55 protein-coding genes and 1 pseudogene (1 of these 56 running past the window's edge) are annotated in these 57,671 nt (G+C 41.3%); 30 read left to right on the top strand and 26 right to left on the bottom strand.

All coding sequences use genetic code 11. The annotated features are described in order from the left end of the window. The 5 genes from A3775_RS09505 to A3775_RS09485 all read left to right on the top strand — a co-directional run. Nucleotides 1-1,922: the 3' portion of an efflux RND transporter permease subunit gene (locus A3775_RS09505; protein ID WP_066424711.1), read on the top strand. It extends 1,270 nt beyond the left edge of the window; only the last 1,922 of its 3,192 coding nucleotides appear in the window; the start codon falls outside the window, past its left edge; its stop codon occupies nucleotides 1,920-1,922. A gap of 149 nt (nucleotides 1,923-2,071) precedes the next feature. Beyond that, nucleotides 2,072-2,890 carry a SirB1 family protein gene (locus A3775_RS09500; protein WP_066376814.1) on the top strand — a complete coding sequence of 273 codons (819 nt, stop codon included), beginning with the start codon at nucleotides 2,072-2,074 and terminating at the stop codon, nucleotides 2,888-2,890. A 953-nt stretch (nucleotides 2,891-3,843) separates the two neighbouring features. Further along, nucleotides 3,844-5,271, top strand: a complete 1,428-nt coding sequence (locus A3775_RS09495; protein ID WP_066424709.1) for an HlyD family efflux transporter periplasmic adaptor subunit — start codon at nucleotides 3,844-3,846, stop codon at nucleotides 5,269-5,271. A gap of 115 nt (nucleotides 5,272-5,386) precedes the next feature. Continuing rightward, entirely contained in the window at nucleotides 5,387-6,544 is a 1,158-nt protein-coding gene (gene devC / locus A3775_RS09490; RefSeq protein WP_197480122.1) for an ABC transporter permease DevC, read from the top strand. A 151-nt stretch (nucleotides 6,545-6,695) separates the two neighbouring features. Then, nucleotides 6,696-7,430, top strand: coding sequence for a DevA family ABC transporter ATP-binding protein (locus tag A3775_RS09485; RefSeq protein ID WP_066424707.1), 735 nt, complete (start codon nucleotides 6,696-6,698; stop codon nucleotides 7,428-7,430). A gap of 32 nt (nucleotides 7,431-7,462) precedes the next feature. Here A3775_RS09485 and A3775_RS09480 read toward each other — a convergent pair whose 3' ends face one another. Continuing rightward, nucleotides 7,463-8,275 (bottom strand): hypothetical protein, encoded by an 813-nt coding sequence (locus A3775_RS09480; protein WP_066376809.1) that lies wholly within the window; start codon nucleotides 8,273-8,275, stop codon nucleotides 7,463-7,465. Nucleotides 8,276-8,380: 105 nt separating this feature from the next. Here A3775_RS09480 and A3775_RS09475 point away from each other — a divergent pair, with 105 nt between their 5' ends. The 7 genes and pseudogenes from A3775_RS09475 (at nucleotide 8,381) to A3775_RS09445 (ending at nucleotide 18,495) form a co-directional block, all read left to right on the top strand. Continuing rightward, the gene (locus tag A3775_RS09475; protein ID WP_066376807.1) at nucleotides 8,381-9,208 is read left to right on the top strand and encodes an HAD family hydrolase; all 828 of its coding nucleotides are present in this window, start codon (nucleotides 8,381-8,383) and stop codon (nucleotides 9,206-9,208) included. A gap of 34 nt (nucleotides 9,209-9,242) precedes the next feature. Beyond that, nucleotides 9,243-10,304: pseudogene (locus A3775_RS09470) on the top strand (glycerophosphodiester phosphodiesterase); the annotation flags it as partial. Nucleotides 10,305-11,072: 768 nt separating this feature from the next. Continuing rightward, nucleotides 11,073-14,087 carry a peptidase domain-containing ABC transporter gene (locus A3775_RS09465; protein ID WP_066424706.1) on the top strand — a complete coding sequence of 1,005 codons (3,015 nt, stop codon included), beginning with the start codon at nucleotides 11,073-11,075 and terminating at the stop codon, nucleotides 14,085-14,087. A 62-nt stretch (nucleotides 14,088-14,149) separates the two neighbouring features. Continuing rightward, nucleotides 14,150-15,724: an HlyD family efflux transporter periplasmic adaptor subunit gene (locus A3775_RS09460; protein ID WP_066376804.1), complete on the top strand. Its 1,575-nt coding sequence runs from the start codon at nucleotides 14,150-14,152 to the stop codon at nucleotides 15,722-15,724. A 124-nt stretch (nucleotides 15,725-15,848) separates the two neighbouring features. Then, nucleotides 15,849-16,343: a DUF427 domain-containing protein gene (locus A3775_RS09455; RefSeq protein WP_066376802.1), complete on the top strand. Its 495-nt coding sequence runs from the start codon at nucleotides 15,849-15,851 to the stop codon at nucleotides 16,341-16,343. A 113-nt stretch (nucleotides 16,344-16,456) separates the two neighbouring features. Continuing rightward, nucleotides 16,457-17,686, top strand: coding sequence for an FAD/NAD(P)-binding protein (locus tag A3775_RS09450; RefSeq protein ID WP_066424704.1), 1,230 nt, complete (start codon nucleotides 16,457-16,459; stop codon nucleotides 17,684-17,686). A 281-nt stretch (nucleotides 17,687-17,967) separates the two neighbouring features. After that, entirely contained in the window at nucleotides 17,968-18,495 is a 528-nt protein-coding gene (locus tag A3775_RS09445) for a GrpB family protein (protein WP_197480121.1), read from the top strand. Nucleotides 18,496-18,502: 7 nt separating this feature from the next. Here the strand turns inward: A3775_RS09445 and A3775_RS09440 are convergent, their stop codons facing one another. The 4 genes from A3775_RS09440 to A3775_RS09425 form a co-directional block, all read right to left on the bottom strand. Next, the gene (locus A3775_RS09440) at nucleotides 18,503-19,492 is read right to left on the bottom strand and encodes a metal ABC transporter solute-binding protein, Zn/Mn family (RefSeq protein WP_066376794.1); all 990 of its coding nucleotides are present in this window, start codon (nucleotides 19,490-19,492) and stop codon (nucleotides 18,503-18,505) included. 221 nt (nucleotides 19,493-19,713) lie between these two features. Beyond that, on the bottom strand, nucleotides 19,714-19,983 hold the full coding sequence (locus tag A3775_RS09435; RefSeq protein ID WP_066424700.1) for a hypothetical protein: 270 nt from the start codon (nucleotides 19,981-19,983) through the stop codon (nucleotides 19,714-19,716). Nucleotides 19,984-20,057: 74 nt separating this feature from the next. Continuing rightward, nucleotides 20,058-21,119, bottom strand: a complete 1,062-nt coding sequence (locus tag A3775_RS09430) for a WD40 repeat domain-containing protein (RefSeq protein WP_066424698.1) — start codon at nucleotides 21,117-21,119, stop codon at nucleotides 20,058-20,060. Between the two features lie 167 nt (nucleotides 21,120-21,286). Then, on the bottom strand, nucleotides 21,287-22,258 hold the full coding sequence (locus tag A3775_RS09425) for a GTP-binding protein (protein WP_066424696.1): 972 nt from the start codon (nucleotides 22,256-22,258) through the stop codon (nucleotides 21,287-21,289). A 163-nt stretch (nucleotides 22,259-22,421) separates the two neighbouring features. On the opposite strand from A3775_RS09425, the gene A3775_RS09420 reads away from it, so the two are divergent. Then, nucleotides 22,422-23,060, top strand: coding sequence for a transaldolase family protein (locus tag A3775_RS09420; RefSeq protein ID WP_066424695.1), 639 nt, complete (start codon nucleotides 22,422-22,424; stop codon nucleotides 23,058-23,060). Nucleotides 23,061-23,140: 80 nt separating this feature from the next. Here A3775_RS09420 and A3775_RS09415 read toward each other — a convergent pair whose 3' ends face one another. Continuing rightward, a complete protein-coding gene (locus tag A3775_RS09415; RefSeq protein WP_066424693.1) occupies nucleotides 23,141-24,055 on the bottom strand; it encodes an alpha/beta fold hydrolase in 915 nt (304 codons plus the stop codon). Nucleotides 24,056-24,087: 32 nt separating this feature from the next. Then, nucleotides 24,088-24,528, bottom strand: a complete 441-nt coding sequence (locus tag A3775_RS09410; protein WP_066424691.1) for a SufE family protein — start codon at nucleotides 24,526-24,528, stop codon at nucleotides 24,088-24,090. 538 nt (nucleotides 24,529-25,066) lie between these two features. Here A3775_RS09410 and psaK point away from each other — a divergent pair. The 3 genes from psaK to A3775_RS09395 all read left to right on the top strand — a co-directional run bounded on the left by psaK (nucleotide 25,067) and on the right by A3775_RS09395 (nucleotide 27,321). After that, nucleotides 25,067-25,327: a photosystem I reaction center subunit PsaK gene (gene psaK / locus A3775_RS09405; protein WP_066376777.1), complete on the top strand. Its 261-nt coding sequence runs from the start codon at nucleotides 25,067-25,069 to the stop codon at nucleotides 25,325-25,327. A 450-nt stretch (nucleotides 25,328-25,777) separates the two neighbouring features. Beyond that, nucleotides 25,778-26,614, top strand: coding sequence for a 4-hydroxy-tetrahydrodipicolinate reductase (gene dapB, locus A3775_RS09400; RefSeq protein ID WP_066376775.1), 837 nt, complete (start codon nucleotides 25,778-25,780; stop codon nucleotides 26,612-26,614). A 17-nt stretch (nucleotides 26,615-26,631) separates the two neighbouring features. After that, on the top strand, nucleotides 26,632-27,321 hold the full coding sequence (locus A3775_RS09395) for a phosphate ABC transporter permease (protein WP_066376772.1): 690 nt from the start codon (nucleotides 26,632-26,634) through the stop codon (nucleotides 27,319-27,321). A 71-nt stretch (nucleotides 27,322-27,392) separates the two neighbouring features. Here the strand turns inward: A3775_RS09395 and A3775_RS09390 are convergent, their stop codons facing one another. The 6 genes from A3775_RS09390 to A3775_RS09365 form a co-directional block, all read right to left on the bottom strand. Continuing rightward, nucleotides 27,393-28,016 (bottom strand): precorrin-8X methylmutase, encoded by a 624-nt coding sequence (locus tag A3775_RS09390; protein ID WP_066376769.1) that lies wholly within the window; start codon nucleotides 28,014-28,016, stop codon nucleotides 27,393-27,395. A gap of 134 nt (nucleotides 28,017-28,150) precedes the next feature. Next, the gene (locus A3775_RS09385) at nucleotides 28,151-28,960 is read right to left on the bottom strand and encodes a TPM domain-containing protein (protein WP_066376767.1); all 810 of its coding nucleotides are present in this window, start codon (nucleotides 28,958-28,960) and stop codon (nucleotides 28,151-28,153) included. A gap of 195 nt (nucleotides 28,961-29,155) precedes the next feature. Then, entirely contained in the window at nucleotides 29,156-29,644 is a 489-nt protein-coding gene (locus A3775_RS09380; RefSeq protein ID WP_066376766.1) for a hypothetical protein, read from the bottom strand. 90 nt (nucleotides 29,645-29,734) lie between these two features. After that, complete coding sequence (locus A3775_RS09375; protein ID WP_066376764.1) at nucleotides 29,735-30,085, bottom strand: YtxH domain-containing protein; 351 nt, start codon at nucleotides 30,083-30,085, stop codon at nucleotides 29,735-29,737. 139 nt (nucleotides 30,086-30,224) lie between these two features. After that, on the bottom strand, nucleotides 30,225-30,530 hold the full coding sequence (locus A3775_RS09370) for a hypothetical protein (RefSeq protein WP_066424689.1): 306 nt from the start codon (nucleotides 30,528-30,530) through the stop codon (nucleotides 30,225-30,227). A 139-nt stretch (nucleotides 30,531-30,669) separates the two neighbouring features. Further along, entirely contained in the window at nucleotides 30,670-31,269 is a 600-nt protein-coding gene (locus A3775_RS09365) for a hypothetical protein (RefSeq protein WP_156481588.1), read from the bottom strand. Between the two features lie 314 nt (nucleotides 31,270-31,583). Between A3775_RS09365 and A3775_RS09360 the strand changes: the two genes are divergently transcribed. The 5 genes from A3775_RS09360 (at nucleotide 31,584) to A3775_RS09340 (ending at nucleotide 37,315) form a co-directional block, all read left to right on the top strand. Continuing rightward, nucleotides 31,584-32,177, top strand: coding sequence for a Uma2 family endonuclease (locus tag A3775_RS09360; RefSeq protein WP_066424686.1), 594 nt, complete (start codon nucleotides 31,584-31,586; stop codon nucleotides 32,175-32,177). Nucleotides 32,178-32,378: 201 nt separating this feature from the next. After that, entirely contained in the window at nucleotides 32,379-33,560 is a 1,182-nt protein-coding gene (locus tag A3775_RS09355; protein WP_066424684.1) for a M20 family metallopeptidase, read from the top strand. A 28-nt stretch (nucleotides 33,561-33,588) separates the two neighbouring features. After that, the gene (locus A3775_RS09350; RefSeq protein ID WP_066424682.1) at nucleotides 33,589-34,368 is read left to right on the top strand and encodes a hypothetical protein; all 780 of its coding nucleotides are present in this window, start codon (nucleotides 33,589-33,591) and stop codon (nucleotides 34,366-34,368) included. A 147-nt stretch (nucleotides 34,369-34,515) separates the two neighbouring features. Next, complete coding sequence (gene uvrC / locus A3775_RS09345) at nucleotides 34,516-36,399, top strand: excinuclease ABC subunit UvrC (protein WP_066424786.1); 1,884 nt, start codon at nucleotides 34,516-34,518, stop codon at nucleotides 36,397-36,399. A gap of 727 nt (nucleotides 36,400-37,126) precedes the next feature. Continuing rightward, complete coding sequence (locus A3775_RS09340) at nucleotides 37,127-37,315, top strand: replication restart DNA helicase PriA (RefSeq protein ID WP_066376746.1); 189 nt, start codon at nucleotides 37,127-37,129, stop codon at nucleotides 37,313-37,315. 60 nt (nucleotides 37,316-37,375) lie between these two features. Here A3775_RS09340 and rlmN read toward each other — a convergent pair whose 3' ends face one another. From rlmN to lgt, 5 genes are all read right to left on the bottom strand, one after another. Next, the gene (gene rlmN, locus A3775_RS09335) at nucleotides 37,376-38,452 is read right to left on the bottom strand and encodes a 23S rRNA (adenine(2503)-C(2))-methyltransferase RlmN (protein ID WP_066376744.1); all 1,077 of its coding nucleotides are present in this window, start codon (nucleotides 38,450-38,452) and stop codon (nucleotides 37,376-37,378) included. A 100-nt stretch (nucleotides 38,453-38,552) separates the two neighbouring features. Beyond that, on the bottom strand, nucleotides 38,553-40,226 hold the full coding sequence (locus tag A3775_RS09330) for a GMC oxidoreductase (protein ID WP_066424679.1): 1,674 nt from the start codon (nucleotides 40,224-40,226) through the stop codon (nucleotides 38,553-38,555). Between the two features lie 655 nt (nucleotides 40,227-40,881). Further along, complete coding sequence (locus A3775_RS09325; RefSeq protein WP_066376741.1) at nucleotides 40,882-41,235, bottom strand: phenylpyruvate tautomerase MIF-related protein; 354 nt, start codon at nucleotides 41,233-41,235, stop codon at nucleotides 40,882-40,884. Nucleotides 41,236-41,392: 157 nt separating this feature from the next. After that, entirely contained in the window at nucleotides 41,393-42,178 is a 786-nt protein-coding gene (gene cobM / locus A3775_RS09320) for a precorrin-4 C(11)-methyltransferase (RefSeq protein WP_066424675.1), read from the bottom strand. Nucleotides 42,179-42,480: 302 nt separating this feature from the next. After that, nucleotides 42,481-43,338, bottom strand: a complete 858-nt coding sequence (lgt, locus tag A3775_RS09315) for a prolipoprotein diacylglyceryl transferase (RefSeq protein ID WP_066376736.1) — start codon at nucleotides 43,336-43,338, stop codon at nucleotides 42,481-42,483. 206 nt (nucleotides 43,339-43,544) lie between these two features. Here lgt and coaD point away from each other — a divergent pair, with 206 nt between their 5' ends. From coaD to A3775_RS09295, 4 genes are read left to right on the top strand one after another with little or no spacing between them, the layout of a single operon-like run. Continuing rightward, nucleotides 43,545-44,114 carry a pantetheine-phosphate adenylyltransferase gene (gene coaD / locus A3775_RS09310; RefSeq protein WP_066376734.1) on the top strand — a complete coding sequence of 190 codons (570 nt, stop codon included), beginning with the start codon at nucleotides 43,545-43,547 and terminating at the stop codon, nucleotides 44,112-44,114. Next, a complete protein-coding gene (locus A3775_RS23505; RefSeq protein ID WP_082803707.1) occupies nucleotides 44,006-44,692 on the top strand; it encodes a DivIVA domain-containing protein in 687 nt (228 codons plus the stop codon). Before coaD ends, A3775_RS23505 begins: the two co-directional genes overlap by 109 nt. Nucleotides 44,693-44,736: 44 nt before the next feature. Further along, on the top strand, nucleotides 44,737-45,021 hold the full coding sequence (locus A3775_RS09300) for a hypothetical protein (protein ID WP_066376733.1): 285 nt from the start codon (nucleotides 44,737-44,739) through the stop codon (nucleotides 45,019-45,021). Beyond that, the gene (locus A3775_RS09295) at nucleotides 45,018-45,437 is read left to right on the top strand and encodes a PIN domain-containing protein (protein WP_066376732.1); all 420 of its coding nucleotides are present in this window, start codon (nucleotides 45,018-45,020) and stop codon (nucleotides 45,435-45,437) included. Before A3775_RS09300 ends, A3775_RS09295 begins: the two co-directional genes overlap by 4 nt. A gap of 208 nt (nucleotides 45,438-45,645) precedes the next feature. Here A3775_RS09295 and A3775_RS09290 read toward each other — a convergent pair whose 3' ends face one another. The 4 genes from A3775_RS09290 to cysS all read right to left on the bottom strand — a co-directional run bounded on the left by A3775_RS09290 (nucleotide 45,646) and on the right by cysS (nucleotide 50,427). Beyond that, nucleotides 45,646-46,989, bottom strand: coding sequence for a TldD/PmbA family protein (locus tag A3775_RS09290; protein WP_066376731.1), 1,344 nt, complete (start codon nucleotides 46,987-46,989; stop codon nucleotides 45,646-45,648). Nucleotides 46,990-47,087: 98 nt separating this feature from the next. After that, entirely contained in the window at nucleotides 47,088-48,527 is a 1,440-nt protein-coding gene (locus A3775_RS09285) for a TldD/PmbA family protein (protein ID WP_066376730.1), read from the bottom strand. Nucleotides 48,528-48,643: 116 nt separating this feature from the next. Then, a complete protein-coding gene (locus tag A3775_RS09280) occupies nucleotides 48,644-48,931 on the bottom strand; it encodes a four helix bundle protein (protein ID WP_339373684.1) in 288 nt (95 codons plus the stop codon). A gap of 35 nt (nucleotides 48,932-48,966) precedes the next feature. Further along, nucleotides 48,967-50,427: a cysteine--tRNA ligase gene (cysS, locus tag A3775_RS09275; RefSeq protein ID WP_066376728.1), complete on the bottom strand. Its 1,461-nt coding sequence runs from the start codon at nucleotides 50,425-50,427 to the stop codon at nucleotides 48,967-48,969. Nucleotides 50,428-50,635: 208 nt separating this feature from the next. On the opposite strand from cysS, the gene A3775_RS09270 reads away from it, so the two are divergent. From A3775_RS09270 to A3775_RS09255, 4 genes are all read left to right on the top strand, one after another. Next, nucleotides 50,636-51,784, top strand: coding sequence for a GTP-binding protein (locus A3775_RS09270; RefSeq protein ID WP_066376726.1), 1,149 nt, complete (start codon nucleotides 50,636-50,638; stop codon nucleotides 51,782-51,784). Nucleotides 51,785-51,878: 94 nt separating this feature from the next. Then, a complete protein-coding gene (dtd, locus tag A3775_RS09265) occupies nucleotides 51,879-52,322 on the top strand; it encodes a D-aminoacyl-tRNA deacylase (protein ID WP_066376910.1) in 444 nt (147 codons plus the stop codon). A gap of 165 nt (nucleotides 52,323-52,487) precedes the next feature. Further along, entirely contained in the window at nucleotides 52,488-52,823 is a 336-nt protein-coding gene (psb28, locus tag A3775_RS09260) for a photosystem II reaction center protein Psb28 (protein WP_066376725.1), read from the top strand. A 180-nt stretch (nucleotides 52,824-53,003) separates the two neighbouring features. Further along, a complete protein-coding gene (locus A3775_RS09255) occupies nucleotides 53,004-53,519 on the top strand; it encodes a molybdenum cofactor biosynthesis protein B (protein ID WP_066376723.1) in 516 nt (171 codons plus the stop codon). Between the two features lie 121 nt (nucleotides 53,520-53,640). On the opposite strand, the gene A3775_RS09250 is transcribed toward A3775_RS09255, so the two are convergent. The 4 genes from A3775_RS09250 to A3775_RS09235 all read right to left on the bottom strand — a co-directional run bounded on the left by A3775_RS09250 (nucleotide 53,641) and on the right by A3775_RS09235 (nucleotide 56,647). Continuing rightward, on the bottom strand, nucleotides 53,641-54,072 hold the full coding sequence (locus A3775_RS09250; protein ID WP_066376721.1) for a COG3650 family protein: 432 nt from the start codon (nucleotides 54,070-54,072) through the stop codon (nucleotides 53,641-53,643). Between the two features lie 148 nt (nucleotides 54,073-54,220). After that, the gene (locus A3775_RS09245) at nucleotides 54,221-54,973 is read right to left on the bottom strand and encodes a D-Ala-D-Ala carboxypeptidase family metallohydrolase (protein ID WP_066424673.1); all 753 of its coding nucleotides are present in this window, start codon (nucleotides 54,971-54,973) and stop codon (nucleotides 54,221-54,223) included. 252 nt (nucleotides 54,974-55,225) lie between these two features. Beyond that, complete coding sequence (mraY, locus tag A3775_RS09240; RefSeq protein ID WP_066376718.1) at nucleotides 55,226-56,335, bottom strand: phospho-N-acetylmuramoyl-pentapeptide-transferase; 1,110 nt, start codon at nucleotides 56,333-56,335, stop codon at nucleotides 55,226-55,228. A 75-nt stretch (nucleotides 56,336-56,410) separates the two neighbouring features. After that, entirely contained in the window at nucleotides 56,411-56,647 is a 237-nt protein-coding gene (locus A3775_RS09235; protein ID WP_066376714.1) for a DUF3134 domain-containing protein, read from the bottom strand. 242 nt (nucleotides 56,648-56,889) lie between these two features. Between A3775_RS09235 and A3775_RS09230 the strand changes: the two genes are divergently transcribed. Then, entirely contained in the window at nucleotides 56,890-57,474 is a 585-nt protein-coding gene (locus A3775_RS09230; RefSeq protein ID WP_066376712.1) for a PAP/fibrillin family protein, read from the top strand. Nucleotides 57,475-57,671 lie beyond the last annotated feature (197 nt).

Here is a 57,671-nt window from a genome sequence, read left to right as displayed (position 1 = left end):
ATAGAGGGATTAATCCCCGTCGGGCTGCTAGTGAGTCAATGGCGGAATTGTTTGGCGCAGTCATCGCTACTTCTTTAGTCTTGATGGCGGTGTTTGTACCTGTGGCTTTCTTCCCCGGAACTACTGGCGCACTATATCGGCAATTTGCGTTAACCATCGCCTTTTCGATTGTGATTTCTACCTTTTTGGCTTTGACTTTAACACCATCTTTATGTGCGTTGTTACTGCGTCAAGGACAAAAACCATCAGGTTGGTTGGGGCGAATTTTTGAGCAGTTTAATGGCTTTCTGGATGGAGTCAGACAAAAATATAGGCGATCGCTCGTTTTTCTCACCCGCATCAAAAGCATTATCATTGGTTTATTCATCGTCTGTTTAGGAATGACAGCTTGGCTATACATCACAGTTCCCGCAGCCTTTTTACCCGATGAAGACCAAGGTTATTTCATCACAATTATTCAAGGGCCGCAAGGCGTATCTTTGCAATATACGAGTGATGTCATAGCACAAGTAGAAAAAGAAATCTTGCAAATACCGGAAGTAGTAGGAACTTTCGCCGTCGGAGGTTTTAGTTTTAGTGGTAGTACAGCCAATAGCGGTATTCTTTTCACTACCTTAAAACCTTGGGCTGAACGTCCTAGACCAGACCAATCAGTACAAGCTATCATTGGTAAACTGCGGGGTAAGTTGTTCGCAATTCCCGAAGCCAGAATTTTTCCTGTCAACCCCCCAGGGATTCAAGGTTTAGGTAACTTTGGCGGCTTTACTTTTCAACTGCAAGACCGTAGAGGCAATAGCGGTTTAGAAAATTTGGTGCAGACTATGGGACAATTGTTAGGACGCGCCAACCAAACACCAGGATTACAAGCGGTGTTTAGTACCTTTGCTGCGAATACACCACAACTATTAGTAGAAGTAGACCGCAACAAAGCCAAAGCCTTACAAGTTTCTATCGATGATATATTTAGCACCTTACAAACTGCTTTGGGTTCTCGATATGTGAATGATTTCAATTTGCAACAGCGTAATTATCGCGTGTATGTGCAAGCTGATCAACAGTTTCGCTCTAATCCCAAAGATATCGAACAGTTGTATGTGCGATCGCAAAATAATCAAATGATTCCCCTCGGTAATTTAATTAAAGTTACTTCAGTAGTGGGAGCGCAAACCATTAACCATTACAACCTATTCCGTTCCATAGAAATTAATGGCTCTGCTGCCCCTGGTTTTAGTTCCGGCGATGCAATTGATAAAATGGAACAAGTAGCCCAAGCAGTTTTACCCCCTGGCTATGGTTATGAATGGTCTGGAACTGCCTTAGAAGAACTGGAATCAGGGAGTTTAGCACCATTAATTTTTGGTTTAGGACTGGTATTTGTCTTTTTGGTACTCGCCGCCCAATACGAAAACTACATCGACCCTATTATCATTCTTTTGTCAGTACCTTTAGCGATACTTGGCGCACTCGTAGCCCAATCATTGCGGGGTTTTCCTAACGATGTCTACTGTCAAATTGGTTTGGTGATGTTGATTGGTTTGGCTAGTAAAAATGCAATTTTAATTGTGGAGTTTGCTAACCAACTGCGAGAACAAGGACTTCCCATCGCCAAAGCCGCAATTGAAGCCGCCCAAGAACGTTTACGCCCCATTCTCATGACTGCATTTTCTACCCTCATCGGTATTTTTCCTTTAACCATTGCTACAGGTGCGGGTGCTGGCAGTCGTCAATCTTTAGGAACAGCAGTGTTTGGTGGAATGCTGATTGCTACTTTATTAAGTTTGTTTGTCGTCCCAGTCTTGTATATTGTAATTAAGACCTTAACTGAAAGCTTGTTCAAACCCCATCAGAAGCCAGCATTAGAAACAGGTGCAAGCTCATTGGATAAAAAAACTGTGGCTTCCGTGAATAAAACCAATGATTAATTGCAGCCGAATTCAGGAGTTAGCAGCAACCCTACACCTACACAAGTAAAACTTTTTGTTTGTAGTGAGGACTTTAGTCCTCATTACTCATCCTGAAATCTGCCACCTGCCTTCTCAAAATATGTACACAAACCTATCAGGTGTTGCTTATGAATTCCTATCTGCCGCGACAATATTTTTACCAAGAAATCCAACAATCAGATGAGCATATTGACTTAGCTAAGGCGGCTTTATATATTGCTCAAGAAGAATATCCTCAACTGGATATAGAAGAATATATCAACGCCTTGGATACAATGGCGGATGAAGTGCAAGCACGTTTACCAACGTCACGTTATCCCTTGCGAGTCATTCAAACTATCAATCAATATCTTTACGACGATTTAGGATTTGCTGGCAATCAAAGTAATTATTATGACCCCCGCAATAGCTTTTTAAATGATGTGATTGACAGACGGACAGGTATTCCTATTACTTTAGCGTTGGTTTATTTAGAGATAGCCCGACGGATAGATTTTCCGATGCAAGGAATAGGAATGCCAGGACACTTCTTAATTCGTCCAGCGATTCCAGATATGGAGATTTTTGTCGATGCTTTTAATCGTGGCGAGGTGATATTTCCTCAAGATTGTCAAGATAGGCTAAATCAAATGTTCCAGCAGAATGTGCCTTTACGCCCGGAATTTTTAGCCACAGTGAGTAATCGGCAATTTTTGGCGCGCATCTTGACTAATTTGAAGTATATTTATCTCAGACAGCAACTCTTAGAAAAAAGCTTGACTGTAGTGGAAAGGATTTTGTTGCTATTTCCTGATGCTACTTCCGAAGTGCGCGATCGCGGTCTATTAAACTATCAACTAGGTAACTATAACCAAGCATCTGACGACTTGCATACTTATCTAGCCACAACTCCCGACAGTGAAGACACAGCACTCATTCGCCGCTTACTAGGTGATTTAGGGCGGTAACGCTGCCCTGTTTATGGCGGTGCGTTACACGCTGCTTTAACGCACCCTACATTTTTATGTTTACTAAAGTAGTTAGCACCAGCATTTTTGTGTAATTCACCACATATCATCATAATTTAAGTATCAATATCAGCAAAATATCATGTGATAAATAGTCCATTTTAAATACGTTTTTTTATCATTGACCAAATACAAAAATAATTGCTATTGTTTGCTGGTGTTATTAGCTATAAGTTTTGTTAGTCAAGTGGTGGTAATGTTTATGCTAAAATGTTCTCTTGTATTACAAAATTCTGAATTAAATTTGTAATCATGAATCAAGTCCTCTGTTGCAGACGCTACGCGCACAGGCATCAGGACTAAAGTCCTGACTACAAACCAAAAATCAAATGTTTGTGACACTGACATCAATCCACATAATTTAGGTGTTATAATCGATTTTTGCGGATATTTTTGGTAAAAAGTCAGCGAAAACCACAAATAAAGTCATATAAGTTGCAGAAAGTTTTGGCGAAGTTTGGCAAAGTGAAATCTATCTGCAATATCAGATTTTCTGAGGCAGAACTTACGCTCTAAAACCCTCAACCCTTGATTTCCCTAGCCCTCTGTATTTCACTGGGAAATCTGAAAAGCTACCTTGGATCAGGGTTGAGGAATTTTTTGCATGAAAGGGTTATTAATATCAGGTTGCTACCAACAATAGTGTCTGAGTGAGATAAATATTTAACATCAGAAAATTTGCATCTTACCCTCCTAAGCTGCTATTGGTAAACGCTATGCAAACAACCTGTAGAGTTCCAGATTTATCAGGTATTAGCTTGAGGTGTAATTCAGCCTAAAACTAATGATTGTTTGTTATCAGAGGTTAGGTGTTTACTAACAATTAATTTGGATTTATGTAACTTGCTTTTTTATTTTCATCAGCAAAATTTCAGATAAACGGACAAAAAACCATGTCAAGGGTGAGTGAGCAGCCAAGGTCAAGAGAGCAGCCACTGGAGCTAGAACAACCTAAGATTTGGTGGGGTCTTGCTGTCGCCTTACCAGTAGCAGTTGCAGCCGGGCTACTAGCTACAGCAAAATTTGAGCAAATCAGAAAGCTAAACCCATCTGTACCCATCAATCCAGTTGCTAGCAGTATTAGTGCTTTAGGGCGTGTGGAACCACGAGGAGAGGTGATTAGACTGTCAGCTCCTATGGGGGGATTACAATCAGCCTCACGAGTCAAGCAACTATTTGTCAAAGAGGGGGAACGAGTGCGGAAGGGTCAAGTGATTGCAATTTTAGATAATTACGATACCAGATTGGCGGCTGTAGAGGAAGCAAAAGCCAAAGTTCAAGAAGCCCGTGCTAGTTTGGCGCAAGTCCGAATTGGCTCACCAAAAGATATTCAAGCTCAAACAGCCGTTATTGCGCGTTTACAGGCGCAATTGCGCGGAGAAAGTGAAGGGCAACAAGCGATGATTACCCGCATTGCTGCCCAACTAAGTGCGGAAAAAATTGCTCAACAAGCCACAGTCAACCGTTTAGAAGCGGAACTGCGGGGACAACAAGACGGTTTAAGAGCCACGCTTGACCGCATCAAAGCCGAGCAACGTAATGCTCAGGTGGATGCTGGGCGGTACGAGTTCTTATACAAACAAGGGGCAATTTCACAGCAAGAACGAGATAGAAGGCGATTGAGTGCGATTACTGCTAATCAACAAGTGATAGAAGCCCAAGCTAGTCTCCGTCAAGCAATAGCGACTATCCGCCAGCAATTAGCTGAAGCTAGAGCTAACCAAGTGAAAACTTTAAGCAGTTTACAACAGCAGTTAGTAGAAGCGAAAGTTAACCGCGACAAAACCATTGCCACTCTGCAAAGACAAATTGAAGAAGAAAGAGCCAGACTTAAAAGACTGGTGGAAGTTAGCCCGACTGATGTGCAGATGGCGCAAGCGGGAGTAAGTAATGCGATCGCTAACGTCAGAAAAGCCGAAGCCGAACTAAAATTAAGCTACGTACAAGCACCATCATCTGGCGAAATTCTGAAAGTTCATACCAAATCAGGGGAATCTATCAGCACCGAAGGCATAGCTGAAATGGGAGACACTGAGCAAATGATGGTAATTGCAGAAGTCCCCGAAGACAGCATTGGTAGAGTTCGTGTCGGTCAAAATGTCACTATCACCAGCGACAACGGTGCTTTTAGCGGCGAATTAACGGGAACTGTCACCGAAATTGGCAGAAAAATCGGTAGAAAAGACGTATTGAATACAGATCCCGCAGCTGATGTAGATGCCAGAGTGGTAGAAGTAAAAATTGCCCTGTCATCAGCAGATAGTCAAAAAGTTTCTGGTTTAACCTACGCCAAAGTATTGGTTGAAATTAATAACCAATAAAACAGTAGCTCAGTAATTGAGGTAAAAAATCTCAGTCTCAAAGTCAGATATAAAACCTGTTTTCCTTCTGACTAATGACTAATGACTAATGACTAATGACTAATGACTAACTCTAATGATTCGTAAAAAAATACCTCTGGCGTGGTTACAACTCACACGAGAAAAAACTCGCCTCGCCGTAGCGTTAGCCGGAATTGCCTTTGCTGATATTTTGATGTTTATGCAGCTAGGTTTCCGCGATGCTCTTTACTATAGTAATGTCCGGTTACATAGCAGCTTACAAGGTGATATTGTTTTACTTAATCGTCAATCTAACGCTGTACTGGCGATGAAAGGCTTTTCACAACGGCGTTTGTACAAAGCTTTAGAATTGCCTTCGGTAAAATCTGTACATCCTATATATTTGGATTATTCTGTTTGGAAAAATCCTGATACTGGTAAAACTCGAAGTATTCTTGTGTTTGGGATTAATCCCGAAACTAATGTTTTTAATTTACCGGGAGTTGCAGAAAATTTAGATAAACTTAAACTTGCTGATACTGTTTTATTTGACCGTTCTTCTCGACAGGAATATGGCCCGATTGCTACTTATGTCGAGCAAGGGAAAAACGTCACAGCCGAAGTCCGCAGACGACGCGTCAAAGTGGTCGGTTTATTTACTTTGGGCGCATCCTTTGGGGCAGATGGGAATTTGATTACCAGTGATGTCAATTTTTTCCGGTTATTTCTGACTCGTCAACCGGGATTAATTGATATTGGTTTGATTAGATTAAAACCCGGATATGATGCTAACACTGTTGCTCAAGAATTGCGGAGTTACTTACCTCCAGATATCAATGTTTTAACTAAGCAAGAGTTTATTGCTTTTGAGCGTAATTATTGGGCTAGTAGTACAGCAATTGGTTTTATCTTCACGTTAGGGACAATCATGGGTTTTATTGTGGGGACTGTGATTGTTTATCAAATTTTGTACACAGAAGTAGCAGACCATTTGTCTGAATATGCAACTTTGAAAGCAATAGGATATACCCAGAGATATTTATTAACCGTGATTCTGCAAGAAGCTCTAATATTGGCTTTTTTAGGCTATCTGCCAGGATTTGCTTTTTCCATGTTCATGTATAAAACTGCTAGAGATGCCACACTGTTACCGATTTTTATGAGTCTTGAACGTGCGATTACGGTGCTAATTCTCACATTTATTATGTGTGTGGTTTCTGGGACAATTGCTGTGAGAAAACTGCGTTCTGCTGACCCGGCCGATATTTTCTAAGATGGTAAATAGAGAAAAAATATAAATTGAATGCGAAACAACAAAATCAATTGCAAATCAAAATTTATAATTCAATGATAAAAGTTTATGATTGCTGCAATTCCCCACAGTCACCTATTGTAAATAATCACTCCTAACAACTTAATTAATCATGAGAAAAGAAGCTGTAATTGCCATTAGGAATATTAATCATTACTATGGCAAAGGCGCACTCAAAAGACAAATTTTATTTGACATTAACCTAGATATTTATCCTGGGGAAATTGTGATTATGACCGGGCCATCAGGTTCAGGTAAAACTACATTATTGAGTTTGATTGGTGGTTTACGGTCTGTACAAGAGGGTAGTCTGAAATTTTTAGGTGTAGAATTATCTGGTGCAAGTCAAAGTCAGTTGGTACAAATTCGGCGCAGCATCGGCTATATTTTTCAGGCGCACAACTTGCTGGGGTTTTTAACTGCTAGACAAAATGTGCAGATGGCGGTGGAGTTAAATAATCATGTTGCACCAGAAGAAGCGATCGCCCATGCACAAGCCATGCTCCAAGCTGTAGGCTTAGAAAATCGTGTAAATTACTACCCTGATAACTTGTCGGGTGGACAAAAACAAAGAATTGCGATCGCTCGCGCCCTGGTAAACAATCCGCCACTGGTGTTAGCCGACGAACCAACCGCAGCTTTAGATAAACAATCAGGACGCGATGTAGTAGAAATCATGCAGCGTCTAGCCAAAGAACAGGGAACAGCCATCTTGTTAGTCACACACGACAATCGCATTTTAGACATAGCTGATCGCATCGTGGAAATGGAAGACGGACTCCTCGCCCGTGATTCCCAAAGTGTAGTTATCAGTTATGAATCTGGTACATCGGGCGAAAAACCATAACAGAGGGAGTAGAAAGTAAGTGTTAATTGGTATTACCTGCTGTATGGTTTGACTCTAGACTCCTTCGGTGATACAGGTGAATTGTGTTGGCGTTGAGTGCGGAAAGTCACATTTACGCCATCATTGGATTGTTCCAACACCAATAATGGTGTTGGTTTAGCTTTTTGATCCCAGTGCATGTGAGCAATTCGCCCTTGAATTGTCGGTTGCCAATTACTATCTTCATCTATGGGGCTAAGATAGGTTTCAATACAGTCAATAATTTGGCTAATAGTGGTAGAAGTTGCTTGTGTGGGTAACTTCATTAACCGAATTTGAATGCGAAACAGCACGCGTTTAGCGATATCCGGTGGAGTACCGGTTTCATATTCCACATCAAAAGTTTCATCTACCTGTCTAGCGGCAGTATTAGCAATTCCCACTGTTCCCTGCTGTGATTGATTGGGGCGTAGAGCTTGGGAAATTTTATCTTTAATTCTGATTTTAATTTGATTCACAATCCCAAAATGAAACACTTCCTCAGACATCCGCATCCGCAGATAGTCTAGGTTAAAGTCCCGCGAGTGTACCAAGTCGGGATTCGTTTCCATCTTGCGAATTGTTTCCAGTGCAAGTTTAAATTTTTTCTCTAATTCCCTGGCGCGGAATTGTTCAAACTTGACTTTTTTCTCCAGTTTGGTGATTTGCTGCTTACCAAAAACCATCACAGCAATCAATGCTATTAATAATCCACCAGATGTCACCATTAACACGGCTGGTATGGGAATGTCATTGGCTGCGGCTTGCTGTGTCACCTTTTTGGTTTTTGGCGTTTGGGTTTGGGCGAGGAATATGGGAGTTAGCATAGGTAGTTAACAAAAACACTGGACTGTTTATTTTTAGGATGCCCAAATTTTGCCTGTTACATTACTGTATGATTGGTATTTTTTACAGCTAGACTGAACCCGCGTATGTACAGACACCCAAATCTTCCCACTGGGCATCCTCAAAGTCTCAAACAACTTTCACCAGATACCTCTGCTGTCTTGAGTAATATTCGGCTGATCGCCACAGACATGGATGGTACACTGACGAGTCAGGGCAAATTTTCTACTGCCTTAATACAAGCTTTAGAAGATTTACAGACTGCGGGTATTCAAGTCCTGATTGTCACAGGGCGTTCTGCTGGTTGGATGAACGGCTTGAATAGTCTCTTGCCAATTGCCGGGGCGATCGCAGAAAATGGCGGTTTATTTTATCCATCTCAGAGTGAGCAAACCATAACATTAACACCAATTCCCGATTTCACAGTACATCGTCAGCACTTATCTTTAGCTTTTGAGCAATTAAAACGCCAATTTCCCCAAATACAGGAATCCGCCGACAATCGCTTTCGCCTCACCGATTGGACATTTGATGTTGCTGCCTTAAGTCTGGATGAACTGCAAATGCTCAGTCATCTTTGTCAACAAATGGGTTGGGGATTTACTTACAGTAATGTCCAGTGTCACATTAAACCAGCAGGACAAACAAAAGCCATTGGTTTATTACAAGTCTTACGAGAATACTTTCCTGAATATTCCCCAGCACAAATTGTGACTGTGGGTGATAGTCCGAATGATGAAAGTTTATTTAATCAGCGTGATTTTCCGCTTTCTGTAGGCGTGGCCAATGTCGTAAAATATGCTAACCAGTTACAACATCACCCTACTTACATTACCTCTGCGGCTGAGGGAGAAGGATTTTGTGAGTTGTCCAGATATATTTTGCAAAATCGCGAATTATCTAGGTTAAGTTAAGAGAAAAATTTTTGCTCAAAATCAGGAGTAGGGATTGAAAACTCTAGACGGTAAACCTCCAATTGTGATTGCCCATCGGGGTGCGAGTGGGGAATTGCCAGAACATACCCTTGCTGCTTATCAGTTAGCAATTGAACAGGGTGCGGACTTCATCGAACCTGACTTAGTAGTGACAAAAGAGGGTGTATTGATAGCCCGTCACGAATCCAACTTAATTAACACTACCAATGTTGCAGAACTTCCAGAGTTTGCTCATCGCCGCCAAACTAAAATTGTGAATGGGTTAGTTCAACAAGGTTTCTTTGCGGAAGATTTCACCCTCGCAGAAATCAAAACCTTGCGGGCGAGAATGGCTCAAGACTTCCGTCCTCAAGAGTTTAATGATTTGTATGAAATCCCTACCCTAGAGGAAATTATCGCCCTGGTGAAGCAGGTAGAAACTGATACAGCTAAAAAAATCGGCATTTATCCCGAAACTAAGCATCCTACTTACTTTTTACAGCAAGGTTACGACATTAGCCAGAAACTAATTGATACTCTGGTTCACGAGGGATTTACTGAACCTAAAAGGGTATTTATTCAATCTTTCGAGGTGGGCAATCTCAAGGCATTGAAAAATAGGATCATGCCGGCATTTGGTGTGAACCTGCCTTTAATCCAATTACTCAATGCGTTAGGTGTGAATCTGGATGGTTCATTACAAGAGGTGAAACCTGATGATTTTGTAGTCAGTGGCGATCGCCGCACCTATGCAGACTTACGGACTCCTGATGGTTTAAAGGAAATTGCCACTTATGCCGATGGTATTGGCCCTTGGAAGCGGATGATTAGATCAGTTCATGTTGTAGATGTGAATGCAGATGGTATAGTTAACGATGCCGATAAAACCTTGACTGCACCCACAAGTTTGGTAGAAGATGCCCACGCAGTCGGCTTGTTAGTCCATCCCTACACCTTCCGTAACGAAGCACGTTATTTAGCTAAAGACTACAACAACAACCCAGAAGCAGAATACAGAGATTTTATTGAGTTGGGTGTTGATGGCTATTTTACTGACTTTCCAGGGACAGGCGATCGCGTGCGTCACTTGATGACAAATGTCTTGTAGGGTGCGTCAGACTTTTGAAATGCTTTAAGAGGGAACTCTTAACAGTTCCCTGTTCCCTCTACACACATCTTGCACCTGTTTCTTGATGATAATTTTTGTAGGGTGGGCATTGCTTGCAACTTGCTGAAAGCCTTAGTTTTACGTCATTGGCTGTGCAGGGAGCGAGGCTTATTGAGAAAGGTGCAAGATATGACTCTACCGAAGGTGAGTAATGACTGTACAAATATTTACTCAAATAAATTAAAAGATTTTACAGATTCACTCGGTTTAATCATACCCTTGATGTGGAAATGCTCATCAATTTACACCCTTAATTATGGTCATCATTATAGCTTCGTTTTAGCTGGCTATACTGATGTGTGATTGTCTAAATTTTCTTAACTTTTTCTTCATCGTTTCTTAAGCATTTATCAGGTGAAGAAAGTGTGATATTTTAAGTCTGAAGAAATTTTTTAGTAGTCACACTTGTATAGTTAGCTATGCGCCTCTGTGTCAAAAATAATTTAGGTTTTCTAGATTAATACTTACACTTTATATAGATGATTGTGCCAAAATTACTGCAAATGCTGTACTAATTCCACAAAAAAATGAATAATTTTAGGTAAAATTACTAAAAAACATCCAACAAAAGGTTATCAAAGCAAATTAATGCAATTACAGTCAGGGTATGCTGTGGTAATATCTTCAACAGGTTTGCTGCCGCTTGTATAAAAACCGACAGATAATAGACTAATCCAGTAATGTAGTTTTTTAGTTATGACCTATATTAAAAATACCTTTCAAGATTTTCTCGTCACCCTAGAAGGATTTGACCAATTACCAACTACAGAAATTAGTAAGTTAGTAGACCGAGTACAAGCATTTCGCTATCGGATTGGTCAAAAAATTGTTGGTAAGGAAAGGATTCCTGAGCGAGTCACGATTATTTATGAGGGAAAAGTGCGTTTATTGGGATACGACCCGCAAACGCAGATGCCAATTACATTAAAATTGTTACATCCAGGTGACATAATTGGCGAAATTGGGTTATGGCGTGAAGTGGCGTGTGAGACGGCGATCGCCTCCACCGATGAAGTCATAGGTTTAACCCTAGAAGCCGCAGACTACTTACACCTATTATCGAATTATCCAGCCTTCGCCAACGCGCGACAAAACCAGACTAACTTGGTAGAAGTTTTCGATATTTTGGGTTCACAGTTAGCAAAGCAAGCTAATGTCGTGACTAACCTGGATGAAATCGCCACAAAAGCACTAGAAAACGCCAGAATATATTACCTAAAACCAGGAAAAACAAACTTTCAGCAACTAGATAATGACAGCATTTGGTTTGTCAGTGGTGGTAATATCAACAATTTTCCTGTAGGTTCTCGCCTAGAACCGAGGGATGGACAAGCAGCAATTACAGTCACAGGAGAACAGCCGGCGCGGTTGCTGGGTTTAGCACCATCGGATTTATTACTCCTAGAGAAAAATCACCATCAGGGACAACTGACTACCACCAGCGAACAACCTACTATTGCGGAGATTGTAGAAGAAATTCCCTACGCCACTGAGGAAGATTATTCTCAATCAAATTACTCCTCATCCAACACCCAAAAAACCAATTACAAATTCCCGTTTTTTGGCGGTAAAGGCGAATTAAACGCCACCTCTGCCTGTTTTCAAATGCTCACCAAGCATTTACAAATCCCCTTTCGGCGCGAAGTCGTGCGTCGCCTGTTAAATGAACAAATTAAACGCCAAGGTAATATCTCATTTCCTGTTTGTGCTTACCTAGCAGAGTTAATCGGACTCAAAGCCAACTTAGTAGATATTCCCATCGCCGCTATTCACCGTATCCCAACCCCGGCACTCGTGCGTTATGGCAATAGTTATGCAGTGTTATATGCAGCAGATGCCAATAATGTAGTGTTAGGTGTACCCAGCCAAGGTATAGTTCGCTGTAAACCCGCCCAAGCAGTCGAGCATTTAGAGACGCTAGAAGAAAGTTACCCCCCACAATTTCGAGTCTTACTACTCACACCTACCAAAGAAACACCACAAGAACGCTTTGGTTTGCGGTGGTTTCTGCCGTTCTTGTCACGCTATAAACGAGTTCTGATTGAAGTCTTTATCGCTTCATTTTTTGTGCAGTTAGCACAGCTAGCTAACCCCCTAGTTATCCAGTTAATTATCGATAAAGTCATCGTTCAAAACAGCATCAACACCTTGAATGTGTTGGGAGTATTATTGTTAGTGGTGGGTATATTTGAAGCCGTACTCACTACCTTACGGACTTATTTATTTGTGGATACCACCAACCGCATCGACATGGGTTTGGGTTCACAAATTATTGATCACTTACTGCGCCTACCACTACGTTACTTTGAAAAGCGACCCGTAGGTGAACTGTCTACACGCATCAACGAATTAGAAAACATCCGCCAGTTTCTCACCGGCACAGCGTTAACAGTCGGGTTAGATGCTGTGTTCTCGGTGGTTTACATTATCGTCATGCTGTTTTACAGTTGGCAACTGACCTTAGTGGGTTTAAGCACTATTCCGGTGTTCGTGATTATTACCTTAATTGCTTCACCGACAGTCAGTAGACAGTTACGCACCAAAGCTGAACGCAACTCTGCCACTCAATCCTATTTAGTCGAGGTGATGTCGGGAATTCAAACAGTCAAAGCTCAAAATATTGAATTGCGATCGCGCTTTTCCTGGCAAGAGCGATATGCTCGGTATGTAGCCGCAGGTTTTAAAACCGTCATCACCTCTACCCTAGCTAACTCCACCAGTAACTTTCTCAACAAACTCAGTAGTTTATTAGTCTTGTGGGCGGGTGCTTATTTGGTACTGCAAGGCGAATTAACCCTAGGAGAATTAATCGCCTTTAGAATTATCTCTGGTTACGTTACCAGTCCCGTCTTACGCCTAGCACAACTCTGGCAAAACTTCCAAGAAACCGCCTTATCACTAGAACGGTTAAGCGATATTGTCGATACACCCCAAGAAGCAGAAATCGACCGTTACAACATCCCCTTACCAGAAATCGAAGGTTCTGTCAAGTACGAAAACGTCTCCTTCCGCTTTGCACCCAGTGGCCCCCTACAACTTTCTAACGTCAATATTGAATTTGCACCCGGAACATTTGTTGGTATCGTCGGACAAAGTGGTTCCGGTAAAAGTACGATGATGAAATTACTGCTACGACTGTATGATGTAGAGTCGGGCAGAATTTTGATTGATGGTTACGACATTTCCAAGGTAGAACTTTATTCCCTGCGCCGTCAAGTTGGGGTTGTCCCCCAAGAAACCCTATTATTTGACGGTACTGTGCAGGAAAATATCGCCCTGACAAATCCCGATGCTTCCACAGAGGAGATTATCGAAGCCGCGAGAATTGCTGTTGCACACGACTTTATTATGGGCTTACCCAATGGTTACAATACCAGAGTCGGAGAACGAGGTGCAGCACTTTCTGGTGGACAAAGACAAAGAATTGCCCTGGCTCGTTCCATTCTCCAAAGACCTAAACTCTTAGTCTTAGACGAAGCCACCAGTGCCTTAGACTATACCACTGAACGCCAAGTCTGTCTCAACTTAGCTAACGCCTTCCAAGGTAGCACAGTCTTCTTTATCACCCACCGCCTCAACACCGTCAGTCACGCCGATGTCATCGTGGTGATGGACAAAGGAAAAGTCATTGAACAAGGAACACATAAAGAATTAATGGCGGCGAAAGGTCATTATTTCTACCTATATCAACAGCAAGAAGTCAATTTGTAGTCATTAGTCATTAGTCATTAGTCAACAGTCAACAGTCAACAGTCAACAATCAACAAATTACTATGACTCAACTCAATAGCGGCCTAAATGGTAATAATGGTAACGGCAAGCACGATAAAGCTGTCAAAGCTGATGCTCAACTTGTCACATCTCTAGTGAAGAACCCTAATCAGGGTTTGATAGTTAGTGAAGAATTTGAGCAATCCGTTGTCCTACGCCAATCTCCGGTGTGGTCACGCACCATCATGGTAACATTGATGATTTTAGCTTGTTTTGGCATTACTTGGGCATATTTCGCCAAAATTGAGCAGGTAGTACCTGCCACTGGCCAATTAAAGCCAGAGGGAACTGTCAAAGAAGTACAAGCACCTGTAAATGGTGTTATCAAAGAAGTCTTTATTAAAGATGGAGATAAAGTTCAAAAAGGAGACTTACTATTAACTTTTGAAACTGTCGCCACCGTTGCACAATTAAATGCTTTAAATAAAATTCGCAGTTCCTTAATGCAGCAAAATCAAATTTATCGGCGGTTAATGAATTCTACATCTGACATGACTTCAGAGCTAGAATTTCTCCGCAGTCAATTACCTAGGGATGCAGTATTTTTATTAAGAAGTCGGGCGGCTTTAGTCGCAGACAATGAGTTACTGCGTACTCAATTAAGAAACTACACCCCAGGAATAGGATTAGATAGAGATGAACTGCAACAACTAGCAGTTGCTAGACAAGAATTAGAAACTCGTGCTGCTGCGGCGCGGTTAGAAGTTGCCAAAATTCGGAAACAACTAACTCAAACTGAAGTCAAACTTCAAGATACACAAGCAAGTTTAGTTATCCAAAAAAATATCTTCGATAATCTCAAAATCCTGGCTGAAGAAGGTGGTATTTCTAAATTACAGTATCTCAATCAACAACAAAGAGTCCAAAATCTGGCCGCAGAGGTAGCCCAATTAGTTGAAGAAAAGAAGCGTCTTCAGTTAGATATTGAAAAAAATCAGCAACAAGTTTACAATACTGTCGCCGCTTCTGATAAAACCATCTTAGAAAGAATAGCCGATAACAAAAAACGTATTGCTGATATTGACAGCCAATTTATGAAAATTGTGCTAGATAATGAGCAAAATTTGGCAGATGTCAACAGCAAAATTTCTCAAGCCCAATTAAACTTTAAATATCAAGAACTCCGCGCCCCCGTCTCCGGAACTATTTTTGATTTACAAGCAAAAGCCCCTGGTTTTGTAGCTAACCCCACCCAAAAATTACTACAAATTGTCCCTAACGATAAATTTGTGGCGGAAGTTTTCATCACCAATAAAGACATTGGTTTTGTGCGTAAGGGAATGAAAGCCGATGTCAGAATTGACTCATTTCCTTTTAGCGAGTTCGGCGATATTAAAGGAGAATTACTTGATATCGCTTCTGATGCACTACCGCCGGATGAAACCTATAAATTTTATAGATTCCCTGCCAGAATTCAGTTAGATAAACAATATCTAGACATTAAAGACCGAAAGATTTCCTTGCAATCAGGTATGTCTTTGAGTGCTAACATCAAAGTTAGAGAAGAAAGAACAGTGATGAGTCTGTTTACTGAGTTGTTCACCAATCAAGTTGAGAGTTTGAAACAAGTAAGATAGTTGATAGGAACACAGGAAGTAGGGAGTGGGGAATAGGGAGTAGAGGAGGGAGAAAAACTAATGACTAATGACTAATGACTAATAACTAATAACTAATGACTTTCTTTTGAATTTTGAATTGTATATGTATCCTCAACGCATTGAACCCCAACCCGGACAAGAGTCAGTTTGGGACTATCCCCGTCCCCCTCGCTTGGAAGACACTAACAAACACATTCAGGTAATTTTTAATGGCGTAGTTATCGTAGATACCCGCAACGCCAAACGAATTTTAGAAACCAGCCATCCACCCTCTTACTACATCCCCCCGGCGGATATCAAAATGGAACATCTGCTGTTAACACCACAGTCTAGTTTTTGCGAGTGGAAGGGGCGCGCTAATTATTATACAATCCGCGTAGGCGAGAAGATGGCGCAAAATGCAGCTTGGTTTTATCCTAGTCCTACACCAGCTTTTGCATCTCTCAAGGATCATGTAGCTTTTTATGCTCATGTAATGGATGCTTGTTATGTAGATGGGGAACAGGTAGAACCCCAACCAGGAAACTTTTACGGTGGTTGGATAACTAGCGATATTGTCGGCCCGTTTAAGGGTATACCCGGTAGTTGGGGATGGTAACGGTTGCCTAGATTTTTTAGTCTATGTGATGGGGTTAGTTGTTCGGAAATGCCAGTTAACTAGATGTGAGATTACAATGATAACGATTATCGTTATATCCCAATGACTCGGCTATGGCAACTACTCCACCACAGTTACCCAGCAAAATTGACTTAGCAATTATTGGTGCTGGCCCTCATGCGTTAACATTTGCAACTCATTTGTTGCAAAAACGCCAAAAGATGCTAGGGAGATTTTTGGTGTTTGATCCTAGTGGTAGATGGTTAAGTCGATGGCAACAGCAGTTTGCAGCTTTAGAAATACCACATTTGCGATCGCCTGCGGTACACCATCCTGATCCTAACCCCTTCGCCTTACGGAAATTTGCTGAGTCCCGTCCCCAAGAATTATTTCCCCCCTACGACTTACCAGGAACTCGGCTATTTGAAGACTTGTGTCATGATGTGATTCGCCGTTGGGATGTACAGGATTTAGTTGTACCAGCTACAGTTACACGAGTTGAACCTTTACATCAGCGTTTTCGTCTGTGGTTGCAAGATGGAAAGTCAATCATCACACGGCGGGTGGTACTAGCTGCAAATAACAGCCAACTACAAATTCCTGACTGGGTAAATCAAATTAAATCAGAGTATCCCCCAGACAAATTGTGTCACTCACAGCATATAGATTTACGACAATTACATTTAACTGGTGAGAGAGTATTAATAGTTGGTGGTGGTTTAACCAGTGGACATTTAGCAGTAGGTGCGATAAACCGTGGTGCGAAAGTCCAGTTAATCATGCGGCGACAGTTGCAAGCTAAATTATTTGATGCTGAACCCGGTTGGTTAGGGCCAAAATACTTAAAGGGATTTTTTGCCGAATCAGATTATCAAAAGCGTTGGGAAATTATTCAACAAGCGCGTAATGGTGGTTCTGTCACCCCTGCAATGGCTCTGCAACTACGTCGGGCGGTGCGTGCTGGTTATGGGAGAATAGATGAATATTGCCAAATTGTTGCGGCTGAATGGTTAGGCAATCATTGGCAGGTAAAATGCAGTGATGGTAGTCAATATGAGTGCGATCGCATTTGGCTTTCTACTGGTAGTAAATTTGATGTCACCGCAGAACCATTATTAACAGAAATTGTGAATACTTACCCCATTCCTATAGTCAACGGCTTACCTGTATTAGATAATTGTCTACGTTGGCCTGGTTGTGAATTATTTCTGATGGGAGGGTTAGCGGCTTTACAAATAGGCCCGACAGCCAGAAATTTATCAGGTGCAAGAATGGCCTGTGAAAAAATTGTACCAGCGATTATTAAACCGAGAGTTTCTGTTGCTTATCCTCAAATCGCTTAATTGTCCGCTAAATTACTTCAGGAATTATACCGTTTCTTGATGTAGCTTGCGTGGCGTAGCCATAGATGCACTTTATTTCGCACTGTAGAGACGTTGCATGCAACGTCTCTACATCATTGATTTGGTGAGACTTCATAGAGAATTGGTATTACGCAACTAACACATTAGTAGGGTGCGTCAGAGGTGGAAAATCTATCAATTTTGACTAAATTATCTCTTATGAAGTACCCTACAAGAGAGTTTGATTATGACTAGATAAATTTATTTTTTGGTAAATTTCCATGAAAGTAGAAGTTTTACCCCACAATCCTATTTGGCGTAGCAAATTTGAGGATGAAGCAAAGCTGATTGCACCAGTTTTCGGTGACAATTTAGTTGCTATTCACCATATTGGCAGCACAGCAATTCCTCATATCTATGCCAAGCCTATTATTGATATTTTGGTTGAGGTGAAGGACATTATCAAGGTGGATGAACAAAGTTCAGCTATGACAGCATTAGGTTATGCCGTCATGGGTGAATTTGGAATACCAGGCCGTCGTTATTTTCGCAAAGATGATGCAACTGGTAAAAGAACCCATCATGTTCATACTTTTGAGGTTTGTACACCAGAGGTAAAACGACACTTGGCATTTAGAGATTATATGATTGCTCACCCTGAAATTGCACAGAAATATAGTGAATTAAAACGTCAGTTAGTCCAGCAGTATCTCAACGATATTAACGGATATATGGATGGGAAAGATGGATTCATTAAAGAGATGGAGAAAACAGCATTAATCTGGAAATCACTATCAGAATCGAAGTAATACAAACCTAACGTTGAGATTGTTGAATTCTGGGGGGAAAAATTAAGTAAGTTCCACCTAAACCCTCAACAATGGTGCGTGTGTTGGCAAACAGCATATTTTGATAGGTACTAGCATCACTGTCTGCTTCTCCTAGTCCTTTAGTATATAGTTGTCTTTCTGATAATTTGACTTCTGCTTCTGTAGCGATAGACTCTATTAACTCTGGGTTAACTTTTGCCTCTGCAAAAATTATTGGAACTCTATTATTTTGAATATACCTGACTAAATTTGTGATGCGTTGATTTGTTGCTGGTTGTTCTGTACCTAAACTAGCCGAGGGAATACCATAGGCTTTTGTAAAATAATCTATGGCGTTGGTAGTGGTAATTAATCTGCGCTTATCTTGAGGAATAGTAGCAACTCTTGATTTAATCCAATTATCTATTTGTGTGAGTTCCGTTTGCATCCGTTTGCTATTTTCTTGATAAATCTCTGCATTACTGGGTTCTAATTTTTTTAAGTTACTACTAATAACTTCTACCATTTTGATGGCGTTTTTCGGATTATGCCAAATATAAGGATTGGTGATTGTTCTGGTATTTCCTTGAGATTGTCGTCGCGGAGAAAGTACAACTTGACTCACAGCTATTTTAGGTGATTTATTTTCTGTGGCTGTAATCAATTTGATTAATTCTGGTTCTAGATTGTAGCCATTGTAGAAAATTAATTTAGCTTGCTCAATAGCTGTGCTATCTTCTGGTTTTGGTTGATAATCTTGAGCATCAGTATTAGGAGGAATTAAACAGGTAAGATTAATTGTATTTTCTGCAACCTGTTTAACTAAATCACATAGTACGCTTGTCGTAGCTACAACCTGGGGAAGATTTTCATTAGCAATAGCAGATGTTTTGGTGAAGGATGTATTTACAGCTTGATTTCCACAGCCAAACAATCCCATTGATAACAACAATAATATCAATTTTAATGAAGGAAGTTTTAGTATTTTTTTTGACATATTTAGTTAAAGTTTAATGTAAAATAGTTATCATTGATGAATGAAAAATTGTGACTCTGCTCTGGTTTTAGTATGGTTTTATTTTGCCATGACTAAAATGTTTGTAGTGTTATTTATGTTATTTTTACTATCATTTTTTGATTTGATTTGAGTAAAACCAAAAAAATATAAACAGTAAAGGCACAGAAAACTGTGCCTAATAGAATATTTTTTCACCGTGATTAAAAATGAACAGATGGAAGTTTTCCTTGTAAAAGTTCAAATTTAGGTTTAACACATTGAGCGCAACTACAACCGAGTTGATCGATGATAGGATTAGATGCTGGGGCTACATGGGGGGTTGCGATCGCAGACAATGGTTGCACATATTCCACCGTAATTTCTGGGGTAGCAAATGTAGGTTTTATACTAGCATGGGCTGGGTTGGCTGCTAGCAGGATAGATGAGATAATGACAGGACAGGTGAGCAAAAACAGTTTGACGAGGTTCATACTTCAGATATTAACAAGTGCTGTTGATAAAGCATAGCCAATTTTCTAGAATAGCTTCAACTTTAGTCACTAACTTAACCACGCCCAAAGCCTTGTCCACGTAGTACCTTTGACCAAATCAAGATTTCACCTTTGTCACCACCTGCGGCTAATAGTTTACCTTGGGGATGCCAAGCTAAGGTAGAAAAACCATCAGCGACACCTGTGAGAATTTGTGATACTTTTTTGGCTTTGTTCCACAAGCATAACCAGCCATCTGTCGCCGCCGAAGCTAAGGTAAAACTTTGAGGTGCAAAGGCGATCGCATTAATCACACCCACATGATTAGTCAAAACTCGCGCTTCCCAACCTAAGTTTTCATCCTCTAGCTTTTCCCAGACTACAATCCCTTCTACACTGGAACTAGCTAATAATGGCGCACCGATGTTGGTATAAATTTCTGACCAAGCCAATTGACGAATTTTACCAGGGAAGCCACGCATCACCCAAGGGTCGGGATTATCCCATTCTAAAACGCTGACGCTGCGATCCATATTCCCAGAGGCGAGGAATTTACCATCGGTTGACCAAGCCATAGCCACGCTAACTGTCGGCATACTCAAAATATAAGGTTCTTCATCCCAATCTTGAGAGTGCCAAATTTTGACACCTTTATTGCCACCAATAGCTAAATATTGCCCATCAATTCGCCAATCAATACTCAATGCCGAGGAGTCAGCAAAATTTAGGGTGACAACCACCTCACCACTATCAGCATCCCAAACTTGAACATAACGCCCTAAACTAAAAGCCAACTGGTTATTAACATGATTCCAAGCTAGCTTATCTACCCAAGCGGGTGCATTTTCTAAAGTTGCAATTAATTCCTGTCCGCGCCAAATTTTCACCCGGCCATCTTGTCCGCCAACTGCTAAAAATTGACCATCGTGAGAGAAAGCCACGCAGTCTACAGATTGACCGTGAGCAGTTTGTAGAGTTGTGATTGCGCCATCTTGCCATAGTACCACTTCCCCAGCCGCAGAAGTAGCGGCTAAGGTGTCACCTGTGGGCGACCAGGCGATCGCAGTCACATAATCTGCTAATGTTCCTGAATAGTGTTGTTCAAATTCTTTATTTTTGCTAGTTGTAGGGTTCATATATTGACAGGGAATAGGGAATGGAGAATAGGGAATAGGGAACAGGGGAGCATTTTGACCCAAAATTCTTTAATGCAAGAATTTTGCGAAAAGTTCTGTAGGCGGGTTTCCCGCCGTAGGAAACTTTTCAAGACGAATTTTGAATTGATTTGTCCCCAGTCCCTAAATTAAGCTATACAAGCACGAAAATCTTGTTTCAATTGGGCTTCATCAAGATTACGACCGATGAAAACCAGTTCATTTTTCCGCTTTTCGGTAGCTTTCCAAGGTCTATCAGGTCTACCATCAAAAATCATGTGTACACCTTGAAAGACAAATCTATTATCTTCGCCAGCAATATTTAATATTCCTTTCATGCGGAAGATATCAGTTCCTTGAGTCCGCAATAATTCCCCTAGCCAAGCGTTTAATTTTTCCCCATCAACTGCGCCTTCTTCTACTAACGCCACAGAAAAAACACTATCATCATGTTCGTGGGCATCTTCACCCAAGAAATCTGGATCAATTTCTAAAGCGCGGTCTAAATCAAAGGCTTTCACACCTAATAAAGCATCCATTGATAATTCTGAGTTACGAGTGCGGTAGATTTTCGCCATCGCATTCATTGACCGAATTCGTTTTTCTAATTCTTCTAATTCTTCAGGTGTAACTAAATCTGTTTTATTTAGTAAAATGACATCGGCAAACGCAATCTGTTCTTGGGCTTCGTCTGCTTCCCAATGCTGCCAGATATGCTTGGCATCAACTACTGTCACCACAGCATCTAAAGACAGTTGACTTTGCATATCTTCATCAACAAAGAATGTCTGAATTACTGGCGCAGGGTCAGCTAATCCGGTTGTTTCTATCACTAAATGGTCAAACTTATCACGCCGCTTCATCAAATTACCGATGATGCGAATTAAGTCACCCCGAACTGTACAACAAATACAGCCATTATTCATTTCAAATATTTCTTCATCGGCATCAATAACTAATTGATTATCAATGCCTACTTCCCCAAATTCATTGACGATCACAGCCACTTTTTTACCGTGTTCGTAGGTGAGGATGTGATTGAGTAGAGTTGTTTTCCCTGCTCCTAAATAGCCAGTCAAAACAGTAACGGGAACTGAATCTGAGATTACGTCAGCCACCATATTAAAGCCTCTTATCTCACCTTATGGATAATCATTATCACCTATGATAAGTCTTTTTATCTTTTTCTGTGTACTGGGTGACGGGTGACAAATTAACCCCTCGCCATTACAGGAAACTGCCCAATCGCCATAAAATTTGAGGGTGAGTTGATCAAGGTTGATTATGGCACTTTATTTAGATTCAGCGATCGCATCCGAAGCGGAAATTGTTCAACATTGGGGTTGGGTGAAAGGTATTACCACTAATCCTACCTTATTAGCACAAGCAGAAACCCCACCGGAAACCACCCTAAAAACATTGGTGGCTTTGACTTCGGGGCCATTATACTACCAACTATTGAGCGCAGATAAACAAGGCATGGTAGCAGAAGGCAGAAAAGCATTTGAAATTATTGGTTCACAAACAATCTTGAAAATTCCCGCCACACCTCTAGGTTTTGAAGTTGTGGCGACTCTCTCACCAGAAATTACCTGTTCTGTCACAGGTATTTATAGCCCCGCACAGGCTGCGGTGGCAAAGGAAGCGGGGGCGAAAATTGCTATAGCCTATGTTAATCGTGCCACACGTTTGTTAGGTGATGGTATTGCTTTAGTGCGAGACATGGCCAGTATCCTTAAAGGTAGTGATGTAGAAATATTGGCAGCTAGTATCAAATCACCAGAAGAAGCAGCAGCATCGTTACAAGCTGGGGCGCATCATCTGACTTTACCATTGGCAATGTTACAGGCGATCGCTACTCATGAATTTTCTCAGAAAACCGTTGCTGATTTTGCTGCTAGCGGAATTGGTTTGACAATATAACCCCCAATGAACAAAGATGCACAGTGACAATTGAATGTGCATCTGTGCATTAATTTCTCCCAAGTTGGCGATACCAGGATCTAATTTTGTGGCGCGTGCAGAAAATCGTCAATTGCTGCAAACACTTCTTGTGGGTATTCCTCGTGCATTCCCAAAGAACCGGGAAGTACAACGCTACTCACTTTTGGAAGTGCGGCGACAGTCTGCATTTCGGCGCGGGATTTGGGGGGGCTAGATTCTCCTATGATTACCATCAGGGGAACAGTTAAAGACTCTACCAAGGCGAGAAAATCTGATTGATTGTGTACTGCGTCAATATTTCCTGTGACAAAAGCCGCAGAAGCAAATCTAGCCCCTGGTTTTTGGGTTGTTTGCCATTTTTGGGCGATGAAATTGGGTGTAAGTTTGGCTGTATCGACAAAAACATGGCGACGATACATAAATCTTAAGAATGAGGGTGTAGTATTGAGTTTGTAGAGGATTTGACCCAAAATAGGCGATCGCACCAATCCCCTAACTATACCACCTACTTGTGGATTTGCCCCCATTGTCGGTAAAGGGCCGCGCCAAGTCGGTGCAACTAAAACCATCTTGGAAAAAGTATCTGGCTGTTGATGCGCTAATTGCAACACATAACTACTAGCATGACCAGCCGCTATGACAATTATCGGGGTAGTAAACACAGCTTGCACGAAATCCGCCAAAAATTGCTGATAAATTTCTGGTCGGTAATCTAAACTAGGGCGTGAAGATTGCCCAAATCCTGGCCAGTCTACAGCCACTACTTGAAAATGGGGAGATAGTAGTTTGGCTAATTGTGCCATTTCTGCACGGGTGGAAACGCTGCTAAAAGCTGGCAACAGTAATATGGGTGAACCATTGCCCAGAGTTTCATAAACAACGCGCAATGGTTGGTTTTGCCATTGCCAAGCATATTCTTTAACTATTCCACCAAATCCAGTAGTGTCAGAGGGTGATAATAAACTGGTAGACATCGCACTAAATATGTGGTGTGTACACAATACTTTTAGTTTGGCAGGTCTAACTTACATTCCAACGCTTTTTTTTGCATTGTTTTAAAAATGTTATAAAAACCATTAGCGCGGGAAGGGGTGAGACTCACATTTAAACCAGTAGCTTGAATGAAATCTGGTGTCAGTTCTAAAATTTCTGTGGGAGTTAGTCCATTTAAGCCTTCAATCAACAGACCAACCATACCTTTACTGATGAAAGCATCCGAGTCAGCCTGGTAAACCACCTTACCATCATCAAGCGACGCAGTGATGTAAACCTGAGAAACACAGCCAGGAACTTTATTTTCCGGTAGTTTGTCAGCTTCAGGAAAATCCTTGAGTTTGTTACCGTAGGCAATTAACTGTTCAGTACGTCTTCTTTGGTCTGTCGCCCGTTGAAAACGCTGAACAATTTTAGCTAGTGCAGGTGGTAAAGAGTCTAAAGTTGAAGACATAGCAGCAGTTGAGAATAAATCGGTCTTCCTTTGAGTTTAGATTATCTGGAGAGCGATCGCCTATCTTTCAATCAATGCCGGGTGTAGGGAGTGGGGTTTAGGCGTAATGTTTTATTCATGTAGAGACGTTGCATGCAACGTCTCTACATTATTGATTTGGTGCATCTATGGCTACGCCACGCCAGCCACATCAAGCATATTAGTAGGGTGCGTCAGATATCAAAAATACGTTTATTGACAGCATTTAAACATTCTGACGCACCCTACAAGACATTCACTTGCGTAAGTCTTATCTATTTTACTTATTAAGATTTATAACTATGTAATTACAAAAACACAATTCATCTCAAATATGTGATATCAAATCGTGTTTTTACGCCCCAAACAAACCTCACGACTGAGTTAATTTCCCCCATTGTATTAAGGATTGAAAAAGAATGTTAAATAATGCTGCAAAATGGGAAATTCTCTTGAATTTATTGCGGGATATTGCAGATGATATTGCAATGAATGAATAAATTTCAGGAGCTTAATTCAGGTGTTAACTTCAACCTTACTCGCTGCGGCAACCACACCCCTGGAATGGAGTCCCACAATTGGGATTATCATGATTATTGCCAATATCTTTGCTATTGCTTTTGGCAAATTCACTATTAAGTATCCCAGTTCCGAGCCAGCTTTACCATCTGCCAATTTCTTCGGTGGCTTTGGTGTACCCGGCTTATTAGCAACTACAGCTTTTGGTCATGTACTAGGAGCAGGTATTATTTTAGGACTGCATAACCTGGGTAGATTTTAGTATCAACAGGTAGAAAATAAACAGCGAAAAAAACCGCAGATTTTGCCCGATTCCAGATGGTATCTCTACTTACACCATGCTAAAGTAAATAATCTCATTATTGATTGTTGTGTCTGTATCTATCAACCAGAGAATCTACTCTCTGGTTTTTTTTATTGAATTTTAAAACCTGTAAAAAGATTTTCAATCCAAAAATAACCAGAAAATTTTTCTGATGAATATCACAGGAATATATTCGGGTAAAAAATAAATAGTTAATACTCACTTTCACTGTGTATTAAACAACATTAACTGTATAGGACATCTAGGAGCAAGTAAGCTGTAATAGTAGGCTAAACCCGCAGAGGAACTAACCCTGGGTTGGGAAAATTCCGGTAAGATGTAGCAGTAAGAGAACCACGGCTTGGTAAGATAAATTGTCTAATATTTGGCGAATTGGGCTGTTTAATTATGACGAATCAAGCTCCTATACCTGTGATTGTGAATGGTGCGGCTGGTAAAATGGGTCGCGAAGTGGTGAAAGCGGTAGCACAAGCACCAGACTTAAATTTAATGGGTGCAATTGACCGCAGCCCAGAACATCAAGGTAAAGATGCTGGGGAACTGGCGGGTTTAGGAGAACCGTTAGAAGTTCCGATTACAGACCAATTAGAACCGATGTTAGGGTATGTGGCTGGAGAAAGACAAGGGCCGCCAGGGGTGATTGTAGACTTTACGCATCCTGATTCAGTTTATGATAATGTTCGCAGTGCGATCGCCTATGGAATTCGTCCTGTAGTGGGTACTACCGGGTTAAGTCCAGAACAAATTCAAGAATTGGCAGACTTTGCCGAAAAAGCCAGCACTGGTTGTTTAATTATTCCTAACTTCTCTATTGGGGTGGTGCTACTACAACAAGCCGCTATTACAGCGTCTCAATATTTTGATCATGTAGAAATTATCGAACTGCACCATAACCAAAAAGCTGACGCGCCTAGCGGTACTGCCATTCAAACCGCGCAATTACTCGCAGAGATGGGTAAAACTTTTAACCCTGCCGTTGTGGAAGAAACGGAGAAAATACCGGGAGCTAGAGGCAGTTTAGCCCAAGAAGGTATTAGAATACATAGTGTACGCTTGCCGGGACTGATAGCCCATCAAGAAGTGATTTTTGGCGCACCGGGACAAATTTATACTTTACGCCATGATACGAGCGATCGCGCCTGTTATATGCCAGGAGTATTACTAGCAATTCGCAAAGTATTGCAGTTAAAGTCATTAGTATATGGTTTAGAAAAAATTCTCTAAATTACCAATTCTCACTCATGTTAGTGCCACTGACTCGTCAGAAATTTGAACAAATCATTCCCCTAATTGCCACTGGCCCACAGTACAAGTATTATTGGGGGAAGTTTTCTAATTTTTTGCAACGTCTATTAATTTCTGTAGTCATCGTAGCTGTAATTCTGCTGGTAAAAGTAGTATTTCGGTTAGCGTCTAACCCCATATTATTTTTCCTGGGAATCATCGCCGCACTATTTTGGTGGTGGTATCCAATTTTCCAGGCGAGTATACGCAACGCCAAATGTCGCCGTTACAAATACAGTGGCTTTTTCCGTGGTCGAATTTTGGATTGGTGGATTACAGACAAGTTAATTGGCAAACAAGAAACCGTCAACAGTAAAGGCGAATTAGTCATTGTCGAGAACCGGGAGAAACGCATTAACATCGAAGTTGGCGACAATACAGGATTTACAGTGGAACTAGAAGCACCACTGCGTCCTTTTCATAAAGCAATTGCCCGTGGTCAAATAGCTGAAATGATTGTCATGTCAAATCGCCCAGATTTGAGCAGCATTGATGACTTTAGTGATGTCTATATTCCCAGTCGTGATATCTGGGTGAGTGATTACCCTTATATTAGACGAGATTTTTTTGATGAAGTGAGTAACCGTCTACGCGAAGCCCGACAAACAAGACAAGAAAGACCTCGCCGCCGCAGAATTGAAGAATAGCTGTTGATAGTTGATGGTTGATAGTTGACTGGGTAACAGTCTTCTCCCCCTGTTCCCTGCCCCCTACACCCCTACACCCGCTTATTCAGCCCGTAAGCTTGCCATGCTAAGTCTATCAAACCGTCAGCGATCGCAGCTGCTACAACTGCATTACCTTTACGGGTATCAATTGTAATATTAGGCACGAGGGAATCTTGCAAGCGGATTTTAGCATCATCCTCATCGAAGAATAGCACAGGTGTAGCAATGATTAAAGCCGGATGAATTTCTTCTGCTTCGATTAAATTTACCAGAGTTGTTAATGCGGTTTGTGCTTGACCTACTATAAAAATCCCCTCTGGGTAACGCTTGGCGAGAGTTTCGATTCCCCAAGCTGCACGAGTCTTTTCGGTTTGGGGACGGGTGATCGTTTCCGTGCTGCAATACACTGCATTAGCAAAAGTATTTTGAACAGCGTAGGCAATACCTGATTGCACCATCGGCACATCTACCACAATAGTAGTACGTGCCGCCAATGCTGCTGCACCAGATTGTAATGCACGCTCAGAAAACCGAATTAAATACTTATACTCAAAGTCAGCCGTAGCATAAATTACCCGCCGCACAATCTCATACTCTGCGGGCGAGAGGACATGATCGCCAATCTCCCTATCAATAATTGCTAAACTTTGAGCATCAGTTACGTGCCATTCCATTGCTATTCAGTGCTGAAAAACTAGCTTTCAGCTTAACAGCTGGTGCGAACTATGAGGAAGAAGTGGAGGAAGCAGAGGAAGCGGAGGAAGAAGAATTTTCACCCAGTCCCCAATCCCCAATCCCCAGTCCCCAATCAAGAATTCGCACTAGAAGAAGGACGACTAAACACAGGTGACAGGTAAGCAACCAAAGCACCGATGAGAAAACCGGAAATGTTACGCACTAAAGGCAACCAATCACTGGTACGTGTCACTACTGGCCCAATTCCGAAGGCGATGAACAAAATTCCCCACAAAGGCGAGAAAATTAACGCCCATTGCCAAGCTACAACTTGTTCTTCAGTGCGGGGTTGCGCTGCAAATCCACAAATAATCCCCCCAATGATAGAGGTAATTAATGTTAAAATCCATTGTTCTCTAGGTAAACCCGGAACGACGGTGCAACCACCCTTGAGTAAACAGCCCTTCACAGAACCTAAAGCTTGTAAAATCGCTTGGTCTTCCCCTTGTTCACGTACAAAATATAAATTACCAAAGCGAGTTTGTAATTCTATCCAGAAAGTCCGGGGTAAAAGTTCGTAAACCGCATCACCAACGCTAAAGCTGAGGATGTTGCCACCACGGGAATCAGCAACCAAGAGTATACTTTTGTCATCCAAACCCCAATAATTGATGACTGCTCTACCTGGGGTACGGTCATACTGAGTCAATACCCGCAGTTTCCAACCAGTATCCGCTTCAAATTGGTTAATTTCCTCAATTAGCTTTTCTTCCTGGGGGTCTGGGAGAGCCTTAGCTAAGTCCACAATCGGGGTGAAATAATCAGGTAACAATTCGGGATTGTCATAAGCCAGTGCTGAGGAAGGATTCATCAGCCACAGTGACCCAGCCAAGAAAAATACTGTAATAGATACTAAGATTTTGCGCCAAAAACAAGACTGCATGGACGTTTTTATACAAATATAAACAGTAGATGTGAACAAGTTGCTTTAAAAGACTACGGAAAAAGTGAGACTTCGTTACACTTGTTTACTTTACTCTAATCTTAGGTGTGAAAGCAAAGGTTCTTAGGAAGGGATTGGGGATTAGGGACTGGAAGGGACTCGGTAAAAGTTCTTTCTCCTGCGCTCCCTCATCCTCTAATCACGATAGGCTTCTGTTTTGGTGCGGCGATTTTCTGACTTAAATGTTTCTCTGTCGCGTGATGTGAGTGGAGCTTGTTCAGTCATTTGTAGACGCTCAACAACTGTTCGCCTTGTGGGTTTTTGACGGGTAAAGCTTTTCCATGCGGCTTTTACGCCTACAACAATGCTGCGTGTACCTATTTGCACATTTTGCGCTTGTTTTTTCGCAGTATCTAGACTTTGATCAACTTGTTTAACAACCTGTCCGACGCTTTTGACTCCTTCACTCACATCATCGGTTAAGTCTGTAATTTCTACGCCTGTGCTGCGGATGGCTTCTAAGGTGGGAGGTAATTCTCGTGAGAGCGTATCAAATAATTTTTCGGCACTGCGAGCAGCCCTCGCTAACTCCTGCACAGCTGGTATGGCTGCTACCAACACGGCTGTCAGACTGGCAGCAACTAACAGTATCGAGAATCCCAACCAAAACAGGGGGTCAACCACGGTTATCAACAATTCAAGTTTAAAATATAAACATTAAAAATTACACATAAACCCTTGACTGTATGCAATTTATATGCTATGTCACCAGATTTATGATTGTTCTAATTCTTGGGGAAGTGTGTCTGAGTCTGGGGTTGTTTTTTGCTTTTTCAAGACTTGGCTTTCTCGCTGACTAGCATCTACACCAGCTGCGATCGCTTCCCGCAGTCTATCTAAAGTTTCATCCCAATTTCGCAAAGCACTAGCAGAAAGACGGTCAGCTTGAATTTGTACACTTGTTGATAAATCTTCCGCCAATTCTGGGATAGCATCGGCGGATTTTTTCAAAAGTTTACGGGTTTCGCGCCCTGTGCGTGGTGCTGCTAGTAATCCTGCTAAAGCACCAATGGCAGTTCCTAGCATTAAACCGCCAATAAATATTCCAGAACGGTTATTAGACATCTTAATTGTTTCTCTCCTTTAACCCATTGTAGGTGGGTTTGCTCTCCTTGCAAGCTGGCAAGTCTGAATTGATTTTAGCGAGTTAATTTATGGTGACAATATAGCAGTGAGGAATGTTGCTTTAGTTTGTGGATATTTTTTATCTCTGTTGACGAACATAACGCCGCCAAGTACGTTGTCCTAGCAACAGGATGCTGATAATTTGCCGTACTTGTTGAATTTGTAATTGTAGTGCTTGGTTACTTTGGCGCAAATTCTCAAGGTTCTGCTGTCCAAGATAGATATTTTCGGGTGCTTTATATAGTAAAGCATGGCTACAGCGTTCATAGGCAGTCAGGCGATCGCCTATAAATGCAATTTTTCGTTTCAATTGCCACAGCACCCCAGCCAAGCACAGCAGCATGATTGAGATTAGGGTATTAATTATCACAACAACTGTTACCATTTTTGACCTGCACCAATGTCACTGAAGAATTATATCTGTGCTTAACCTGGCTCTATTGTGATCATAACTGTTGGAGAAAATTGACATCCTCCCCCATAGAAAACGGGGGAGGATGTCAAATAGTTCGGTTTATTTGTGCTTAGTTACTGAATTTCTCAGTTTGCTGTTGCTTATTTCGCCAATATTTTCGTCTTTTAGATATTATTGTTGTTCCTAAAATACCAGTAGTCAATACAGCCAAATTGATTGATGGTTCAGGGACAGCAGATATAGTTCCAGTTCCGCTTCTTTCAAAACCTGTTTCTACATTTCCACCGCATCTCGAACAGAAAAAGGACTCAAAAGCATTACCATTAATTGTGTTGTTGTATGTAGGTAAACTGTTCAAGAAATTCAAAGTAAAATCTCTTGAAAAATAATTACTTCCACTTCCCCAATAAGAAATCAGCTTTAAGGATGTAGAATTATCAATCATTCCATCAATGCCACAATAGCCGTCATAGTTTGCGTACTGATCACAAAAAGTTGGATTATAAGTTACAGGATCGAGAGTCACATCACCATATGGTGTGGGAATTATAGAGCTACCAACATTAATTTCATAATTTACCAGCACGCCATCTTGATCAGTTACAAAAGAGCCTGAAAATGGTTGATTGTCATTGAATAATCCTTGTATAAGAAAGGTTTCCGCATCTGCTGGCAACATACTGCTTACACTAATAGCAGTAGTAACCATTGCAGTAGAAACTGTTGTCACACAAAAAGCTATACATTGATCAAAACATCTTTTCATGGCATCTGTATTGATGAATTAACTAATTTCTTTTTAACTTGATATTAGCTGCATATAATATCACCTTTTACAGAAGAATTGTATTGCTTAAGACATAAATATTTAAAATTCAGTAGAGTGTAAATTTCTGTGATAGCCGTTCGCGTAGCGTCTTCCTCCAGAAGCTTAAGCCTTCTGTGCGAGATGCTACGCGAACGCTGAACGCTCAAATCGGAGGGGTAAGCAATAATAAAATAAACCCTATTGGCAAAATACTTATGGAAACTGTCACCCTCCACATACCACCAGCCGTAGGTTTAACCGATGAGCAGTTTTATCAACTTTGCATCGCCAATGACAAATGGCGCATCGAACTTACCGCAGAAGGAGAGTTAATTATTATGCCACCTACTGGCGGCGAAAGCGGCATTAGAAATTCTGGTTTAACGGCTAAACTTTACAATTGGAATGAACAAGTCAATCTAGGAAAAGTGTTTGACTCCTCTACTGAGTTTCGCTTACCTAATGGTGCTTTTCGTTCCCCGGATGCGGCTTGGGTGAAGTTGGAACGGTGGGAAGCTTTGACGGCTGAACAAAGGCGGCGTTTTCCGCCACTTTGTCCTGATTTTGTGATTGAATTGCGTTCTGAAACCGATTCTTTAAAGGCTTTACGGGCTAAAATGCAGGAGTATCGGGATAATGGGGCGCGTTTGGGTTGGTTGTTAGATCCTTACACGCCGTTGGTGGAAATTTATCGCCCTGGTGTGGCGGTGGAAACGATTAATTTCTCTTTTGAACAACCTCCGCAAGTTTCTGGGGAAGATGTTTTACCTGGGTTTGTTCTGGATTTAAGTTTGATTATTAATCCATAGGTTTTCGGGCTTTGGTGAGTAAATTAATGAGTTCTCACGCAGAGGAGGACACTTGCGTGGGCGGCTTTGCCGACTTGAGCAAAGTGTCCGTCGCGCAGAGGCGCAGAGAGAATTGAGAGGGTTTAGTATTGCTCAACCTCTACTTCCTACTTCTGACTACCCACTTATCATGGAACAAAGCCTGTACATTAATATTAAGCAATGCTGACCCGTATTAAAGACTTAGCCGCAAAACTAGCACCCCGTCTGATTGAGATTCGTCGTCATATTCATTCTCACCCGGAACTTAGCGGTCAAGAATATCAAACTGCTGCCTTTGTGGCTGGTGTTTTGTCTTCTAGTGGTTTGCGTGTACAAGAGGGTGTTGGCAAAACGGGTGTTGTGGGCGAAGTTAAAGGTTCTACTCAGGATGAGCATTTTTTGGCAATTCGCACTGATATGGATGCTTTACCGATTCAAGAATGCTCTGGGTTGGATTATGCTTCTAAGGTAGAAGGGGTTATGCACGCTTGCGGTCATGATGTCCACACGACTGTAGGTTTGGGAACAGCAATGATACTTGCTCAAATTGCTGAGGAGTTAGGCGGAAATGTGCGGTTTTTGTTCCAACCTGCTGAGGAAATTGCCCAAGGCGCACATTGGATGATTAACGATGGTGTGATGCAGAATGTCTCGGCGATTTTGGGGGTTCATGTTTTCCCTTCTATTCCGGCTGGTTCTATTGGTGTGCGTTACGGTGCTTTGACTGCTGCGGCTGATGATTTGGAAATTTTGATTTTTGGGGAATCTGGACATGGTGCGCGTCCCCATGAAGCGGTTGATGCTATTTGGATTGCTGCACAGGTGGTTACTGCTTTGCAACAAGCTATTAGTCGCACTCAAAACCCTCTGCGTCCGGTGGTGTTGAGTATTGGGAAGATTAACGGTGGTAGGGCGGCTAATGTGATTGCTGATAAGGTACAGTTGTTAGGCACGGTGCGATCGCTCCACCCAGAAACCCGCACTCAACTGCCTAACTGGATTGAGAGAATTGTCGCTAATGTCTGTCATTCTTATGGTGCTGGTTATCAGGTAAACTATCACCAAGGTGTCCCCGGTGTCAATAATGATTATGCACTGACGCAATTATTCCAATCCGCAGGTGAGCAAGCTTGGAGTAGCGATCGCGTGCAAGTTTTACCAGAATCGTCTCTCGGTGCGGAAGATTTTTCTTTGTATTTGGAACACGTTCCCGGTGCTATGTTTCGCTTGGGTGTGGGCTACCCAGACCGCATTATTAATCATCCGTTACATCATCCAGAATTTGAAGTGGATGAATCTGCTATCATCACAGGAGTTGTCACAATGGCTTACGCTGCTTATCAGTATTTTCAGCGCAAATAAGCCTCAAACTTACTACGGAGATTTGCTAATGCAGCTGCTTAAATTCCCTAATGTCACCATCATAGCAGGAGAGAATGCTGTTGCTGTTGATCAACTTCCTCCTATATGGCAGGACATTGCTCAGGGAGAAGCACCTACTGGACTCCCCAATCCTCAAAGTTATGTGGAGATGGCGCAGTTGTTTTTATACAAGTTAACTCAGGGTGATGTTGACTTATTTCATGAACGTCCAGAACTCGCTCCTCTCAAACCTGCTTTTTGTCAGTTATTCGGACAATTAGGACGAGAAACTTTAGAGTTCTACGCTCAAGATTTCATGATTCACAATTATCCTGATTTTGCCACAATTTTGGAGGATTTGGAGTCTGAAGGGTCTGATGCTGTTGATGCAATCCCAGTTGTAAATATTGGCTGGGAACTGTTCACTGAGTTTGGTCATGAACTCCCAGCTAGTTTTTATCATGTACATTTAGCACCAATTTATCGCGATCATATTTTTGAGGAACGCGCTTTGAGATTTGACAAGCGAGATATCTCTCACAAGCGTGCTTGGGATGCTATGCTTCATGCTTGTAAAGTGTTCGCTGTGCAAATGAAGGTGCAGAGTATCGCCTCAAAGTATGGTTTTACTTATCAGCATGGTTGTGGTTGTAATTCCCACCTATCGGCGATTGATGTCTCTGGTGGTGCATTTGAGTATGAGTTAAGTCCACAAAAGCGCGATCGCTGGATTCGTAGTTTTATCTGGACTGCTTGGTATGAGTATGCTTTCTTTCCGATTGTGCCGAATACGATTTATTTAGTTTAGATATAGCAATTTCAGGTGAGGTACAGTCAGTCAAAATTAAACGCAGATAAACGCAGATAAACGCAGATAAATTTTTACCTCATTGGACTAGAAAAGGTTATATTTCACTCCTTCCTACTTTTGATTTTTGAATTGGAGCGAAGCGACTTGACAATATCTGCTCAGATTCTACCACTCTATAAAGAGCCAGAACGCCTGGAAACTCGGCTGGCGGAAATTCCCGCAGAACCGGGTGTTTATTTTATGCGCGATGGGAGCGATCGCATTATATATATAGGTAAGTCGCGTAAGTTGCGATCGCGTGTTCGTTCCTATTTCCGCGATGGTTACAACAAAACTGAACGTATCGCCACAATGGTTAAGCAGGTGACAGAAATTGAGTTCATTGTCACCGATACGGAAGCGGAAGCTTTGGCTTTAGAAGCTAATTTAATCAAGCAGCATCAGCCCTATTTTAATGTGCTGCTCAAAGATGATAAAAAATATCCTTATGTTTGTATAACTTGGTCTGAAGATTATCCCCGGATATTTATTACCCGTAAACGTCAGCTAGGAAAAGAAAAAGATAAGTATTACGGCCCTTACACTGATTCTGGTCTATTACGAGGAATATTACACTTATCGAAACGCATATTTGCCTTAAGACAACGACCTCAACCGTTGTTTAAAGACCGTCCTTGTTTAAATTATGATTTAGGTCGCTGTCCTGGTGTATGTCAACAGCTAATCTCACCCACAGAATATCGTCAAACTGTGCAGAAAGTTGCGATGGTGTTCCAAGGACGGACTCAGGAACTAATCGAAATTTTAACAGAACAAATGCACAAAGCCGCAGAGTCGTTAAACTTTGAGTCTGCGGCGCGAATTCGTGATCAAATAGGGGGGTTAAATTCTCTCAACGCACAGCAGAAGGTGTCTTTACCAGATGATACCATTTCACGGGATGCGATCGCTCTAGCTGCTGATACCCAACACGCCTGTATACAATTATTTCAGATTCGCGCTGGGCAGTTGGTGGGACGTTTAGCATTTGTTGCGGAATCTCAAGCTGAACCAGGCGCAATTTTACAACGGGTATTAGAAGAACATTATCAAACTGCTGATTCTGTGGAAATTCCCGCCGAGATTTTGGTACAGCATGATTTACCTGATGGGGAAATATTAGCAGCAGCTTTGACGCAACGCAAGGGTAGAAAAGTCACAATTTTAGCTCCTCAGCGTCAAACTAAGGCAGAATTAATTGAGATGGTAGAACGCAATGCCCAATATGAATTACAAAGAATGCAAAAATTGGGCGATCGCAATCACCAAGCTTTGCAAGATTTAGCCACAATTCTCGACTTACCCGACTTACCGCACCGCATCGAAGGTTATGATATTTCTCACATTCAAGGTTCTAATGCGGTAGCTTCTCAAGTCGTGTTTATCGATGGAATACCCGCCAAGCAACATTATCGCCACTATAAGATTAAAAATCCCACAGTCACCACAGGACACTCAGATGATTTTGCCAGTTTAGCCGAAGTGATTCAGCGACGCTTTCGCAAGTATGCGGAAGATTCACAATTACCAAGAGTAGATAATCCTGACTGGCCTGATTTAATTATGATAGATGGCGGTAAGGGTCAATTATCGGCGGTGGTTGCGGTTTTGCAAGAGATGAATTTATTAGAAGAGTTGCGAGTTGTTAGTTTAGCCAAGCGACGCGAGGAGATTTTTTTACCAGGAGAGTCAACACCTTTAGCAACTGATAGCGAACAACCAGGAGTACAGTTGTTGCGAAGACTGCGGGATGAAGCGCATAGATTTGCAGTGAGTTTCCATCGTCAACAACGCAGTGATCAACTCAAGCGATCGCGCTTAGATGAAATTCCCGGTTTAGGACATCATCGCCAAAAACAACTTTTAGCATATTTTCGTTCCGTTGACTATCTCCGACAAGCCACACCCGCACAAATCGCTGAAGTTCCCGGTATTGGGGCGAAGTTGGCTCAAACCATCTACGATTATTTTCATCCTTCAGATAGTTGACAGATTGTCTATGATTAATACTTCTAGACAAGGGAACACCAAAAAATAAATTATCCAAATTGACTGTTAGTAGGGTGCGTCAGGATGAATATTTTCTTGGTATAGCTAGGGTTTCTCGTACTGACGCACCCTACATTTTGGATGTTTTTTATTTGGAAGTCCCAAAAGTTATCTAGCCATTACCAATCTCTAGGTTAGCCAATACTAAGCTAATCGTCATTCATTTTTCCAGACTGAATCGCTTGTATTAAGGGCTTCAACCCTGGCTTTATGCAACTTAAATGCTGATTAGCTTAGGAATCAATAGTCTTGGCAGTTTTAGCAGAGGGTTGAATTTGGGAAACATTAACCAAACCTTAAGAAAACTTTTTTTGTTACCAAGGCTACAGTAATTCACTGCTGTTAAGATTTGAATAAAAAGATAGCTTTTAAGTTTCTTGAAAATGACTGTTAATAAACTTGTCTCAAAGGACTGGCTATTGGGATCAGTCATATTCTAAGAAATTTGACATAAAATATTAATTCTTATATCTCCAGTAGGATGGTAAAAGCACCTGAACATTAAGATAATAAACAAGAATCTCGTACAATTTGCAAATCTAAAACCTGCTTGAAAATAAACAGCTATACATCTAGCTGTTGATATTTTTCTCTATTAATATAATATTTTCTGGCTACATTTAGCAATTCTTTCTTAATCAAGATAATTACAACCGGGGTCAAAACAATGGTACATAAAATTTACTGCCCAAACTGTGGCAGTGAAGCTGAACGTCACTATATTTTAGATAGTCAATTAACTAGAACACAGTGCCACAAATGTGATTATTTGATGATTAACTGTACTCTGACAGGGCGAGTTATTGAAGCTTATGCGCCAGGAATTCATGCAGCCGCAATTCATTTAAAAAAATAGGAAGCGGAGGGAGCGGAGGAGAAGGACTTTTACCCAGTCCCCAGTCCCTTCCAGTTCCTATCACCCTTGAGACTTTTGACTGGTTCGCAGTTGTCCACAAGCTGCATCAGCTTCTAAACCACGGGAGTAACGCACACTCACAGCAATGTTTTGTTGTTTGAGAACTGTGACAAAAGCTTGAATGCGATCGCGGTTTGGGCGTTTGTAATCAACTTCTTGGATGGGGTTGTAGGGGATTAAATTCACATGACTTTGAAATCCCCGCAGACGTTTTGCTAATTCTAAAGCGTGTTCTGGTAAATCGTTGACACCAGCTAGCAAGATATATTCAAAAGAAATCCGCCTTCCGGTAATGGCTACATATTCCCGACATTCTGTCAGCAAATCTTCAATTGGATAAGGGTGTGCGCTGGGGATAATTTGCTCACGTAGGGCTTGATTTGGAGCGTGGAGACTAACAGCTAGGGTAACTTGTAAATGTTCTTCGGCTAATTGACGGATGCGATCGCGGATGCCTACAGTAGAAACAGTCAGCGATCGCTGTCCAATACCCACATCTTGATTCAAACATTTAATTGCAGCTAAAACATTCTCAGTATTTAACAACGGTTCACCCATGCCCATGAATACTACATGACTCACCCGTTGTTGAAAATCCTCTTGTACAGTTAAGACTTGATCAACAATTTCATGTCTGCCTAAATTGCGTTTGTAACCACCTTTACCAGTAGCGCAGAAATCACACGCCATTGGACAACCCACCTGGGTAGAGACGCAGACAGTTAACCGCTTGTCTGTGGGAATACCAACGGTTTCGACAATCTGCCCATCAGCGAGTTGTAACAGATACTTCACAGTACCATCTGGTGCAACAGCCCGGTAGTGAATTTGAGAACGTCCGATGGGAACATCTGCAACTGTAGCACGCCATTGTTTCGGGAAAACAGAAATATCAGCAAGCGATCGCACTCCCTTGTGATAAATCCAATCATGGAGTTGCTTACCTCGATAAGCAGGTTGTCCTTGCTGCTGCACCCAAGCAGTTAACTCAGCCACCGAAGCACCGAGTAGCGGGGTTAAAGTTGTTGTGTCTGGGATGGGAGAGTTAACCGGAGAAACAAGAGGCGTAGCAGACATAGAAAATCACAATGTTGATGCTGAATCTCTATGGTACAACTTTCACATCGAGTTGGGGACTGGGGACTGGGGACTGGGTAAAATATTCTCCCTCATCCCCCTACACCCCTATAGCGACTTCATTCTTCTTCGCCATCACTGTTTTCACATGATCAGCTAGCCGAATAGCTAAAGCGACAATGGTGAGTGTGGGGTTAGCATAACCGCCTGTGGGAAAAACAGAACTACTGGCGACGAATAGGTTAGAAACGCCGTGAACTTGACAATTGCGATCTACAACACCCTGTTTTGGATCGTCATTCATGCGTGTTGTTCCCAGATGATGATGTAAACCGGGATGGATTAATTTTGGTAAATTGCCATCTCGTGCAATTTGTAACTCACCGATGCCAGCCAGCGCAATTTCTTGTTTTAAGATTTCCTGTGTTCTCTTGATGTGGTCGATATCAATATCATGCCAACGCCAGTTTAACTTAACTCGCTGACGACCGAGAGCATCGCGATCGCCTGTCAATGTGATCCGATTTTCTGGATCAGGTACTTGTTCAGTTAATTGAAATAGTTCAAACCCAGCAAATCGCTTTTCCTTCCCTGGAATATATGACCAACCACCCCAAGGAAGACTAGGAATAAAAGGTTGCTGTTTAGTAATTGCTCCGTAAGCAGCAGGTAAGATATAGTCAAGACCCATAACAACATTACCCAAGTGCTGGAAAATGTTTTGATAAACTTGTGGATCATAGATTGATGACAGCAATTTCTTGAGTGAATTTGCTGCTTTTAATTGATATAGTTGCGGAACCGGTAATAATAATGTACTAATATTTAGTAATTTTTCGCGCTGCATCACATTTTCTGATAGAGCTAACTTGCCCATGACAGGGATGTTATTAACTCGCCGCAAATCATATAAAGCTGTCTTCTTAAAAACATCTCGATTAGTAGGAATCAAATGACCACAGTTAACTAGAGAATGATCCATAAAGAATCTACCCACTAGATCATTTTGATTACCTAGACCAGTTTTTTGAACCTTGTTAGATAGTAATAGTAAACGTGTCGTTTCTATACCACCTGTAGCCAGAATCACAACTTTAGCACAAACCCAGAATTCTTTTCCTGACAAACAGGCTACTCGTAAACGAGTGACATTTTTGGCTGTTACATCTGTTTCAATTTCCATTAAATTCGCATGGAGATAGGTAGTAATATTACTAGATTTCTGAATTACTTCCCGGTACTCATGGGTAAACACAGCACGAGGCCCAAACTGAAACATAGTAGTAGTGACATTACTAGAAAATGGTAGTTGAGGCGTATCAGCATCTTCCCAACTGGCAGCATCATAGGCAAAAGCTCCGAGTTTACAAACTGCTTGCGCGCGTTCATAGAAAGGATCAAGGTGAGATTTATCAAACGGCCAACCACTATAAGGAAGCCAATCACGCTTTTCAAAATCAATTTTGTCTAGTGGTACGTGTCTCACACCAATTTCATTGTTACCTATGCGAACCTTCCAATAGTTTGCAGTTCCACCAAACTGGAAACAACGTTGAGATTCTAATGTGTCAAACATATTATTAACACTTTCACCTAGAGCCAGTGATTGAGTCTTCTGATCAAAATCTAGTCCACCACTTTCTAATAAACAAACCCGAAAGTCTGCACCTGATAATTCACGAGCTAAAGTGATACCTGCCGGCCCAGTGCCAACAATGCAAACTTCAGTTTCAATGGTTTCATCTTCAGGTAGTGTACGTGCGTCGATTAACATGAAATAATTACCTTTGCCCAACCTAATTTTTTTTTGAGACGGGACTTTTAGATAACTTCTATCTTTCACGCACAAATTTCCACAAAACCTAGTCAACTGAGTTGATCAGCTAGTCTCCTCAGTCAATATGGTTTTAGCCTGGGTGCTAGATATTAGTTCAAGTACCTTCTGTCCTTAACTCAATAGAAATGAATATGGCACAACTTAATCAGGATGACTATATACTTCATGATTGTTCTTGAGGCTTGATTCAGTAGTTTTTTTGATAAAGATAAATTTGCAGTTATTTAAGTTACATAAAAAAAGTTAGTTATGTTACATAATCAAAAATTCAATGTAGGTAAAAACATCTAAAAACAAAGCTTGTTTAATGCCTACTGCAAATTTATTTTGTATAAATAAATAATTATTTATTGAAATTCATAAATATAGCTTTTAATGAAAACTTAAAAATTGAAGCTTTTTATGATTAATTACTTGATTAAATATTTAAATATTTTTAATGAAATCTGTTTTAAAATTCGTAGTAAGGGGCGGGTTTATGAATAATTCCTTCTACCCAGATATTTACTCCTTTAACCCGCCCGTACTTTAGACCTGATTATATATGCCTAGGCTGGTGTAGAAAGGACTAAAGACCTTACTACAAACCAGTTCAACCAAAAGTTGAACCATTCCAACCCCACATTGCACCCTTAGCATCTGCAAACTCAATATAAATACGATTTTGTGGCACTCCCAGAGTTTGATTAATCTGTTGGCAAAAATCCTGACTCATCGCCTTAGTTTGATTAGGGTTCATTGTGCCAATACTCTTAATTTCGATATAACAAACTGGTTCTGTAGTCCCAGCAAAAGTCATAGGAATTTCCGCTTCAAAAGCAGTCATCACATAAGATTCTGGCTTTCCCAGATGATTGGCTAACTTAGCTGAGAGACTTTTTAACATTGTCTCAATTTCAGCTTTTGCAGGTGCAGACACAGAAGTTTGTACTTTAATTAGAGGCATAATATCAATTCAAAATTCAAAATTCAAAATTTAATATTAACCCAAGTTGATGATGCAAGAAGATATTAGTCATTAGTCATTAGTCATTAGTCATTAGTCATTAGTCATTAGTCATTAGTCATTAGTCATTAGTTTTTCCTCCTCATCCCCCTCATCCCTAATCCCCACCTTGGCGAAATAAGCGACTATACTCAGGATGATAGAGACGCGATCGCCCGTTAGTTTGTGATAATGCTGGACTAATTACATAAAGTGTGGTACGAATCAGATTTTCTTGTTGGGTACAGTCTGCCATTTGCTTGAGAGGTACAACCTTAATTTTTTCATCCGGCCATCCTATGCGAAAACAAATTGCTACGGGGGTATCTGCTGGGTAATGTTCCAGTAATTTGGCTTGTGCTGTTTCTACATGACGCGCACTCAGATATAAACACAAACTAGCTTGATGGGCGGCTAAAGAAGCTAATTCTTCCCGTGCTGGTACTTCTGTTCGTCCACTGATGCGCGTGAGGATGATAGTCTGCACTAAGCTAGGGACAGTTAACTCTACTTTTAGCGTAGCGGCTGCGGCTTGAAAAGCACTAATACCGGGAATGACTTCAAACGGGATATTAGCCTCAGTTAGAAGCTGTATTTGCTCGTGCATAGCACTGTAGAGACTAGGATCACCTGACTGGAGACGAACTACAGATTTATGCTGCGATCGCACTCGTTCAACCATTAAAGGTAGAATCTCTTCTAAAGTTTTATCAGCCGTGCGAATAATTTCCGCATCTTCCCGACAAAACTGCAAAAGCTGTTCAGGAATCAGGGAATCAGCGAATAAAATTACATCTGCCACAGCTAGCAGTTTTTGAGCTTTGAGCGTCAGTAAATCTGGATCTCCAGGGCCTGCACCCACAATATAAACAGCAGCTGCTATGGAATTTTGATAATCTTTCATACGAACATTTTTAATAAGCTTGCGTAATTACTTGTAAATATCACCATTTCCAAAAATTTTTTAGGAATTTGCTCAGTATCTTTCCGGATTTACCCTATAGGGCTAGTAGAGAGAAATGGTAGATGCACCCTGGTTAAGCCCTAGAGACAACTCTGGGGCATTTTTTATTAGTCGTTAGTCATTAGTCATTAGTCATTAGCTTTTCTCCCCTGCTCCCTCATCCCCCTCATCCCCCTCATCCCCCTCATCCCCCTCATCCCCCTCATCTCCCTCATCTCCCCTACTCCCCTATTCCCTATACGCTACTGTTCACTAGGAGAAACGACATCAGGTAAAGGACGCTGACGCAGATAAAGCCACGCTAAACCAGCTAAACCTAAAGCAATTCCACCGAGACTGACAACTTGTGCAATTCGTAGCGGCCCTAGCATCAAGCTATCAGTGCGAAGTCCTTCAATCCAAAAACGTCCTGAGCTGTAGGCTACTAAGTAAACCATAAATAATGTACCTACCCGCAGGCGTAGCTTCCCTGATAAACCTCGAAAGAATAAAGTAATCAACAGGGCAAACACCATTAAATCCCACAGCGATTCATAGAGAAAAGTGGGATGGAAATATTCAAAACTGGCTAACTCTGGGGGACGGCGTTCTGGTGGAATGTACAATTTCCACGGTAAATTGGTAGGACGACCAAAAGCTTCAGAGTTGAAGAAATTACCCCAACGCCCAATTGCTTGTCCTAAAATCAGTGAGGGAGCTACTAAATCTGCTAGTTGCCAAAAAGAAACTCGTTTGAGCTTGGCAAAAATTAACGCCGCTAAAGTCCCGCCAATAATTGCTCCATGAATGGCAATACCACCTTGCCAGATAGCTATAATCCGTCCAGGATTTTGGGCATATTCTGACCACTGAAATAAAACATAATAAAGCCGTGCGGCGGGAATTGCACTGATTACCAACCAAATTGATAAATCACTCAACAACTCTGGATTAACATGACGACGTTTTGCTAAATATTGGGAAAGGCTAACACCGATGAGTACAGCGCAAGCGATAAGTAAGCCATACCAACGGATAGCAATTGGCCCTATTTGCACCAAAATCGGGCCGGGAGAAGTAAACACAAACGCTAAAGGCAAAGCGGAAATATCCAGTACCATCTAAATTTACCTAGATTAATTCTGATCCAGTGTCGTTCATAGTCAATGGTCATTAGTCATTAGTCATTAGTCAATAGTCGTTAGTCATTAGTCATGAGTTTTTCTCCCCTGCTACCCAATCCCCAATCCCCAATCGCCAATCCCCAATCTCCAGTCCCCCAGTTTAGATATAATCACCTCAAATAACTTTTATACATACCAAGATTGTGATTGCAATTTATCCGGGTAGCTTCGATCCGATAACTTTGGGACACGTTGACATTATTCAGCGTGGTAGCCGACTGTTTGATGAGGTGATTGTTGCTGTATTGCGAAACCCCAATAAAGTACCACTGTTTAGCGTACAGCAACGTTTAGAACAAATTCGTCTGGCTACAAGTCATCTATCTAATGTCAAAGTAGATAGCTTTGATGGTTTAACTGTCAATTATGCCCAGAAACGACAAGCACAGGTGTTGTTACGGGGTCTGAGGGCGATTTCTGATTTTGAAGTAGAACTCCAGATGGCGCATACTAATAAAACACTTTCTACTCAAATCGAGACAGTTTTTTTAGCAACATCAAATGAGTATAGTTTTTTAAGTAGTAGTGTAGTAAAAGAAATCGCCAGATTTGGTGGTTCTGTCGATCATCTTGTCCCCCCGCACATTGCCTTAGATATATACAAATGCTACAACCAAAACTATCCAATAGCGAACCCAATCACAACGGAAGCTATCCCCCAGAGTACGTCAACGGAAACTCCCCTGGAGAAAATACCCAAACAGGGGGGGTAGATATTCAGCAGGAATTTGATCGCTTAGAGGAAATTATCCTGTCTAGTTTTCGCATCCCCCTGACAGGACGCACATTAGTCGATGAAGAAAAATTATTAGAACAGCTAGATTTCATCAGAGTTTCTTTACCGTCCATTTTTCAGGAAGCTGCCGTTATTTTGGCACAAAAAGATGAAATTCTCTTAGAAGCGGAAGAATATGGACAACAGCTTGTTGATGCGGCTGTAGCCAAAAGAGCGCAAATTTTAGCGGAGAGCGATATCATCAGGCAAGCTGAAAAAGACGCGGAACAACTGCGCCGTCAAGTGCAGCAAGAGTGTGACGCGATGATGAAAGAAACTCTGGCAGAAATTGAGCAGAAGCGGCGGGCTTGTCAACAAGAATTAGAAGAAATGCGACAAACTGCGATCGCTCAAGCTCAAGAAATTGAAACTGGTGCTGATGAATACGCTGATCGTGTCTTGGAAGGTATCGAACAAGATTTAAAAGATATGTTACGAATTATCACCAACGGACGACAACAAATCAGAGTGGATAGGCAATCACAGCAAAATTCACATTATCAAAGACACAAGTAAATCAATAGTTATCATCGAATTATATATAAAGCAGGAAAACCAATATGCAAGCCTACAAACTCTACGCCAAAATTGATGAATCTGGTCATTTAATTATTGACCAACCTCTCAATATTTCTCCCGGAATTGTAGAAGTTATTATTTTGCAACCCATTGCATCTACAGAAAGTTCTACAGCAGCCTCTACCGAACCACAAGCAGATAAGCCAAAACGGAAATCTAAAGTAAAAGCATTTGCAGGTTTATTTGAAAATGCTCTTCCTGTTCCACCTGACTTTGATGCTGATGCAGCGAGATGGGAAGCATTAAAGGAGAAGCATAATCTGTGAGAGTTCTGTTAGACACTAATGTTATTCTTGATGATGCTCTTGAACGTGAACCTTTTCTAGCAGCCAGCGAACAAGTTTTGGTAATGGTTGAGGAAGGAGCAATTGAAGGTTATGTTTCTGCTTCGATTTTTAGTGATTTATATTACATTATCCGCCGACCAAGGGGTCGAGAGTGGGCTGCGACTTATCTAAAACAGTTAGTCACTTTCTGCCGTATTGCTACTGTAGATAGCAACACAATCAACATGGCGTTAAACGCTAATTTTAGAGACTTTGAAGACGCTATTCAATACAGCACTGCGGTAATTAATCAATTAGATGCTATTGTTACTCGCAACCTTGGAGATTTTCCTGTGACTACTCCTCGAATTCTCACACCTGAGCAATTAATTCAAGAATTGACAAATACGCCATAAAATATTTCAGGTGAAAGTTTTGTTAGGTCTTTTGAAAATTGGCGTAAAACTTTTTTGTAAATATATTGAAAAGAAGGACTAAAGTCCTTACTACAAACTTTTAATTAAAGTAAGTCATCATACACCAAAATTATGCGGTGCGTTACGGCTAATTTTGAGTTTCGCCAACGCTCAAATTTTGACATAGCCGTAACACACTCTACGAGATTTACAATGTATATGTAAAATCGTTGACTAACATTCCAGGAACTAAACTACCTCCTAGTTGACGGCTTTCGTATGTCCCCACTTCTGGAATGAACTCTTGAAAGTTGGTGAAGTCTACTAAGTTCTCTCCCCAAAAACGATAGAGGCTTTCATCAAAGCGCAGGTTTTCTATGGGTGCGATAATTTCACCGTTTTCTACCCAAAAACAAGCGTAACGGGTCATTCCTGTAATTCTACCAGTTGGGCGATCGCTCCAATTTAAGTAATGCAAATTCGATACATACAACCCTGTGTCTAAACTAGATAGAATTTGCTCATAACCTAAGTTACCTTGACTAATTTCTGGCGCACGTAAAGTTTCTGAACTATTCGCACCATTGGCAGTTTTTTGATATTCTTTCGCCGTGCGAGAATTAATTAAGGTATTTACTAATCTACCATTTTCTATTATTGGTAGTTCTGGTGCTGCTATTTCTCCCAATTCATTAAATCGCGGTACTAACCCCCGTTGAAAATTTTCTTTCATACTAAATGCAGCCGACAATTGTTTTTCTTGTCTTGATAAAATGCCTAAAGCACTATTACCTTGTTGGATATCTGCTTCACTCACAGCACCCCAAGATAACATCCCCAACAAATCAGCAACGGCGGCTGGTGCAAAGTAAGTTTTGTATTGTCCCCTTGGTAATTCTTTCGGTTTACTTGATAGTAATTTCAGTTGTTGTTTAGCTTCGCTGATTTTATTCTCATAAGCTGCTGCATCCCAATTACTACCAGCAAATATTCCTTTAACTGCTTGTCCAGAGGCAATAAATAAAGAATAGTCTAAAGTAAAATAATCGGTGGCAAACCAATGTATTTGTCCACTAGAATCACCATAAGCTCTAATGACTATCCCCCCGGCATATATTCCAGTAAAATCTAATTCTTGAACTGGTTCTAATATGCTTGTTACTAATACATCTGGTGTTAATAAGTTACCTGTCTTGACTTCTCGACTGGTATGATTTCCTGATGGTAAAACGATGTATGGATCAACTGGTAATACAGGCAGTTCATCCCTTAATTCTTGCAAGGCATTGTATGCAGCTTTCCAGTCTGTTTCCCAGTTTCCTGTAAATGGGAACTGTCGAAAACTACTGCGCTGATTTGCAAACAGAGTTAATTCAACCCAACCATCAGCTACATAGCCAGTTTGCCGAACTTTGGCATTATTAAAGCGAGTAAATTGACTGCGTTCACATTTTAATTTGATGGTGAATTGTTCATTTTCTGCTTTTTTAGTCAGCAGTGTTTCTAATATTTGATTAAAACTAACTTCTAATGTGGATAGTTCTTGGTTCATAATTAAGAATAATGGACATAAAAAATGTATTTAATTAATGTTGGGTTTCCTTGCGTCAACCCAACCTACACAACTACGAACTATACTATTTTGAATTTTTAACTTCCTCCGCCAAAGACTTCGACGTTAGCGAATACACAAACTGGTGAACCATGTCCTACCCAAATGGCTTGGTTGGGTTCGCCTTTCCCACAGTAAGGTGTACCGTACATTTCCCAGTTGGAGTCATTCCCGACTTGAATTAAGCTGTGCCAAAATTCTGGGGTGGTGGCTCGATAGTTAGGGTTACGCAGGGTTTTGGTAAGTTTACCATTTTCTATTAATTTGGCATACTCACAGCCAAATTGAAATTTATAACGGCGATCATCAATTGACCAAGAACGGTTAGATTCCATGTATACGCCATGTTCTATGTTACTAATCATCTGGTCAAAACTGGCGTTTCCTGGTTCTAAGTTTAAGTTTGCCATGCGGTCAATTGGGGCGCGGTTCCAAGAGGATGCACGGGCGCAAGCTACCCCAGGAATTCCGGCTCTAGCTTGACTTTCTAAACTGCCTAAACCTCTTTGTAATACACCTTCTTTGATTAAATATTCTCGTTGGGCGATCGCTCCTGTATCATCAAAACCATAACTGGCATATTCACCTTCAACGGTGGGGTCAAAGGTAATATTCATCAAGGGCGAACCGTAGACTAATTTACCAAAGTCGTTGGCGGTGACAAAGCTACCTCCGGCGTAGTTGCGTTCATCTCCTAAGATGCGGTCAATTTCTAAAGGATGTCCGACACTTTCATGAATTTGTAGCATCATTTGGTCGGGTGCTAAGACTAAATTGGTGCGGGTGGTGGGACATTCTGCGGCGGTTAACAATTCTAGGGCTTGTTCCCCAATTTTCTGCACCTGTCGCCATAAATTATCTTTTTGTAACAGTTCCATGCCGCCTTGATAACAATGTGCTTGCCAACCGTTATTACTGCGTTGTTGGACTACTGCCCCATCTTGTGCGATCGCTCCATAATGAGTTCCTAAAGATAATATCTTTTGATATATCTCAGAACCATTGCTACTTGCAAACCAACTTTCTTTTTGATTCGTGCTGATGTTGGCTGTAGTTTGCACAATTTTGTCGCTAACTTTTAATGTCTGACAAATTCGCACCAATAAATCATTAATTTCCCCTGGACACAGCGCATCTAATGGTTGTAAAAATGGGGAGTTATATTCACCTACAACTTTCGGACGTTCTGTTTCCCGAAAAGGGTAAATTCGCCACTGACTAGATGCGAGTGCTTGCTTATACGCCATTTCTGCCGCCGCTTGTAGAGATGGCAATTCTAAAGAATTAGTGGCTGCATAACCGATACAGCCGTTAACTAATACTTCTAGCATTGCTCCCATTGTGGTTGATTTGCCGTTTGATTGGGGCAAACCATCACGGACATAATGGTTAGCAGCAGTTTCTTTAACAACTCGAATACCGATCCAATCAGCAGGTATTTTAAAACTAGCGATCGCTTTTGTTAATTCTGACCACATAATACAATTCAAAATTCAAAATGCAAAATTCAAAATTATTTTGAATTATTTTGTTTGGTTTTGACGACTATTGCTGCAATTATCTTGATTAATTCGTTGGTTTCGCCCAAAATTGCTCATAGTCGGTTTTCTGGAATCAATTCAGTAGCAATTAGAAGTCTAAGCCAATATCTGGTTTCCCTCCCCTCTTTCAGTGCAATTTCTAGCTTATTGACAAAATCTGCTGTACTCTGAGCCGCTTGAGATTCTTCAACATTTGCTCCAATAGAAGTTCCAGAACGAAGCAACTGCTTAGAAATAGTTCTTACTACGCCTGGACTTTCATCCAGCACCTTGCATAGATTAATAATCCGAATGGCAAACTCAAAGGTTCTATCAGTAATCGCTTTATTGTGACTCATCATTTTGAATTTTGAATTTTGAATTTTGAATTTTCAATTTAACTCCTATGCCAACGTGTACCTTGAGGGCTATCTATTAAAGTTATACCTTGAGCTTGTAATTCGTTGCGGATGCGATCGCTTTCGGCAAAGTTCTTAGCTTTTCTCGCTGCTTGTCTTTGCTCAATTAAATCCTCGATTTCTGCATCACTCAAACCCGCTTGTGTCAGGGTTTCATCATCTGGGGTGGCTTCTAAACCTAAGACTTGAGCTAACGTCACCAGGGTGTACCATTGACGGTGCAGTTCATCGGCTGGGGTTTTGGTACTTCCCTCATGCACTAAAATATTACCTTCCCGGCGCAATTCTTTAGCTAATTCAAACAACACGGCTAAACCACCAGGGAAATTAAAATCATCATCGCCTAATTCTTGAAAGCGGGCGGCAAGTTCGGGAATAATTGATGATTCTGTACCCCATCCTAGTTTTTCGCCGTATTGATAGCCAAAGAGTAACCCTTCTTTTAGGGTTTTCCAGCTATTCTCAGCAGTTGCGATCGCCTCTGCTGTAAAATCTAAAGGTTTGCGGTAATGTGCCTGTAACACAAACAATCTTACAGCCATTGGGTTAACTGGCTCACCTTGCCAATTCCCCACACCATCTAACAATTCTCTAATGGTGATGAAATTACCCAATGATTTCGACATTTTTTGACCATTCACCATTACCATGCCGTTATGTGTCCAATAACGCGCCAATGGTTGATTCATAGCTGCTTCTGACTGAGCAATTTCATTTTCATGGTGAGGAAAAATCAAATCACCACCACCACCATGAATATCAATGGTTTCCCCTAACTTAGAGCGTATCATGGCCGAGCATTCTATGTGCCATCCCGGACGACCTTGACCCCAAGGCGAATTCCACGCCGGTTCTCCTGGTTTTGCTTTCTTCCATAAAGCAAAATCAAAGGGGTGTTGCTTTTTACTTTCTGATTCTTCTGTGTCTAACCGTCCGCTAGCACCAGCTTGCATTTGTTCTAGTTCTCTCCCAGAGAGTTTACCATACTCAGGAAAGCGTTCAACACGGTAATAAACATCACCACCGACTGCGTAAGCTAGACCTTTTTGTTCTAAAGTCTGAATCAGTTGATGAATTTCGGGAATATGTTCAGTGACGCGGGGATACTCATCCGCATCCATCACATTTAAACGGCGGATATCTTCAAAATAAGCATCAATAAAGCGGTTAGATACCGCTTCCATCGTTGAACCTTGTTCTTTGGCGCGGTTGAGAATTTTATCGTCAATATCGGTAAAATTTTGGATGTAGGATACCTCAAAACCTCGCCAGAGCAAATAACGGCGAATCGTATCCCAAACGATGTAAGAACGTGCATGACCCAAATGGCAGTAGTCATAAACTGTAACACCGCAGCAATACATCTTAACCTTGTTTGGTTCTACGGTTTCAAACGGTTCTTGACGACGGGAGAGGGTATTGTAAATAGTTAGGGTCATAACACAGTAACTTTGAAATAGAGATACGCAATAATAGGGTAAAGCCGGAGGAATAATTCTCCAGCATCCCTATGCTAGTACATCCCGGCAGCAATACAACTACCATTTAAAGCAGTACAAAAGCCCAAAATACAACTCTTGAGACTTTTGACTTCCCTAGCAACTTTTTAACTTGTCTCGGATTATCTAATTTTTCGCGCACAGTATTATGCAATCAGCAGTTACTTCTAATTCTCAACCAATGGATGCCCCCAAGCAAGGAATGCCAGTCACGATTATTACTGGATTTCTCGGTAGTGGCAAAACAACTTTACTTAACCATATTCTCAGTAATCAACAAGGTTTAAAAACTGCCGTTTTAGTCAATGAATTTGGTGAAATTGGCATTGACAACGAGTTAATTGTTTCCACTGATGAGAATATGGTGGAACTCAGTAATGGTTGTATCTGCTGCACTATTAATAATGATTTAGTCGATGCTGTATACAAGGTTTTGGAACGGGAAGAAAAGCTAGATTATTTAGTTGTAGAAACAACAGGACTAGCAGACCCTCTACCCGTAGCTTTAACTTTTTTGGGGACAGAACTTAGGGATTTAACCCGGTTAGATTCGATTATTACGGTAGTAGATGCAGCGAATTACAGCTTAGATTTATTCAACTCTCAAGCAGCTTACAGTCAAATTGCCTACGGTGATGTGATTATTTTGAATAAGGCAGATTTGGTTGATGAAGCGCAATTAGATGATTTGGAAAGAAAAATTAACGAGGTGAAGGAAGGAGCAAGGATTTTAAGAACTACGCGATCGCAAGTTTCTTTACCTTTAATTCTCAGTGTCGGACTGTTTGAATCTGACAAATATTTTGACACTGTTGATGAGCATGATCACTCACATCATGATCATGACCATCACGACCATGATCATGATCATTCTACCTGCGGTCATGACCATCACGACCATGATCATGATCATTCTACCTGCGGTCATGACCATCACGACCATGACCACCATCACCACCATCATTCTGATCACTTAGAAAATGATGGTTTTACCTCCATATCTTTCCAAAGTGATAAACCCTTCTCAATTCGCAAGTTTCAATATTTTCTAGACAACCAGCTACCTACAAATATCTTCCGCGCCAAGGGGATTATGTGGTTTGACGAAAGTCCTAAACGTCATATTTTCCACCTGTGCGGTAAACGGTTCACCCTAGATGATGACGAGTGGAAAGGTGAACCCAAAAATCAGATCGTGCTAATTGGGCAAAATTTAGATCGGGAAACTTTACTCAGTCAATTAGAAAACTGTCTGTGTCTTCCTTCCACTAACCGAGGTAAAGGGTTTGGGAAATAGTTATTAGTCATTAGTCATTAGTCATTAGTCATTAGTCATTAGTCATTGATGATTAAATTGACTAATGGCTGATGTTTAAGAAAAAATGAATATTATGCGCGTAATTATCCAGCGAGTGAAATCATCTCAAGTTAGTGTTAACGGTGAAATTGTCGGCAAAATAGAACGAGGATTAAATTTACTTGTCGGTATTGCTGATACAGACACAGATGCAGAACTCGACTGGATGGCGCGTAAATGTTTAGAGTTACGCCTGTTTCCTGATGCAGAGGGTGGTGACAGGTGGCAAAAATCTGTGCAAGAGATTGCTGGTGAGTTGTTGGTAGTTAGCCAATTTACCCTTTACGGTGATTGTCGCAAAGGTCGCCGTCCTTCCTTTGACCGTTCCGCGAATCCTTCGCAAGCTGAAGAATTATATCACAGTTTTGTAGCAAAGTTAAGAACTAGCGGTTTAAAAGTAGAAACAGGTAAATTCGGTGCAATGATGCAAGTCAGCATCGAAAATGACGGCCCCGTAACATTAATACTAGAAAGATAGTCATGAGTCATTAGTCATTAGTCCTTAGTTATTAGTCCTTAGTCATTAGTCGTTAGTTGTTAGCTTTTCCCCTCTGCTCCCAGTCCCCAGTCCCCAATCCCCAATCTCCACCAAATGATGAGACAATATTAAACTAATGATTACAAAAGTTTAAGTTGATTGATCATGGCAAAAATCCAGTTTTCCAGGGGACTTAACGAAGAAGTAATTCCAGAGGTACGTTTAACGCGATCGCGCAGTGGTGACAGTGGTACAGCAACGTTTATTTTTACAAATCCTACAATTTGGGCTGAAGGTAGCACGGAAGAAGTCACCGGAATGTACCTAATTGACGAAGAAGGGGAAATAGTCACCCGTGAGGTTAAGGGTAAATTTATTAACGGTAAACCAGAAGCGATTGAAGCAGTTTACTTGATGAAATCCGCACAAGAATGGGATCGTTTTATGCGCTTCATGGAACGATACGCTGAAGAAAACGGTTTAGGATTTAGTAAAGCTTAAGTAGTCCTTGGGGATTGGGCATTGGGCATTGGGCATATATCAATTCAAAAAAATTCAAAATTCTTACATTAAAGAATTGTGGGGAAAAATCTCCCTTGCTCCCTTGCTCCCCTGCCCCTCTGCTTCCTCTGCTTCCTCTGCCTCCTCTGCTCCCCTATTCTCGATTCCCTTTTTCATCTCATGACATCACAACCCCATCCAGATGCGCCGGGAATGATGGTAACTTGCGCGGTTGTTACCGTCAGCGACACGCGTACCCCAGAGACAGACAAAAGCGGTAAAATTATCCAGCAGTTGCTAGCTGCTGCTAACCACACTGTGGCAGATTATGCAATTATTCAAGATGAACCAGCGCAGATTCAACAACAGATAAAATTACTCTGTCAAAAAGCGAATTTGGATGTTGTGATTTTTAATGGTGGTACAGGGATAGCACCTAGAGATACTACCTATGATGCTATTGAGAAGTTGTTAGAAAAAACTTTGCCTGGGTTTGGGGAGTTGTTTAGATTTTTAAGTTATCAAGAAATCGGTTCTCGTGCGATCGCCTCTCGTGCTGTGGCAGGTGTGTATCAACAGAAACTCATTTTTTCTCTACCTGGTTCTAGCAATGCAGTGCGATTGGGCATGGAAAAATTAATTTTACCAGAACTGACTCATTTGGTTAGTCAAATACGGAAATCAATCAGGGAGTAGGGAGTGGCGAGTGGGGGAGCAGAGGGAGCGGAGGAAGCGGAGAAAGCGGAGGGAGCAGGGGAGCAGAGGGGAAAAGCTAACGACTAACCACTAATGACTAATGACTAATGACTAATGACGACTATTTATTTGGTCTACCGCAACCTTCTAAAACAGTATTACCCATAATAAATATAGCTGAGTAGGGATATTTGATATCAGACATCCCATCACTACAGGATTCTACTTTTTTCATCACCAGTGTATTAGTTGTATTGTTTCTACCTCTGAATCGATAAACTCTTACTAAGTCCACTGGACGACCGGATGCTGTTAACGGCGCGACATAGGGGAAGGTTTGGCGAGTTTCTGGTGTGGAGTAGATAATACCTTTTTTACTAATTTTTACACTCCAAAATGGTTCTGTTCCACTGACAATAAACTCTTCTGTATTCCTGCTTCTATTGTTAGCTTGAGCCACTAATAAATTACTATTGTTAGCATTGCTGGGACTGCTTGTTAATAAACTGGTGCTAATTCCCATTAACAATATTGGCGCAATTAATCTTTTCATCTGTTCATTGGTTAACTCTATGAATAGATCCAATGTATTGACAGACGATTTCTTAAGAAAGAATCGGAAAAATTATGTTTTGCGGTTTGCGCCTACTTTGCAAGCAGCCCCTTCTGTTCTTGTTTCCTTACGAGAAGCTGACAGCCTCTTAGTAAGGAAATATTGCTCTTTTACCTGGACGAATATCACCGTGGAAGAATCCCTTATTACGTCCCATAAAAACGGCATCTCCCAAGCCGACAAACTGAGAATCTTTTAACACTTCCCACAGTTTTTTGAAGTCACCGTTCATGGGTTGCATATCCAGCGCACGGAAGTAGAGATGTTGGCTGTTGCGAACACCGCCAACTGCTTTGTTTACCTGGGGTGGACGGTAGCCGGAAGTAATGATGATAGGTGAGCCGAACTTCTCTCTGACTTCTCCCCAAACTTTAGCCAGTCTAACTGCATTCTGTACATATTCAGAAATAGTAGGAATGCGAGTACAGCCCTTAGTGGCTTCACCCCAAGTTAAAGGTATACCTTCGACAATGTATTGGTTCTCATAAACTACCTCACCATTGGGAAGTTTCATTGACTTTCCAGTACGTTTCCCCGCATCTAAATTGAGTTTGGGTTGTGAGTTACTACTGTCATTAGTTTTACTTGCCGTCTCTTCCTTGCCTTTGAACTCTAGCAACTCCTTAGCCGTAGTTACTCCCAGGAGCAAAGGGAACTCTAGTTGATTATCTTCTTTGAAGTCTGCAAAAGCTTGTTTGGTGATCGGGCCTACAATACCGTCTACCTCTATCTTCAGGATTTCTTGTATTTCTTTAATCAGTTCTGGAGAACAATCAATGATGGAAATCGTGGGCGCGGTTGCTTGAATAAACTCAGATAGGGATTTGATGTTAGAAGTCATATATGATTACAAATCTTAAACTGACGTAAATTAACAGTCTTGTCAAGTTGTTTGCTATTTGCATCAGATAGTATCATATTTAACCTTCTTCAAACACGTTTAGTAAAGTGTTCGATATTACTTTAACTTACTATGAGGATAGAGAATGGTTGATAGGTGATCAAAAACTCAATAGAATAACCCCACCTTCTTCCAGAAAGCGGGGTTATGGTGTTATGGTTTTTTAAAAAAGATTTAAACCGGCGCGATGAGCTACGCCCGACCGGAGGTCATCGCTAAACAAATTGCGGCTAAGATAGCGGCGATGATATAAAATACGCGCACTACTTGCAACTCTGACCATCCAGATAACTCTAAATGATGATGTAGAGGAGCCATTTTAAACAGACGTTTACCTTTACCATCGGGGCCTTTTGTGGCTTTGTAATAACTTACCTGTGCCATTACAGATAGGGTTTCTACAAAGAAGATGCCACTGAGAATAAACAAGGCTACTAAGGTGTTAGTTAACAATGCTACGGCTGCTAAAGCCCCACCTAAAGCCAGAGAACCAGTATCCCCCATAAACACACGGGCTGGGTTGTGGTTATGTGCTAAGAAACCTAAACAGCTACCACTTAAGGCAGCACAGAAAATCATTAATCCTAGGGAAGTAGGAGCAACTATAGTACCTAATGCTAGCAGGGCGATCGCTACTGTTCCAGCTGCTAAACCATCAATACCGTCAGTTAAATTAGTGGCATTACTCTCGGCGACAAGCACAAAGCCAGCTAAAGGCCAAAATAAGAATCCCAAAGGTAGAGTAAAGCTCACCCAAGGTAAAGCAATATTGGTAATATTGCCTGTTTGATTAAACATCAGCCACAGACAAAAGGCGAAAGCAAAACTAATTTGCAATAACAATTTCATCCGGGGAGAGATGCCTTTATTAGACTTGCGTCGGAGAATTTGCCAATCGTCAATCCAGCCAATTAAACCATAGCTGAGAGTTAACGCGGAGACGGCAAGGACTTCTGGGGCAAAATTAGACCAAACACAAGCAACTAGCACAGCCACGGGGATAAAAAAGATACCGCCCATAGTAGGTGTGCCAGCTTTCTTTAAATGGGCTTGGGGGCCATCCTCTCGGATAATTTGCCCAGTTTTGAGTGCTTGCAGTGTAGGTACTACCCAGTAACCTAAAGCTGCTGATATCAGGGCAGACATTACCAATGGCAGAGTCAGTGACATACCCTGCCAAGGGGTTCTATTTGCCAGACTATCTAAAATTACAGATGCTATACCCAGTCCGGCGGCTAGGCCAGAAGCCAGACCAATGCCAGAAACATTTAATCCTTGGTTTGGAGATAATTTCGCGTCCACAAAACCTTCCCTTCACTCCACACTTAATCAAACTAAAAAACAGAATACGTTTTCAACAATCCCAGTCATCAAAGACTAATCTTCATCTAGACTGATATCGTCATCGTCATCATCCAGGTAGTCGATGCCGTCATCTCCACCGAGAAATTCTGATATTTCTTCTTCCTCATCTTGAAAGTCAGGTTCAAGTTGATCGCGCGCAATCAGCCTACCGTTGGCTTGTAACCAATCTAATAAAGAAGATTCTTGCTTGAGGGGGATGACAGCAGCACGCTGATTTCTGGGTTCTTCACGTAGGGGAGAATTCAACATATCGACTAATAGGCAAAAAAGCTTATGTAACTTGACATTAAGAAGTCTATCACTTGAGACGCGATAATTTAGTTATTTCTTCAACTCAGGGATGAATAAATCCGCAAGCTCACCAAAATATTTTATTTAATAGTGATAGAGGAATTAACAACTGATTCTGAGTAATTTTTCCGGGTTCATACATAGACATTCATATCAACTTAATGTGGCTTTAATCCTGATAGTTTTTGAGGGCATAGGTAATGTTTAAAAAAGCAGCTCTACTAGATGCGATCGCTGGTACTAATCGGGGTTTACTCGCTAGTGAACCGCAAAAACAGGCTATCTTAGCGGCGATCGCCACCTTAGAAGACCTAAATCCTACACCGCGTCCATTAGAAGCTACCAACTTGCTAGAAGGCAATTGGCGATTACTCTATACAACCAGTAAGGCTCTCTTGAACATAGATCGCCTACCTGTATATAAACTTGGTCAAATTTATCAGTGTATTCGGGTAGAAACCAAGAGCGTCTACAACATCGCCGAAATTTATGGCTTACCTTATCTTGAAGGATTAGTTAGTGTAGCTGCTCAATTTGATCCTGTTTCCGAACGGCGTATCCAAGTCAAATTTCAGCGTTCTATCGTCGGCTTACAACGATTAATAGGATACACTTCTCCAGAGAATTTTATCCAACAAATTAGCTCAGGGAAAAAATTTATGGCTTTGGATGTACCTATCAATAGTGATACACAACAAGGCTGGTTGGACATCACCTATCTTGATGAAAATTTGCGGATTGGCAGGGGTAACGAGGGTAGCGTGTTTGTTTTAAGCAAAACATAATATTTTTCTCAAAAATGTATTTGCGAACGAACTTATTCGATCATTGACGCTTTGTCAAGATGGTTTTGACACCATACTATAGTTTGTGATTTGGGACATAACAGCAACTAAAGGTAGAGATTGGTAGGTGGGGACTGGGGATTGGGGACTGGGGGCAGGGGATTAGGGGGCAGGGGAAGATGAGGGAGATGGGGGAG

The organism is Anabaena sp. 4-3 (assembly GCF_001597745.1).
Taxonomy (GTDB): Bacteria; Cyanobacteriota; Cyanobacteriia; order Cyanobacteriales; family Nostocaceae; genus Trichormus.
The sequence above is the reverse complement of the archived record's forward strand: the minus strand, read 5'-3'. Positions and strand labels throughout refer to the sequence as shown.

Coding starts and splice junctions, on each gene's coding strand:
- A3775_RS09375 (WP_066376764.1), bottom strand. CDS start 30,085: ATGTCTAATAACCGTTCTGGAATATTTATTGGCGGTTTAATGCTAGGA.
- rlmN (WP_066376744.1), bottom strand. CDS start 38,452: ATGTCTGCTACGCCTCTTGTTTCTCCGGTTAACTCTCCCATCCCAGAC.
- A3775_RS09355 (WP_066424684.1), top strand. CDS start 32,379: ATGCTGACCCGTATTAAAGACTTAGCCGCAAAACTAGCACCCCGTCTG.
- A3775_RS09235 (WP_066376714.1), bottom strand. CDS start 56,647: ATGTTGAATTCTCCCCTACGTGAAGAACCCAGAAATCAGCGTGCTGCT.
- A3775_RS09495 (WP_066424709.1), top strand. CDS start 3,844: ATGTCAAGGGTGAGTGAGCAGCCAAGGTCAAGAGAGCAGCCACTGGAG.
- A3775_RS09360 (WP_066424686.1), top strand. CDS start 31,584: ATGGAAACTGTCACCCTCCACATACCACCAGCCGTAGGTTTAACCGAT.
- A3775_RS09290 (WP_066376731.1), bottom strand. CDS start 46,989: ATGAACCAAGAACTATCCACATTAGAAGTTAGTTTTAATCAAATATTA.
- A3775_RS09325 (WP_066376741.1), bottom strand. CDS start 41,235: ATGCCTCTAATTAAAGTACAAACTTCTGTGTCTGCACCTGCAAAAGCT.
- A3775_RS09455 (WP_066376802.1), top strand. CDS start 15,849: ATGTATCCTCAACGCATTGAACCCCAACCCGGACAAGAGTCAGTTTGG.
- cobM (WP_066424675.1), bottom strand. CDS start 42,178: ATGAAAGATTATCAAAATTCCATAGCAGCTGCTGTTTATATTGTGGGT.
- A3775_RS09370 (WP_066424689.1), bottom strand. CDS start 30,530: ATGGTAACAGTTGTTGTGATAATTAATACCCTAATCTCAATCATGCTG.
- psb28 (WP_066376725.1), top strand. CDS start 52,488: ATGGCAAAAATCCAGTTTTCCAGGGGACTTAACGAAGAAGTAATTCCA.
- A3775_RS09480 (WP_066376809.1), bottom strand. CDS start 8,275: ATGCTAACTCCCATATTCCTCGCCCAAACCCAAACGCCAAAAACCAAA.
- cysS (WP_066376728.1), bottom strand. CDS start 50,427: ATGACCCTAACTATTTACAATACCCTCTCCCGTCGTCAAGAACCGTTT.
- A3775_RS09450 (WP_066424704.1), top strand. CDS start 16,457: ATGGCAACTACTCCACCACAGTTACCCAGCAAAATTGACTTAGCAATT.
- A3775_RS09350 (WP_066424682.1), top strand. CDS start 33,589: ATGCAGCTGCTTAAATTCCCTAATGTCACCATCATAGCAGGAGAGAAT.
- A3775_RS09420 (WP_066424695.1), top strand. CDS start 22,422: ATGGCACTTTATTTAGATTCAGCGATCGCATCCGAAGCGGAAATTGTT.
- A3775_RS09395 (WP_066376772.1), top strand. CDS start 26,632: ATGTTAGTGCCACTGACTCGTCAGAAATTTGAACAAATCATTCCCCTA.
- A3775_RS09435 (WP_066424700.1), bottom strand. CDS start 19,983: ATGAACCTCGTCAAACTGTTTTTGCTCACCTGTCCTGTCATTATCTCA.
- dapB (WP_066376775.1), top strand. CDS start 25,778: ATGACGAATCAAGCTCCTATACCTGTGATTGTGAATGGTGCGGCTGGT.
- A3775_RS09410 (WP_066424691.1), bottom strand. CDS start 24,528: ATGTCTTCAACTTTAGACTCTTTACCACCTGCACTAGCTAAAATTGTT.
- A3775_RS09255 (WP_066376723.1), top strand. CDS start 53,004: ATGACATCACAACCCCATCCAGATGCGCCGGGAATGATGGTAACTTGC.
- A3775_RS09250 (WP_066376721.1), bottom strand. CDS start 54,072: ATGAAAAGATTAATTGCGCCAATATTGTTAATGGGAATTAGCACCAGT.
- dtd (WP_066376910.1), top strand. CDS start 51,879: ATGCGCGTAATTATCCAGCGAGTGAAATCATCTCAAGTTAGTGTTAAC.
- A3775_RS09280 (WP_339373684.1), bottom strand. CDS start 48,931: ATGATGAGTCACAATAAAGCGATTACTGATAGAACCTTTGAGTTTGCC.
- A3775_RS23505 (WP_082803707.1), top strand. CDS start 44,006: ATGCTACAACCAAAACTATCCAATAGCGAACCCAATCACAACGGAAGC.
- A3775_RS09440 (WP_066376794.1), bottom strand. CDS start 19,492: ATGTCAAAAAAAATACTAAAACTTCCTTCATTAAAATTGATATTATTG.
- devC (WP_197480122.1), top strand. CDS start 5,387: ATGATTCGTAAAAAAATACCTCTGGCGTGGTTACAACTCACACGAGAA.
- A3775_RS09445 (WP_197480121.1), top strand. CDS start 17,968: ATGAAAGTAGAAGTTTTACCCCACAATCCTATTTGGCGTAGCAAATTT.
- A3775_RS09385 (WP_066376767.1), bottom strand. CDS start 28,960: ATGCAGTCTTGTTTTTGGCGCAAAATCTTAGTATCTATTACAGTATTT.
- A3775_RS09365 (WP_156481588.1), bottom strand. CDS start 31,269: ATGGTTACTACTGCTATTAGTGTAAGCAGTATGTTGCCAGCAGATGCG.
- A3775_RS09425 (WP_066424696.1), bottom strand. CDS start 22,258: ATGGTGGCTGACGTAATCTCAGATTCAGTTCCCGTTACTGTTTTGACT.
- A3775_RS09340 (WP_066376746.1), top strand. CDS start 37,127: ATGGTACATAAAATTTACTGCCCAAACTGTGGCAGTGAAGCTGAACGT.
- A3775_RS09430 (WP_066424698.1), bottom strand. CDS start 21,119: ATGAACCCTACAACTAGCAAAAATAAAGAATTTGAACAACACTATTCA.
- A3775_RS09390 (WP_066376769.1), bottom strand. CDS start 28,016: ATGGAATGGCACGTAACTGATGCTCAAAGTTTAGCAATTATTGATAGG.
- lgt (WP_066376736.1), bottom strand. CDS start 43,338: ATGGTACTGGATATTTCCGCTTTGCCTTTAGCGTTTGTGTTTACTTCT.
- A3775_RS09285 (WP_066376730.1), bottom strand. CDS start 48,527: ATGTGGTCAGAATTAACAAAAGCGATCGCTAGTTTTAAAATACCTGCT.
- A3775_RS09460 (WP_066376804.1), top strand. CDS start 14,150: ATGACTCAACTCAATAGCGGCCTAAATGGTAATAATGGTAACGGCAAG.
- A3775_RS09230 (WP_066376712.1), top strand. CDS start 56,890: ATGTTTAAAAAAGCAGCTCTACTAGATGCGATCGCTGGTACTAATCGG.
- A3775_RS09300 (WP_066376733.1), top strand. CDS start 44,737: ATGCAAGCCTACAAACTCTACGCCAAAATTGATGAATCTGGTCATTTA.
- A3775_RS09270 (WP_066376726.1), top strand. CDS start 50,636: ATGCAATCAGCAGTTACTTCTAATTCTCAACCAATGGATGCCCCCAAG.
- A3775_RS09465 (WP_066424706.1), top strand. CDS start 11,073: ATGACCTATATTAAAAATACCTTTCAAGATTTTCTCGTCACCCTAGAA.
- A3775_RS09485 (WP_066424707.1), top strand. CDS start 6,696: ATGAGAAAAGAAGCTGTAATTGCCATTAGGAATATTAATCATTACTAT.
- A3775_RS09415 (WP_066424693.1), bottom strand. CDS start 24,055: ATGTCTACCAGTTTATTATCACCCTCTGACACTACTGGATTTGGTGGA.
- A3775_RS09475 (WP_066376807.1), top strand. CDS start 8,381: ATGTACAGACACCCAAATCTTCCCACTGGGCATCCTCAAAGTCTCAAA.
- A3775_RS09245 (WP_066424673.1), bottom strand. CDS start 54,973: ATGACTTCTAACATCAAATCCCTATCTGAGTTTATTCAAGCAACCGCG.
- A3775_RS09500 (WP_066376814.1), top strand. CDS start 2,072: ATGAATTCCTATCTGCCGCGACAATATTTTTACCAAGAAATCCAACAA.
- A3775_RS09330 (WP_066424679.1), bottom strand. CDS start 40,226: ATGTTAATCGACGCACGTACACTACCTGAAGATGAAACCATTGAAACT.